The sequence below is a fragment of the Aquimarina addita genome (assembly GCF_039539305.1).
GTDB lineage: Bacteria > Bacteroidota > Bacteroidia > Flavobacteriales > Flavobacteriaceae > Aquimarina > Aquimarina addita.
Genome location: NZ_BAABCW010000007.1, coordinates 173,014 through 230,684 on the forward strand (window position 1 = coordinate 173,014; position 57,671 = coordinate 230,684).

Below are 57,671 nucleotides of genomic sequence, written 5' to 3' on the forward strand. Positions count from 1 at the left end.
TAAAATTAAGCTCTTTATTATAAAACCGTTATTATTTTCTGTTTTTGTAAGCTACTAACATATCGATTAAAGTAATCGATGCATCTTCCATATCATTTACAATACTATCAATTTTAGCAATAATGTAGTTGTAAAAAACCTGAAGAATAATTGCTACAATTAGTCCAAATACTGTAGTAAGAAGTGCTACTTTAATACCTCCGGCTACTAATGATGGTTGCATATCTCCTGCTGCTTCAATTTTATCAAAAGCATCAATCATACCGATTACAGTTCCCATAAATCCAAGCATTGGTGCTAATGCAATAAATAAGGACACCCAGGATACATTTTTCTCTAATTGTCCCATTTGAACACCGCCATATGCTACCACTGCTTTTTCTGCAGCATCAATACTTTCATCAGCTCTATCTAATCCTTGGTAATAAATAGAAGCAACTGGTCCTTTAGTATTTCTACATACCTCTTTTGCCGCTTCGATCCCTCCACTATTAAGAGCATCTTCTACATTTTGTTGTAATTTTTTACTATTAGTAGTAGCAAGACTTAAAAATATAATTCTTTCGATTGCAATTGCTAAACCAAGAATCAAACATAAAAGAACGATTCCCATAAAGCTAGGACCTCCTTCAATAAAACGTTTTTTCAAATTTTGGTGAAAGGATACCTCATCAGCACTTACCGTAGTAACTTCCTCGGAAGGTTCCTGAATTGTTGTTGTTATTGGAGCAATTAATAATTGCACGTTTGCCGTTAACTGGGCAGGAGCAGTCGATGCTTTTAAATTTCCGAAAGCCATTACTGTTACGATTGCCAGAATAGAAAATAGTCTTTTCATTGCGCTGATTCTTAATTTTAAATATTAGTTAAAGGGTTAAAGATAAAAAAATATTACAAAATCCATTGAATTTTTCATAATAATGCAGAGAGGAAGGGATTCGAACCCTCGATACGCTTTTGGCGTATACACACTTTCCAGGCGTGCGCCTTCGACCACTCGGCCACCTCTCTAAATAAAAATTATCCAAAAAAAATTGGATGGGCAAATAACAAAAAATATATCAACTTCTGAAATTTGCAGCGTTAATTTTCTGACATTTCACCTCGCAAGGATGTTTCATAGATGGTTTTAAGCACTTTAAGAGGTAAGTTTTCTCCTAATAAATACATTAGTTTAGCAACTGCTGCCTCTGTAGTGATGTCTTTACCGGATATTACACCTATATTTTTAAGCCCTACACTGGTATCATACTTACCCATTTCGACACTTCCTCCAGAACATTGTGTCACGTTTACAATTGGGATTCCTTTTTTTATAGCTTCAGAAATCATACTTAGAAACCATTGTTGCGTTGTAGTATTTCCAGATCCATAGGTCTCAATTATAATCCCTTTTATAATCTTTGACGAGAAAATATGTTGTAAAATTTGTTTGTTGATCCCTGGAAACATTTTAATAACAATAATATTATTATCAAAATGAGTATGGTATACCATTTTCTTACGCCTATTTATCTTTCGTAAAACAGCCGTATGTACTTTTAGATGTACACCTGATTCTACAAGTGTTGGATAATTAAGACTCTGAAAAGCTTTAAAGTGTTCCGCATTAATTTTTGTTGTTCTGTTTGCCCGAAGCAATTTATATTCAAAATAAAGCCCCACCTCAGTTATAACTGGCTTTCCTTTTTTTTGTAAAGAAGCAATCTGAATTGCTGTAATCAAATTCTCTTTAGCATCGGTTCTCAAGTCTCCAATAGGCAACTGTGAACCTGTGAAAATAATTGGCTTACCTAAATTTTCAAACATGAAACTTACTGCAGAAGCCGTATAAGACATAGTATCGCTACCGTGAAGCACAACAAAACCATCATACTCTTCATATACTCCATTAATTATATCTCCTAATTCTCTCCAACGTTCTACATTCATGTCTGAAGAGTCTATTGGCTCCTGAAAACTAATTGTTTTTATAGTGCAATGTAGTTGCTGGAGCTCAGGTATCCGAAGTAACAATTCATCAAAATTAAAAGCAGATAATGCTCCGGTTTCGAAATTTTTGATCATCCCAATAGTACCTCCGGTATAGATCAAAGCAATGTTTGGTGAAGTTTTCATTACGAATTAATTATTAATTACTAACAAAAGAAACTTAGAAACCCCTTACAATCAACAAAACTTAAAACATCTTATAGAATTAAATTCCAAATACATCTTTAGAATTTTTAGTTGTAATCTTTGCAATCTCTTCCGCTGGCTTTTGGTAAATATCAGATAATTTTTCTAAGACCTTTATGAGATAGGAACTCTCATTTCGTTTACCTCGATATGGAGTGGGTGCTAAATATGGAGCATCAGTCTCTAAAACAATATGATCTAAAGAAAATTCATTAAGAAATGTATCAATTTTACCATTCTTAAAAGTAACCACTCCTCCAATACCAAGTTTCATATTATATTTAATAGCCTTTCGAGCGTCCTCAAGGTCTCCGGTAAAACAATGGAAAATCCCAAAAAGATCTTCCCCTTTTTCTAACTCCAATACTTCAAATACTTCTTTAAAAGCATCTCTGCAATGAATTACAATAGGAAGCTTATATTTTTTTGCTAATTGTATCTGATATCTAAAAGCTTCTTGTTGTTCTTTAATAAATGTTTGATCCCAATACAAATCAATACCTATCTCACCTACAGCATAAAACTTTTTATTAGAATTGTCATCAAAACGTTTTTGCAACTCCTCCTCTACATGGCGCAATTCTTCCTTATAATTCTCTTTTACATGAGTAGGATGTAATCCCATCATTAAAAATACATGTGCTGGATATTTTTTTTCTACATCATACATTGCCTCTGTATATGCAGAATCAATGGCTGGGACAAAAAAACGTGACACGCCAATAGCAATAGCTCGTTGCATCATTTCGTCTTGATCATCATCAAAAGATTCACTATATAAATGGGTATGCGTATCCGTAAGTATCATGCGACAAAAGTAATTAAAAAATAGTGTTGACTCTAATAATTCGAAGAAGGAAACGATGAATAATTTGCTCCTTTATTAATATTAATGAGAGCAAAATTCAAAAGCGACTTCTATTGAAGCTTTATCCATAATTTCTGAGCACTTACATAATTTTCAGTTTCTTCTGGGATATTCCTCAGTAATTCAATGTATGTGCTATAACTCCTCTTACGCTACTTAATTTAAAAACTCAAACCAAAACGCTTTATATTAAAAACAGAAATTATCTTACCGGTAGTAATCAGAAAGATAGAGAAGAAATTAATTCTACTAAGTGTTCTGTAAGGTATTCACTGAAATTTGGCAAAAAATTTCAGTGAATCAAAATCAAAAGTAAAACTACCATATATAATGACAAAAACGAATCTATTATCACCAAGTACGCCACCACTCTATTTACTTTTGGTATTTCTATTAGGTGTTAAAACAGGATATTTGTCGTTTCTGAACTATATAATCAGAGGACTATTTTAATAGAGCAACGATCTCTCCTTTCAAATCCTACAGAGGATGTTATCAGACAGAATTAATGTTTTCCGCTTCTTGATTTAAAGAATTAAACAGTGTTGAGATCAGAGAGTTTAATGACAATGAGACAGAAAATCTTATTTCTTTTTCTGAAGCAAATAAACTAAATACTATATCTATCCGTATAGTCCCTTTTCGTATTGCTACAATCTTACTAATTTTTTAGCAGTTAGTACCGGATTATATGCAAAGTCAAATTTGATTATAATTATTAATTAAGAGATTACAGAAGAAGGATTTACTGTTTTTGAACAAGGGGGTAGAAGTTGTTTCTAATCAGAACCTTGATTCTTTTGTCACTCAAGAATTAAATGATAGTTTTGCAAACCTATAAACAGGAATTTTTGCTTGAACAAATATTAGAATCGCACGAATTAGATCAAGTGTAGGAGTAAGATATGTATACAATTTTAACACCCCTAATGCCAAAATCCAATGTTATGGAATTTGGAAATTTTAAGAAATTAATAATTACTTTTAGCTTTCTACTTATTGGAAATGGTTTGCTCTGCGCACAAGAAAAAACAAAAACCACTCAGTTTCTATATACTCAATTAGATTATTTTTTAGAAAATCCAAGCACTACTGGGTTACTCAGGTTAAGTAAAATCATAAGTACAAAAGAAGATCAGCTTCTAACCTCATCAGATCAATTAGCCTGGATCATTGTTAATGTTAATATAGGATACTATCAAAATCAATATGGCAATACAGTAACAGCTGTAAGGTACTATGAAAAAGCTTGGAAAACTTATAATGAATCTAAAAGTACTGATTACGAGATCATAGAAAACTGTCTACAACCATTAGGGGACCTTTATATTAAAATTGGTGATCTGCAAAAAGCAGAAAACACAATCACCAATTACCTCTTTATGGTAGAAAAGTCAAGCAACACTCCAAAAATAATTGCTGCACTCATAGATCTATCTATTGCCTATAACAATAAAGGAAATTACGAAAAAGCGATCAAAATTCTCGAAAAGGCAGAAACGCTAGACAGAAGAAATGTCAATGTTTTTACAAATCTGGCAACTAACTATCTGGATACTGGCAATTATTCTACGGCTCGAATATATGCCCAAAAAGTACTTTCTTTGGATCTTTCTCAGGTAAATGCACATCAAATTCTAGCTGCAGCAGCATTAGAAAGTAATGATTTAAAAAGCGCTAAAGAATATGCCTTACAAGCAAAATTCCAGATGTTAAAAGACACCAAAACTTCGGCAAGGGATTTTTCTAAATGGCAGTTAGGATATATAGATATTCTACTTGCAAAATCAGAATTCAATGAAGCCTCTCATAATTTACAAGAACTGTACACTGCTTTGATCCCTGACTATGATCGTAAAGATGAACTCCCTAAAACAGAGAAGCTTATTACGGACAAAATATTATTAAAAGCCTTAGACATCCATGCATATGTCTATCAAGAACTTAACAAACCTCTTCTGGCAATAGAAGCATTTGACCTATCTTTTTTAGTAAATTCAAAATTAAACAGTATGTATCCTCTACAGGATACAAAGATCCTTCAGCATACGCAAAATCGAAATCGCAGTGAACGTTATATTGCGCTACTTTATTCATTATATGAAAAAACAAATGATACGATCTATTTAGCTAAAGCTCTTGAAGCAACAGAAGTTTCTAAAGCTCCGTTTTTTAATGAGTTTTTAATATCCGAACAATTATTATCCCAATATAAAAATGATTCTTTAGTCAACAAGCGTAACAAATTGTCTAATGAATTATCGATTTATGACACCTTTATTTTAAAAGAAAAACAAAAAGGAAATCAAGCAGCTATAGAACAAATTCAACAATGGATAGAAGAGTACAACGCAAAATCTATCGAACTCAAAGAATTAAATGAAGAGCTCGCACAAAGGTATCCGGATTTTCTGGGTGAAAAAGAGAAAATTTCTGTAGAAGCACTCCAAGAAAAATTAAACGATGATCGGTTAACGCTAATTGAATATTTTTATGGCACAGAAAACATCTATCAATTTATAGTAACAGGAGATTCAATAACCCTTAATCGCATAAAAGACATCGACCAATTCAGGAATATAACACAAAACTACATACATTATTTTGACGATGCCTCCATGATTACTGATAATATCAATGGTTTCTCTACAAGTAGTTTCAATTGTTATAAAAGTCTGCAAATTCCTAAAGCCAAAAAGATTATAATAATTCCTGATGGATCACTCAATTTTATTCCTTTTGAAAGCTTACTGACAAGAAAAACAAACACTCTGAATTTTGAAAAAATGCCTTTTTTAATACAAAAAAGTGAAATTAGCTATGATATTTCGGCTACCAAATATCTGAGATCAGAAAGTACAAATAATACTGAAGATAGTATTCTAGGATTGTTTCCGGTTGATGAAAACAACACATCAAAACTATCATTTTCTCTGGAGGAGGTGAAAATCGTGCAACAACAATTTAAAGGACTATTTTTAGAGAAAGAACAAGCAACCTATGCTAATTTTCTTAAGGAAGCAGAAAATTATGGAATCATACACTTTTCTACACACGCAGATGCAGGAGATTTTTCCAGACCTGGCTCTATTAGATTCAGCGATCAGGAGGTTCTTATAAATCAATTATACGGATTGCAACTTGACTCAGAATTGGCAGTATTAACTGATTGCGATACAGGAATAGGGAAACCAGCAAAAGGAGAAGGACCTCTGAGCATCGGAAGAGGTTTTCAATATGCAGGAATCCCTAATATATTATTTTCTTTATGGAAAGTAAATAACAAAACTACATCTCATTTACTAAGTGATTTTTATAAAAACCTTAAAAAATCAAATTCCAATAATCACGCCTTACATACAGCAAAATTAAAATATTTAACCTCAACAACGATATCGAATGCTCAGAAATCCCCGTATTATTGGGCGACATTTGTATATTATGGAAGCTATCAGCCTCCTGTAGAAACTTCTTATTTTTGGATTATTGTAGCGGGAGTTTTCTTATTAATTATAGTACTTTTGTTTGTGATACGACAAAAAAGAAAATGAATACACTTCGCCAGTTCCTGATCAAAAAAGAATACCAACGTATTAATCTCATATATACCAGAACCAATCATCTGGAGGTAAAAGCTACACTTAATGGTATTGATGGCACTTTCATAGTAGACACAGGAGCATCTAACTCTTGTGTAGGTTTTGAAGCTGTTCATAAATTTGATTTGTTTACTCAGGATAGTGATGTAAAAGCTGCCGGTGCTGGCGCAAGTGATATGCTTACTCAACTTTCAAAAAAAAATACACTGCAAATCGGAACATGGTCAAAAAGTAGAATCTCTCTTGTATTATTTGATCTTACCCATGTTAACACAGCATTAGTAGCCCATAATGCAACACCTGTAGATGGCATCATTGGTTCTGATATTTTAAAACGAGGAAAGGCTGTTATCGATTATGACAGAAAATGCATGTACCTTAAAAAATAGATTTTATATTTTGACTTCAACAACCTCTTGATTTTTCTAAACTATTTTTCAAAGATTTAGCAAACTCTTATAAGAAGAGACAAACAATCTAATCTATCTAGATTAGTAATTCAGATTTACTAATATTTGCACTTGCAATTCAGGTATTTATACCTATTGTCCCATTTTAACATTCTCTTTAGATTTGGTTTATCACAAATAGTATAAGAATATCTTTTTTATTATTTAATAATCCGAATCCAAGAAAATAATACTTAAAGGAAACTTTTTGGTTTGTCTTTTGGTCTAGGAGTACCTTTCTAAAAATGAATTTCTTGATTCGCTATATTTTGAAGAATCTCATGCTCCACATGCTAAGGGGTATTGCTAAATAGTTAACTTAATTTATTAATCTTTAAAATCAATTATTTATGGAACCATTTATAGGACAAATCATATTATTCGGAGGAAATTTCGCACCTAGAGGTTGGGCATTATGTGATGGACAATTATTACCTATTGCATCAAACAGTGCACTTTTCTCAATACTAGGTACTATATATGGAGGAGATGGCAGAACTACCTTTGCACTTCCCGATTTACGAGGTAGAGTTGCAATTCATGCTGGAGATGGACCGGGATTATCTGATCGTAGATTAGGATCTAAAAGTGGACAAGAAGTGCATACGCTAACAAATCTTGAAATGCCTTCTCACAATCACCTAACTAGCAATAATGCAGCAGCTGATCAGCATCTTTTGTTAAGCACTGAAAATGCCGTAAATGAAACTCCACAAGCTGGTGATATACCTGCAGTAGCTAACTTTGTTGATGGTTTAGCTACAACACAAGTCAAAAGTTTTGGACCACCTTCAGTAGGTAAAGTAGCTAATGGGCAAGCCTTAAGTGGTAATGCAGGTTTAAATATTTTAAATAATGGAGGAAGTCAATCACATAATAACATGCAACCTTATTTGACAACTAATTATATCATTGCTTTACAAGGACTATTCCCATCAAGAAGCTAAAAATCAATAAATAACTATGAAAAAATCTAATCATTATCTTTCTTATCAATTTACGAAAAGTTTGCATCAGCGAGCAAGGTCTTCGTTGTCTATACTTTTATTTATTTACCTTACGCTAGCGGTTTTCACCAATGTACAAGCTCAAAACTTCACTTGGTCAACGGCTTCAGATACTGGTGCAACCGTTTCTGAAACTGTAAACAGTGTAACAGCAACTGTAAGTACATCTAATAGCGATGCTCAATTAGTTAATGGTGGTGGGTTTGAAGGGTCAACAGGAGAAGTTGTTTTTACATCAAATGCTGATACAAGCAATTCATTAACCATTACTTTTAGTCAAGCTGTAGATGTTGCAAGTATTTTTGCTTTCATTGCTGACAATGATAGCGGAGCAGAAAGCTCCGTCGTTTTCACACCTACAGGGGGTTCTAATTCTGCTGTTACCGAAGGAATATCTCAAACTTTAGGAGAAGTCGTTCCACTTAATTTTTCTGGTGTAACTGCTATAACTCTTACAGAATCTGGCGGAGGAGCTGAAACTTTTGGGATAGATGAAATAGTAATAGGAATTGCTAATTCTGCTCCAATAGCAACGGTACCATCTACACCAACAGTACTAGAAGATGCTACCAATGTAACTCTTGCAAATGATATTCAAGTAACGGACACTGATGGTGATGATCAAACCCTAACTTTTACTGTTACAGGCGGAACGGTTGCATTAGGAACAACTGGTATTACTTTTGGTGGTGGTGGTAATGGATCTGCAAGTTTTACCGCAGTAGGAACATTAGCCAATATTAATGCTGCGCTTGATGCCGCTACCTTTACACCTACTGCTAATCTTAATGGCACTAATGCAGGAGGCATTTCTTTTATAGCAAATGACAATACCGATAATTCTAATACTGCAAGTTTAACATTTGATATTGCTTCAGTAAATGACGAACCTAGCTTCACTGCCGGGGCGAATGAAGCAGTCAATGAAGATGCAGGCGCACAAACCGTAAACGGTTGGGCAACTGCCATCGATGATGGAGACTCAGACGCTACACAAGCATTGACTTTTACAGTAACTAATGACAATAATGCACTGTTCAGCGTACAACCTGCCATTAGTGCTTCTGGTGATCTAACTTATACAACTGCTGCAGATATCAATGGTTCTACAACCGTAAGTGTTGTACTCTCAGATGATGGAGGAACTGCTAATGGTGGTGATGATACTTTTACTACACAGCAATTCACAATTACTGTAAATGCAGTAAATGACGAACCTAGCTTCACTGCCGGGGCAAATGAAGCAGTCAATGAAGATGCTGGTCCGCAAACCGTAAACAGTTGGGCAACTGCCATCGATGATGGAGACTCAGACGCTACGCAAGCATTGACTTTTACAGTAACTAATGACAATAGCGCACTGTTCAGCGTACAACCAGCCATTAGTGCTTCTGGTGATCTAACCTATACATCTGCTGCAGATATCAATGGTTCCGCTACCATAAGTGTTGTACTCTCAGATGATGGAGGAACTGCTAATGGTGGTGATGATACTTTTGCTACACAGCAATTTACAATTACTGTGAATACAGTTAATGATGAACCTAGCTTCACAGCAGGTGCTAATGAAACCGTTAATGAAAATGCTGGTGCACAAACTGTAAATGGATGGGCAACTGCATTAGATAAAGGAGCTACTAATGAAAATGGACAAACTCTAACCTTTAATGTAAGCAGTGATAATAATGCATTGTTTAGCGTATTACCATCTATTGATCCGGTTACAGGTGACCTAATGTATACACCTGCACTAAATACCATAGGCACAGCGACTGTAACAGTAAACCTTTCTGATGATGGTGGCACTGCAAATGGTGGAGATGACACATCAGCTGATCAAACTTTTACTATTGTTATTGAGAATAATCCGCTTAGTAATGGAGATGTCGAGCTATCAAAAGGAGTAATATTTTCTCCTATTCCCGCTAATAATAGTATCAATATCAATGGAGAAACCAGCTTAGGACTACAAAGTGTTGATATATTTGATCCACAAGGTAAATTAGTTCTTTCAGAAAAGTTAAACTCAAATAGTAAAACAAATTCAATTAATATTTCTTCTTTGCGATCAGGAATTTATTTTATTCAGATATATTCTAAAAGCAGTAAGTTGATCAAAACTATAACTAAAAAGTAATAAAGAATTTCTTATTAGTTAATAAAAAAACCGAGGCAAATGCTTCGGTTTTTTTTATAAACAGGTATTTCTACCTATTTTGAACAAACAAGTTTCATTGTATTTTTAAACGATGAACACTTATGTAATGAGCTCCAAAAAAAAGAACAAAAAACTGTTTAGACTAATTCCTGCAGTTGTATTGATTATAATACTGATCGCTTTATTAATGAATATGTACCTTTTATATCGTTTTGTGTAATACAAATTACATTCCTGTTCTAATGGCTTCTACAGGATCTAACCTTGAAGCCATCCAAGCAGGAATAATTCCAGCAATTAAACCAATTAATGTAGACCATAACATACCCCAAAACATATTTGATGAAGAAAGAATAAACTCAAAATCTCCTGTAAGCTGAGAGGCGCCAAAAGAAACTAACCATACTAGTAATAACCCGATCAGACCACCAAAAATTGCCAGTATCGTTGCTTCAAATAAAAATTGTAATAAAATAAACTTCTTTTTCGCTCCCAACGCTTTTTGAATACCAATAAGATTGGTTCGTTCTTTTACACTTACAAACATAATATTAGCGATACCAAAACCACCAACTAACAAGGAGAACATCCCGATAAAACCACCAATTTTAGACATTGTCCCTGTAATGTTATCTATAAAATCAGTAAAACCTTGTAATTGATTAACAAAGAAATCATCTACCTCATCAGGCTTAAGTCCTCTGTATGTTCTCATTTTCTGTGTTAATGCTGCAACAAATTCAGGAACATCACTTCCAGACTCAGGTTTAATAATGATGGCAGGGAATGCCGATTTATTATTAGTTCCATAGATCTTACGAACTAAATTAACTGGTATAATTACAGCAGTATCTTTAGAATCTCCAAAAAGTCCTGTTCCTTCTTTTTTAAGCACTCCAATTACCGTTAATTTTCGCCCATAGATTCTGATTTTTTTTCCAATCGGATTACTTACTCCAAAAAGACTATTTGCTATTTCATCACCAATTACAGTAACCGGTGCACCAGATAAAGATTCTGGCTCATTATAAAATCTACCTTGTACGATTTGTAATTCTTCTATATCATAATAATCATTGGTTACCGGGATCACTTCAACATTAGTAACACTCTGGTCTTCATATTTTATCGTCTCGGGACTAACATTTAGCACAAAACTTGCCGCTTTCATATCTGGCATCGAGCGATTGAGATACTGATATTCTTCAAAGGTAACATCAGGAAATTGTTCACGCTTCCATTTAGGAATCTCTGTAGGACCAAAAGAAAACCGCATCAAATAAATAGTGCTATTATCTAAGGAACTGATACTGCCTTTAATCTCCTTTTCTAAAGAATCTACTGCGGCTAATACACCAATAATTGAAAAGATTCCAATAGTCACTCCTAATAAAGAAAGAAAAGTTCTTAATTTATTGTTTCTAAGAGCATTCATTGCAAAATTGAAACTCTCTTTTAGAACTCTGAAATAGATCCGCATGGTTAATTTTTAAGCCTCTAAGCATATTGAATTTAAAGCACAAATAGCACCTGTTAAAGATAGGACGTTTTTTATAGTATTTCGTTACAAAAAAACTAAAACAATTCAAGGCAATCGGTTGTCTAATTGGTAACTAAATTGCTACTTTTGCAATTTACTAACTAAAATTTCTCATGAGCAACACAAAAACAGCAAAATCCGCGTTAATTTCTGTATTTAGTAAAGATGGATTAGCTCCTATCGTAAAAAAATTAGACGAACTAGGTATTACTATTTATTCTACTGGGGGTACCGAAAAATTCATCAAAGATCAAGGTGTTAATGTAATTCCGGTAGAAGATGTAACCTCCTACCCTTCTATTTTAGGTGGAAGAGTAAAAACACTTCACCCTAAGGTGTTTGGAGGAATCCTAAACCGTCAGAATAATGAGAGTGATGTTGCAGAACTTGAGGAATATAAAATTCCACAAATTGATATTGTAATCGTTGATTTATATCCTTTTGAAAAAACAGTTGCTTCTGGCGCTTCTGAACAAGATATTATAGAAAAAATTGATATCGGTGGCATTTCACTTATTAGAGCAGCTGCTAAAAATTTTGCTGATGTTACTTGTGTTGCTTCCGTTGATGATTACTCAGAGTTTTTAGAGGTCTTATCTAAAGAAAATGGTAGTATTTCACTAGAGGATCGTAAGCGTTTTGCAGCAAAAGCCTTTAATGTTTCTTCACATTATGATAGTGCTATCTTTAACTATTTTAATAGTGATCACGAAATTGCTGCACTAAAAGTTAGTGAAACTAAAGGAAAGGTATTGCGTTATGGCGAAAATCCACATCAGAAAGGATTTTTCTTTGGTGATTTTGATGCAATGTTTGATAAACTTCACGGTAAAGAATTATCTTATAATAATCTATTAGATGTGGATGCTGCTGTTAATTTGATGAATGAATTTCAGGGAGAGGCACCCACTTTTGCCGTTTTAAAACATAATAATGCATGTGGATTAGCGCAAAGAAATACTGTATTACAATCTTATATTGATGCTTTAGCAGGTGATCCTGTTTCTGCTTTTGGTGGTGTATTGATTAGTAATAGTGAAATAGATAAAGATACTGCAGAAGAAATTCATAAGCTTTTTTGTGAGGTAGTAATTGCGCCTTCATTTACTACGGATGCGCTGGAAATCTTAAAAGGAAAGAAAAATAGAATTTTATTAACCCAAAAAGATATTAGTCTACCACAAACTACGGTACGATCTTGCCTGAATGGCACCTTAGTTCAGGATAAAGATTTAAAAACAGATGTAGTCACAGATCTAAAAACAGTAACTAATATAGCCCCGACTGAAGATCAAATATCCGATCTTCTATTTGCTTCTAAAATCTGCAAACATACCAAATCTAATACGATTGTATTTGCTAAAGGAAAACAGCTGTTAGCTAGTGGTACTGGACAAACATCAAGAGTAGATGCATTAACACATGCGATCGAAAAAGCAACCTCCTTTAATTTTGATTTGCAAGGATCAGTGATGGCTAGTGATGCATTCTTTCCATTTCCTGACTGCGTAGAGCTCGCTGACAACGCTGGTATAAAAGCAGTTATACAACCAGGAGGATCTATAAAGGATCAATTAAGTATTGATTATTGTGATGCACATGGAATTGCAATGGTTATGACAGGAACACGCCATTTTAAACATTAAATTTAGTACATTTACTTACAATAACATTTTTTATAATTTTTTATGGGATTTTTTGACTTCTTTACTGAAGAGATTGCAATCGACTTAGGAACGGCTAATACGTTAATTATACACAATGATAAAGTTGTGGTTGATAGCCCCTCAATTGTAGCTCGTGATATTACAACTAGCAAAATTATTGCCGCTGGTAAAGAAGCCGCAATGATGCAAGGAAAAACCCATGAGAATATAAAAACGATCAGACCATTAAAAGATGGTGTAATAGCGGATTTTGATGCTAGTGAAAAGATGATCAGTATGTTCATCAAAGATATCCCTGCATTAAAGAAAAAAATCTTTACTCCCGCACTGCGCATGGTAATTTGCATTCCTTCTGGAATAACCGAGGTTGAAATGCGTGCAGTAAAAGAAAGTGCAGAACGTGTTAATGGCAAAGAAGTATATCTTATTCATGAACCTATGGCGGCAGCTATTGGTATTGGAGTAGATATTATGCAGCCAAAAGGTAATATGATCGTTGATATAGGTGGTGGTACTACAGAAATTGCAGTCATAGCCTTAGGAGGAATCGTCTGTGACAAATCTGTAAAAATTGCAGGAGATGTATTTACTAATGATATTATTTATTATATGCGGACACAGCACAACCTGTATGTAGGTGAACGCACTGCGGAGAAAATAAAAATACAAATCGGTGCTGCGACAGAAGATCTTGATCTTCCTCCGGAAGAAATGAATGTTCAAGGGCGCGATTTATTGACAGGAAAACCAAAACAAGTTCAGATTTCATTCCGTGAGATTGCTAAAGCATTAGATAAATCAATTCTTAGAATCGAAGATGCTGTAATGGAAACACTGTCTCAAACACCTCCAGAATTGGCAGCTGACATTTATAACACCGGGATTTATCTTGCTGGTGGCGGATCTATGCTTAGAGGTTTAGACAAACGTTTATCACAAAAGACTGATCTACCGGTATACATAGCAGAGGATCCTTTAAGAGCAGTGGTAAGAGGAACAGGCATCACCTTAAAAAATCTAAATAGATACAAAAGCGTATTGATTAAATAGGTGGTTTGTAAAAATGAAGATCAAGATATACCTAAAATGTAATTTTAACGTTATCCTGCTTTAATTGTTTTTAATTCAATACAAAATGTAAGATCAAAAAACCATTAATTTTATTTTAAGTAATTAGTCCCCCGAAGCCATGCAGCAGATTGTTAATTTTTTAATAAGGAACAAAAACTTCTTGTTATTTCTGCTTTTATTAAGTTTATCACTATTATTTACGATTCAATCGCATAACTATCATAAAAGTAAATTTGTAAGTTCTACTAATTTTCTTTCTGGAGGTGTTTATGGATGGAGATATTCTATAAGTAGTTACTTCAATTTAAAGCAAGAAAATGAGCGTCTTCTTAAAGAAAATGAACACCTGCGTAATTTGACCCATCTGTATCTAAAAGATACTCTTGAGAATTCTCGTTATATAGACACCGTATCCTTTACCTCTCCTTTTACCTTTATTAAAGCAAATGTCTACAAGAATGATTATAGTAAATCTGATAACTATATTTTGATCAATAGAGGAGAAAAAGATGGCATTCAACCTGATATGGCAGTTATAACGGATCAAGGAATTATCGGTATCGTAGAAAATACCTCTACGAACTACAGTAGAGTAATTTCTATATTACATAGTGAATCTACGATTAACGCAGGATTACAAAAATCTAATCAGTATGGTTCTCTCGTCTGGAATGGCAAAGATCCTAATATTGTACAATTGGAAACAATCCCAAGACAGGCGGTCTTAAAAAAAGGAGACACTATTGTTACCAATGGACGTTCTACCATATTCCCAAAAGGAATTGGTATAGGCACCATATCAGATTATCGCTTAGACCAAAGTCAAAGCTATTATTTGATAGATGTAACTCTTTTTAATGACATGACTAATATCGGTTTTGTATATGCGATTAAAAGTAATGATGCAGAAGAAATAAAAAAATTAGAAAACCCAAATGAATAATAACGTCCTTCTATATATTGGCAGATTTATTATTCTGATTTTAGTTCAGGTATTTATTTTAAATCATATTAACTTCTTAGGGTATCTAAATCCTTTTATCTATATTATATTTATATTATTAGCACCCATTACTATTCGTAAAAGCGTTTTCTTTTTATTGAGTTTTATTTTGGGATTAACAATGGATATGTTTGGAGATTCAGGAGGAGTTCACGCAGCGGCTTGTCTAATCATTGCTTATACACGCCCTGTGGTATTAAGATCTGTTTTTGGATTAAGTTATGAATTTCAGACCGTGAAATTGAACACCTTAGGAATTGGCGAGCGTTTAACCTATGTTACACTCTTAGTTTTTATACATCATCTAGTACTTTTCTCACTTGAAATATTTAACTTCTCGCATATACTTTTAATACTAAAAAAAACGTTATTTACAAGTCTATTCTCGATTGTAGTAATCATGCTGATTTTGGTGTTGTTTAGAAGAAAAGATTCATGAGAAAGTTGTTACTCTACCTTATTATCATCACGACTGGAATTATTTTTATTTCCAGACTCTTTTATTTACAAATTTACAACACATCCTTTGTAGCATTATCAGATGACAATGCAATTAAGGTATTATATGATTACCCGCAGCGAGGAGCTATTTATGACAGAAATGGTGCGCTATTAGTCACAAATCAGCCATCTTATGATGTCATGGTTATTCCTAGAGAATTAAAACCTTTTGATACTACTGAATTTTGTTCTATATTAAAAATAACCAAGGAAAAATTAGTTAAAGAATTAAAAAAAGCTCGTGGGTATTCTTATAGAGTACCTTCTGTTGTTGTGCCTCAATTGACAAAAGATGAGTATGCGTACTTACAAGAAAAAATGAGGAAATTTGAAGGTTTCTACATCCAGAAACGTTCATTAAGAGATTATCAAACCGTACACGGATCTAACGTTCTGGGATATATTGGTGAAGTTAATGAAAGACTAATCGCCAAAGACCCTTACTACCTATCTGGTGATCTTATTGGTATTGATGGTGTAGAAAAACAGTATGAAAAAGAATTACGAGGAGTAAAAGGTATAAAACGTATTCAAAAAGACAAGTACAATAGAGATATAGGCCCTTATAAAGAAGGTATTTTTGATACATTACCTGTAAACGGAAAAGACCTGACAATTACATTAGATGAAAAACTTCAGGCGTATGGTCAGCAATTAATGAAAAATAAGCGCGGCGGTATTGTTGCTATTGAACCGGCTACCGGAGAAATTTTGGCACTAGTCACTGCTCCGACGTATAAACCAGAATTACTTGTGGGGAGAAAAAGATCTCCAAATTTCACAAGACTTTATTACGATACAATAGCCCGCCCATTATTTGATCGCGGATTAAAAGGTCAATACCCACCGGGATCACCTTTTAAAGTAGTCAATGCACTAATAGGACTTCAGGAAGGCGTTGTTAATACCCAAGAGAGTTTTAGTTGTAGCATGGGTTTTCGTTATGGAAAAAAAGCCAAATTAGGTTGTCACCATCATAGTAGTCCTTTAAGCATGATTCCAGGGATTGCACAGTCCTGTAATGCATATTTTGCCAATGTCTATTTAAGAAGTATTAACAAATATGACACCCCACAAGAAGGAATTGATCATTGGAAAAAACATGTAGAGAGCTTTGGATTGGGAAATTATCTTGGCAATGATTTATCTGCAGGACAACCTGGAAAAGTACCTAATTCTGAATATTATAATAAGATTTATCAATACCCAAAATACAAATGGTACGCATCAGGTACTATTTCTAATGCAATTGGCCAAGGAGAAGTACTAGCCACACCGATACAACTTGCCAATATGACAGCAGCTATAGCGAATAGAGGATATTTTTATACACCACATATCATAAAAGCTATTGATGGTCAACCCGTACAGGATGAAAATTATACAAAACCAAAGTATACAACAATTGACAAAGAACATTTTGAGCCTGTCATAGAAGGTATGTATCAAGTGTTTACACAGGGAACTGCTAAGTTTCTGCAAGCTGAAGGTATCGAAATTTGTGGGAAAACAGGAACAGCAGAAAATTACACAAAAATAGATGGAGTAAGAACACAACTTACTGACCATTCTGTGTTTGTTGCTTTTGCACCAAAAGATGACCCAAAAATCGCACTTGCTGTTTTTGTAGAAAACGGATATTGGGGTTCCAGATATGCAGGAAGAATGGCCACCCTTATGATAGAAAAGTATCTTAAGGATAATATATCCCGGACGGATCTAGAAGAATGGATTCTTACACATAGTCTGGAAGAAGAATATGCTAAACCTTATAGTGGAGAACCCTTTAAAATTAATTATTAATGGCTAAATCTACTATTGGTTCCATAGATTGGATCACAGTACTCCTATTTTTATTACTGGTCAGTTTTGGTTGGATGAATATTTATTCGGCTTCTTATGGTGATGAAGAATTTTCTATTACCAATTTTTCGCAACCCTATATTAAACAATTGTACTGGATTGTTCTGAGCCTTATCATTATAACTATTACACTGGCGATTGAAACTAAATTTTATGAACGCTTTGCAGGGCTAATATTTATGATTTCTTTAGCCTCGTTACTCGGGCTTTTTATCTTTGGAAAAAATGTGAATGGAGCAACCTCGTGGTATGCATTTGGACCTGTCGGACTTCAACCTTCAGAATTTGCTAAAGCAGCAACTTCTTTAGCACTCGCTAAGTTTTTGAGCGATATGCAAACTAATATTAAATTATTTAGTCATCAACTAAAAGCATTTCTCATCATTATAGTACCTGCTATAATTATCATCCCACAACCTGATCCTGGAAGTGCTCTTGTGTATGCTGCATTTTTTTTTCCTTTATATAGAGAAGGTCTCGCTGCCACCTACTTAATTATCGCAGTATCTGCCGCCACTTTATTCATCTTTACCCTACTTTTTGAACCTCTTTTAGTTATCGTAGGCTCTTTAGTATTCATCCTTGGATTATTACTCCCTAAACTTATCCAAACACATAGAGAAAGGAGATTAAAAATATACATTATTACTATACTCACTATGTTAATTTTGAGCAGCTTTCTTATTATGGAATCAGCTGCAATTATATTCAACCCTATATCATATACAATTAGGTTACTCTTGTTGGCATTACTACTGGTGTCCATTGGTTTATTTATAGGGCTTCTGGATAAAGGAAAATCTTTTGAAAAACAAAGACCAAAATATATTCGATACATTACCGGATTTATAGTGATTGTTGGATTTTGCTATTCTGTAAATTACATATTTAATAATGTATTCGAACAACGACACAGGGATCGTTTTAATATCGTATTAGGAAAAGAAGTCGATACTAAAGGTATAGGATACAATACAAATCAAAGCGAAATTGCAATCGGGAGCGGAGGTTTTACAGGAAAGGGATGGAAAGAAGGCACACAGACTAAAGGTGGATTTGTACCAGAACAGCATACCGATTACATTTTTAGTACCGTAGGAGAAGAATGGGGATTCCTTGGAGCTACTCTGGCTGTTATTTTATTTATTGCCTTATTAATGCGGCTCATCCATCTTGCAGAACGGCAAAAATCTCAATTCAGTCGTGTATATGGATACAGTGTTGTTGGAATCTTATTTATTCATTTTACCATAAATATTGGCATGGTAACTGGGTTACTCCCTACCATAGGCATCCCTTTACCCTTTTTTAGCTATGGAGGATCCGGTCTATGGGGCTTTACCTTATTACTCTTTATATTTGTTAAACTTGATGCCAATCGTGTCAACGAATGGTAATAATCATTACCACAGTTCTTCATTTTTCATAATTCGATAAACATCATTTCTATCACAAAACAGAATACTATTATTTTTGTTCACTCAAACGTGTTTTACAATTAATGAACTACCTAGACCCCAAGGTACAAAGTATTAAAAACAAGACCACTTGGCTACAAGCATCAGGAAATAAGACTTCTATATCCGAATACTATGCATTACACGCTAAATAGTGCCAAGAGAAATTCTATGGATCAAAACTTCCAACCATTTTTATTAGAAGATGCCTCTAATCTATGTTCTAAATCATCTTCTAATTTTGGGAAAAAGTCAATTCCAGTCAATTTTTCTAATGTATCTACAGAGACTACAAATTGTTCAAAAGGTGCATCGGTAGCTTTATGCGGAATCAAAAATGCAATAATTTTTGGCTCTTCGAGATTTGTATCCAATATTATTTTATAAAAATGTTTAGGAACTGAGACTCCTTCGTATCCTATAGATGCAAGACCATCTCTCAAAACTCCTCCTGTTACCACGTATACTCCATCATATTGTTTTGCCCAGTATCTGACTTTTTGTTCTAATCGATTCCAGATACCAGCGTTAAATTCATGGTTCTGAGGTGAAATATTAGAGGTTAGAAATGTCTCCTTAAAAGCATCAAAACTAAACTCACGATCTGCAGCTGGACAAAGATGTCCCTTATCATATCCTGAATTCTTATAATTTCTCCAATCCGCCGAAACAGATCGTATCTTTTTATCCTCTTCAAAAAAAGGTCTTTTAAACTCGTTCCTTGAGATATCATCTTTCTTCAACTCATAAGCAACCCACTCCGCCTGTTCATGAGATTCAGCATAAGATAAAGAATAATTAGTGTGACTTACAATAACTGATGTAGTGGAGGTTGGCAGATAAAAGAAACTCAATTCATTTACATCTTCGCTATCATCAGAAGGAAATATCTGAACACCATCTCCCTGATAGTTTTCAAAATAGTAAAACCCTATTGTGACTAATATAATTAATATTGGATATGTATATTTTCTTCTCAAATTATACCATTTTAAATTCTTCACTTATGAACTTATATAAGTGACAAAAGTATAAAACAGAAGTATCTTATCTGTTATTATTTAAATCTATCTTGTGATACGTACTAGTACCATTATTAACATAAATACTACCTAAAAAGCAAACTTTAACATCTACAAACCTATCTCTTTAAGCCATGAAATTTTAATGTTAATATCTGATAATCAATTAAATAAATCCTTATTATCGACATATTTACGGTTATTCCATTTTTATTTTATGTAATATCCTCGTTGACAATTTAACTGAAAACATTTACTTTAGATCTCGAAAAGATTTATGATCATTGAAAACTTTCTAAATACAAAAACTCAACTAGGCTAAATCAAAATTATTTTTTAGAACGATTTCACTTTTTTTCTTCACACACTCATTTTCCCCAATTGTCTCACAAACCGTTGGGGATATATTTTTTTAGAACGGACCATTTTACAAGTGCCAAGTTATTAAAAAGGAGGGAGCTTAAGAGTTAACTCTTAAAGTACCAATTTAGAAAATATAGGTTATAGCTTATTATTTTTAAGGTAAAGTTATATGTCAACTGAACAGAAACAAAAATTCATTTAATAAAAAAGGTTATCCTTTAACATCCAGTGCGTCTCTTAAAGCATTTCCGATTAACATAAAAGCCATTACAAGACTCATGATACCTAGTCCCGGAATAATTGCCAGATAAGCTTTTCCCAAAATAATATATGAATAATGATCTTTAATCATTGCTCCCCAACTAGCCATAGGCGGTTGCGCTCCTATTCCTAAAAAACTTAGTCCGCTTTCTATAAGAATCGCTCCGGCAAAATTAGCTGCTGAAATAACAATTACGGGTGCTAAACTATTGGGTAATATATGTCTTGTAATGATTCTAAAATGACTATATCCTAATGCTTTTGCAGCGGTAACATATTGCATTTGCTTTACGCTTAAAACTTGCCCTCTTACCACTCTTGCAACTTCTACCCACATAGTTAATCCAACCGCAACAAAGACTTGCCAAAACCCTTTATTTAATGCTAATGTAATTGCTATAACTAATAAAAGTGTTGGAATAGACCAGGTCACATTGATCAACCACATAATCGCGGCATCAACCTTGCCACCAAAATAACCAGCAACCGCACCTAGTGAAATCCCCAAAATCAATGAAATAAAGACAGCTACAAAGCCAATTGAAAAAGAAATCCGAATACCCACAAGCATTCTACTTAATAAATCCCTTCCATACTTATCTGTACCAAGTATAAAACTATGATTTTTTATAAACTTATCTTCTATTTCCTCCTTACCGGTACCTTTAGGAAAATTATCCAATGGTATATCTTTTGAAATACCAATTAGTTCGCCTTCTGTATAAGGTGTAATCTTCAAAGTAGTATTGTGAAAACTATAATCTTCTATAGGAATTTCTATATCTAAATTTTTAGTTCCAAAAAAAATACGATCAAAAAAAGATTGATCAGCCTCATTTGCAGATGGGATTGTAAGCATTTTTACAGAAAAACCCGGTTTTTTAGAATGAATAGACAAATGCATTTGATTCGCATTTTGTGAATTGTCCGGAGCCAATACATAAGCGAATATGGCAATAAAAGCACAAAGTACTATAAACCAAAAACTAAAAACGCCCCAAAAATTTTTTTTGAATTTTTGGAGCGCCAAAGTACTTAATGAATTTGATTTTGTTCTTTGCATTAAAGAGATTAATTCTTAATCGTCAGAGGGCTTTTTGACTTACGTATCGTATTGATTTTCATATCTTCTAAAACACTCAACGCTTCTTCAACATATATATCTTTACTTAAACTCTGATGCCATCTATTTCTTTTTTCTTCCAGAATAGAATCCTTCTCCATTAAACTTTTTTCATAAGGAAGAGATTCAAATGTAAGATTACTTTTATAGTCATTTAAGCTTTCAAAATTCTTTGCTTGCTTTTCATTGAGCTCAATATTAGATTTATACTTAGCATAGTTCAATGAATATTTATTTACATCTCTTTTCTCACGAACCCATTTTGCGTTTTTCTCAATCAACTTTAATTGCTCATTAACCGCCATACGAGCATTACTCTTAGTAATAGTTTGATCAAAATCAATATACCCGTCCCATAAATTATAATCCGCAGCAGCAATTTTATCCCAAGGAAGTGGGTTTTCCTGATCTTTTTCACCAATATCTACGTAACTGTAACGATCCGGAACGACAACATCACTTTTAACCCCTTCTAATTGTGTAGAACCTCCATCAACACGATAAAACTTCTGTGTTGTTAGTTTTAAGGCTCCTAAGTCTCCAAAATCATTACTACGCATCCATCTATTAAGATCCATAACATTTTGAACTGTTCCCTTACCATATGTTTGCTTGCTGCCTATGATAATTGCTCTTTTATAATCTTGCATAGCAGCAGCCAAAATTTCAGAGGCCGAAGCAGATAGTTCATTCACTAAAATAACTAGTGGTCCATCCCATAATATGGTTCTATCCTTATCACTTAAAACCTCAGGAGACTCGCCTTTAGTTCTTACTTGAACTATAGGACCATTATCAATAAACAAACCTGCTATATCCACCACAGTTTGAAGTGATCCTCCTCCATTATCTCTCAGATCAATAACAAGACCTTCCATATTTTGTTCTTTAAGACGGATAATTTCTTGCTTTACATCTTTAGCAGCATTACGTTGATTGTAATCTTCCATATTAAAATAAAACTTAGGGAGATTGATCACTCCAAAAGTCTTGTCATTTTTCTTTACTACAGAAGATTTCGCGTATGTTTCTTCTAATTCAACAACATCACGAACAATTTCAATATTTTCCATCGTTCCATCAACTTTCTTAACCGTTAATGTTACTTTGGTGCCTTTAGGCCCTTTAATTAGGCTTACTGCATCATCAAGTCTCATCCCCACAACACTCACCGGTTCATTTTCATCTTCCTGTTTTACTTTCATAATGAGATCTCCCACCTCTACCATATTTCCTCTCCATGCAGGACCTCCAGATATGATCTCAATGATTTTTACATTATCATTTTTCTTCTGCAACCTTGCTCCAATACCTTCTAATTTACCAGACATTGCAATATCAAAACGGTCTTTATCTTGTGGTGCAAAATAATAGGTATGAGGATCAAACTCTTCTACAATAGAGTTGATGTAGATTGTAAACCAATCCTTTCTCTCCAAATCATCTGCAAACTCAAAATACTCTTTTAGTGATGTTTTGGTAATTTCTCGAGCTTCCTCTTCTAGGGTAACTCCTGTTTTTCTTTTGTAGTCTTTATTTTTAGCTAATGAATCTATTTGTTCATCCACTTTTTCATAATAACTTGACAATGCATTAAATTTAAGTTGAAGCCTCCAACGATTTTTTAGTTCATTCTTATCGTTTACATAGGGCAATTCATCATAATCAGTATCAATTGATTCCTCTATTTCAAAATTGAATGGTTTATCCAAAATTTCTTTATATATAGATCTGGCCTCAAACATTCTTTCTTGTAAACGTTCATAAGTAAGATCAAAGAAATCAATCTGCTTATCTCTGATTTGATCATCAAGTAATTTCTCGAATTTCTTAAATTCTTCTATATCACTTTTATAAAAATATCGTTTTAATGGATCTAACGCATCTATATAATCAGCAAATACTTCTTTAGAAAAATCATCATCAATATCTTTCGCATCATAATGCCCTTTACTTAACACATAACTAATTAAATCAATCAGTATTCTATCTTTATCAGGGTCATCATCTACTTTGGTTGTAAAACTACATGAAGCAGCTGAAACGATTACCGCAAGCATAACTACAAAAAAACTCTTTTTCATCTGTCTATTTTTTTTGTTTTTAATGGTCAAACAAACCAACTCAAATTTGGATCAGCAAACTTATCATAATCCAATTTTATTCGTTGAATTTATATGTTCATTTTTAATTTAGGGACTACTAGCAAAATACATTAAAAATCGTGCCAATATAGCATAATAATACTAATTTTTTCTTAAAAGAACTAATTATATAGCATCCTCTTTGTTAATAATATATTTAGAATAAAAAATATGTATTTTTACAAACGAAAAACATTTTTTTATGTTGCAAAAAAAGCCATTAATATTGGTTACAAATGATGATGGCATTACCGCTCCCGGGATTCGGATGTTAATTCGTATTATGAATGAAATTGGAGATGTTGTCGTTGTCGCTCCAGATAAACCACAGAGTGCTATGGGCCATGCAATCACAATTAATGACGCATTATATTGTGACCCTATAATCATCGAGAAAAATGCCCTACAAAAAGAATACAGCTGTTCTGGAACACCGGTAGATTGTGTTAAGATGGCAACTCGTCAGATTCTTAACCGTAAACCAGACCTATGTGTTAGCGGCATCAATCACGGTTCCAATTCTGCCATAAATGTAATTTATTCTGGAACCATGAGTGCCGCGGTAGAAGCTGGTATAGAAGGCATACCAGCCATAGGGTTTTCTTTATTGGATTATAGCATTGATGCTAATTTTGAACCAGCAACAACTTATGTAAAAACCATTGTAGAAAATGTACTTCTAAATGGGTTGCCAAAAGGAGTTATTCTTAATGTCAATATTCCAAGGTTAGAGAAAAAAGAAATCAAAGGAATCAAAATTTGTAGGCAGGCCGATGCTCATTGGGCTGAAAAATTTGATAAAAGAACCAATCCTATGGGAAGAGAATACTATTGGTTATCAGGAGAATTTATTAATGAAGATAAAGGAGAAGATACGGATGAGTGGGCACTACAAAATGGCTATATCTCGATTGTTCCTACTCAATTTGATTTAACAGCACATTATTTTATAAAAGAATTAAACAACTGGACATTACATGATTAAAAAAGAAATTTTGATTGGTTTTCTAATTGGAGTGCTATCGAATAGTGTTGGTATTCTTCTATATATATTATTATTTTCTAAAATGGGTATAACTGAGACTATAAAAGCCGCTCAATTAAACGGTTTTTTAGGAAGTTTAATTGCTTTGGGTGCTATTCTAAACTTATTGGTTTTCTTTTTATTTTTAAAACAAAATAAACCTTATCGAGCTCGTGGCGTACTTCTTGCTACACTTGTAGCAACCATATGTATTGCCATTAGTAAATTTAGTTAATACAAGAGAAAGGAGTAACAAATGAAATACTATCTTATTGCAGGAGAAGCATCAGGTGATTTACACGGAGCTAACCTCATGAAATCCATATTAAAAGAGGACCCAAATGCTGAATTTAGATTCTGGGGTGGGGATTTGATGCAAGAGGTAGGAGGAACTATGGTATCACATTATAAAGAAAGAGCGTTTATGGGTTTTATAGAGGTTCTTTTGAATCTTTTTAAGATTTTAAACCTCATAAAACATTGTAAGAAAGATATTATTGCTTATCACCCGGATGCTCTGATTTGTATTGATAATTCTGGTTTTAATCTACGTATTGCCAAATGGGCAAAACCTAATGGATTTACAACACATTATTACATTAGTCCTCAGGTATGGGCTTCCAGAGCCGGTCGTGTAAAAACTATTAAAGCATATGTAGATCACATGTACGTTATATTACCTTTTGTAAAGGAGTTTTATGACACCTATGACTACAAAGTCAATTTTGTAGGGCATCCGTTGATTGATGCTATTGCGCAGCATACATTAATTACCCCAGATGATTTTAAAAACAAGCATCATCTGGATGATAGACCTATTATTGCTATCCTTCCAGGAAGTAGAAAGCAAGAAATAAAAAAGATGTTGGAAGTAATGCTAAGCATTGTAGATGATTTTCCAAAATATCAATTCATAATAGCAGGAGCTCCTAGTCAAGAGCCAGGTTTTTATACACCTTTTATCAAAAAAGAAGGAGTTCATTTAGTAATGAATCAGACCTATGACTTATTAAGTTTAAGCAATGCTGCTCTGGTCACATCAGGAACGGCTACTTTAGAAACTGCACTATTTAAGGTGCCAGAAGTGGTTTGCTATAAAAGCAGTGCTATCTCTTATCAAATTGCTAAACGTGTTGTAAAGCTCGACTACATTTCTTTAGTAAATTTAATTATGGATAAGCCTGTAGTTACTGAACTAATACAGCATGATTTTAATACAAATAGACTCAAAGAAGAACTCTCTAAAATCCTTGATGAATATAACCGTGCTGTTATGTTTCTAAATTATTATGATCTCGAGAAGAAATTGGGAGGAAAAGGAGCTAGTGATAAAACAGCATCCCTTATCGTTAACTCTCTTAAAGAAAATATTTAAAATGAAAAAAATTTCCTTCATCATTGTCCTTTTTAGTGTTATCTGTGCTTCCTGTGGCAGTAGCAAGAGAAGCAGCACTGTTTCTACAAGAAAAACTGTGATAACAGAACCAACACAAAAAAGCAATACATCTGCTGTAGCAAAAACTAAAAAAACAACATCTGCGACAAAAAAGAGAAGTGCTACAACTAAAGAAAATAAGAAAATCAAAAGTATTATAGCGTATGCAAAAACTTTTGAAGGAACAAGATATAAGTATGGAGGAACCACTAAAAAAGGAATGGATTGCTCTGGTCTTGTATATACATCTTTCAAAAAAGAAGAAATAGTCCTCCCTAGAACCTCCAGAGCCATGTCAGCTCAAGGATCAAAAGTATCTCTAAGAAATGTAGCGGTGGGTGATCTGCTGTTTTTTAAAACTAATAAAAAGAAAAATGTTATAAGCCACGTAGGGTTAGTGGTAACAGTTGGAAATCAGGTAAAATTTATACATTCTTCAACATCTAAAGGAGTTACAGTCTCAAGCTTAGATGAAAAATACTGGAATACCGCCTTTGCCTGGGCAAGAAGGATACTATAGATATTCCTTTCTTATCCTAAATAATAAATAGTCTTAACTCTTATTATAGAAAATCTTGTGACATTACATTTTGTGATTCTAAACACCCTTTCAAGAGATATTTTTCATATTTTTTTTAACTATTGAGAATGAATTCTTTAAAAAAAATTATATTAGTACATCCAATTAATTCAATGCATTATGGAATATTCACTAGATCCAATAGAAGTAAAGAATGTAATAGACGCTAAAATAAATGGTGCTGAATTTGATCAGGATCAATTTTTATTCTACCATCTTAACAGAAATCATTTTAATGTTAAACAAGAAATAACTACGTTAACCCATTACATGGGTAATAGATTCAGAGATAATAGAGGATATTTATGGGAGGAAGCTGCGAGATACAAAAACTGGTTTCACACACCTAAATCAAATTACTTTGGAAGTTTAGTAGGAATGACACCCTATAGCAGAAAATTTTTGCGCGCCGATAATGAAACTGGAATTGGTGGTGAATTCGAAATGATTATACGACAGGATGGTAAAAGGATAGATGCATTAACACATGAAGGGTATCAGGAAACTTATAATTTTGGAAGAACCTCTGACACCTCACTACATAAGCTTTTAGATGTAGATCCACATGGGCCAAACCCTGATTATGCTATTAGAATTAATACAGGTAGAGTTGTTATTACTGATAGACGTATCCAAGGCTCATCGCAAATAAGGAGAACAATCAGAAACTGATTTAACGTAATTACACATCAACTTATACACACTCTTATGACGTCTCTTAGACAATAGATGAAACTTCTAAATTTTCCTTTTTTATTTCTTACTATTGCTCTCATTATTGGAATCATTTTCGGATATTATTATGTATTCGATCTGAAAAACATACTAATCCTATTAAGTGTCAGTATTAGTATCCTAGGAATCTCTTGGTTTTCTGCAAAACGAATATTTCAAAAAGGATATGTATTTACCATAATCACTTTTTTATTTTTTGCTACGGTTGGAACAACTCTGGTAAAAATTCATAACCCAACTCGTTTCCATAATCATTACACCCATCTGCTATCATCTAAAACTGAGTACCAAAATAATTTCTTAGAAGTACAGTTTTCTATCAAAGAACGATTAAAACCTACTCTCTATTATGAAAAATACATTGCTTCCATTACGCTTCTAAACGACCAAATTGTTTGTGGTGATATTCTATTACAGATCCCTAAAGATAGTTTGTTACAAAGGTTTTCTATTGGAGATAGATATACTACATTCTCTAAACTTCATCCCACACCAAAACCTTTAAATCCCAATCAGTTTGATTATGCCTCGTACCTTAGCAAAAGATACATGTATCATCAACTCACTGTTTCAAAAGATCACTTATTAAAAACCGGTACATCATCCTGGTCTCTGTCCGGTATAGCAGATCAAATTAGAACCAATATTAATGAAAATCTAGTTCAACACGATTTTAGTCCCCAACAACTATCCATCATCAATGCTCTACTTTTAGGCCAACGACAAGATATTGATGCACAAACATTTTCTGACTACAGAGATGCTGGTGCGATTCATTTATTAGCCGTCTCCGGATTGCATGTTGGTATTATACTAATGCTGTTAAATTTTATCCTAAAACCTCTGGACAGGTTTAGAAAAAAAGGTAGCATTCTTAAGACGATTTTTACCATCCTATTACTCTGGGGATTTGCTGTTATTGCAGGCCTTTCACCTTCTGTTATTAGAGCAGTTACTATGTTCTCCTTTTTAGCCATCGGTATGCAAATCAGATCTAAAACAAGCCTTTACAACTCACTCTTAATCTCGATATTTCTATTACTATGTTTTGATCCACTGCTTTTGTTCTCTGTAGGATTCCAATTAAGCTACCTGGCTGTATTTTCTATAGTGTGGATACAACCTGTTTTAACTAAACATTATCACCCCAGATTTTATATTGACAAAAAAATATGGGAAACTTTTACTGTAACTATTGCGGCTCAATTAGGAGTACTCCCTCTGACGCTATTCTACTTCCATCAATTCCCATTATTATTTTTTATTGCTAATCTGATCATTATTCCTATACTAGGAGGTATTCTTGGATTCGGAATTTTAGTTATCGTATTGGCTGAAATACAATTTCTACCTAATAGTATAGTCCTCATTTTTAGACACTGTATAGATTTCATGAATGCTACTATGCACTGGGTAGCACAACAGGATTATTTTTTGATCACTAACATTAGTTTTTCCTGGGGCATGATGCTCACACTTTACATTTTGATTGTGAGTTCTGTGTTTCTATATAAAAAATATACAATAAGAAATCTATTAGCCACTGGTATCAGTATTGTCATACTTTTATGTGTACTAATCTATGAAAAGCATACCCATATAACAGCTGAAGAGTTTGTGATTTTTCAAAACAGAAACCAGACTGTTCTTAGTACCCTGCACGGTCAGCAGCTAATACTTTATGGAAAAGATAGTATTTCTAAAAAAACTAAAAAATATGTTCTTAACAACTATTTCATCAATAAAAATGTTTGCTCCAGTTCTCTTAACCAACTTGCAAATGTATATGAGTATCAGAAAAAAATACTTTTTATAATTGATAGCGATGCGGTTTATAATATTGAAAACTTACAACCAGATATTCTTTTATTATCAGATTCTCCAAAAATTCATTTAGATCGTGTTATCGAGAAATTACAACCCAAACTAATCATTGCGGATGGCAGTAATTATCGGCAATATCTGGATGTATGGGAAAAAAGTTGTGCTAAACAAAAACTCCCCTTTCATCGTACAGATAAAAAGGGAGCTTATATTTTAAGAGAGTAATCTCTTTTATTTATTATAGAATTAATGCTGGTTGCTCTTCTTCTAGTTCTTCAAGAGGCATATTCATAATTTTATCCACTATTTTTCGCAAATCCGGAATTACATTTCTTGCAACTTTAGTTGGACTATTAAACAACACAGTAATACCTAAATCATCCTTAGGATAAATTGCTATTTCACTTCTGTAATTATTAACAGTACCTCCGTGATGAATGATAGTATTCGATTCTTTGGTTACCGGGTTTGTAAATTCGTGTATTCTCCATCCCATCGCATAAGATGATTTCTTATGACCTTTCCATTTTTTATAATAACACCTTCCTCCAATATTAATTTTAGGGCTAAACACATCAGTTAGCGTGGCAGATTCTAGTACATCCTGATTATGACCTAACAAAAAGCGCATCCACTTAGACATATCTTTAGCACTAGCATTCACTCCTCCTGCAGCAATAGCATTATAATATTTTTTGTTTAAGGGTATTGATCTCCATCTACCATATCTTTTTCGATGTGGTTGTGCAACATTCTTAGCACTAGCCAAAGCTTCATAATTTGTAGAAGCAGTTGTCATGTCTAATGGATCAAAAATTCTGTCCTGCATTACTTCTCCTAACGATTGACCAGTAACCCTTTCTATAATCTCACCACTTAATGCAAAAGCAGCATTTTGATAACTATATATTGTACCTGGTTTTCCTATTGTCCGAATTTCGTTAAATTTACTAGCAATAGTTCCTAATGATTGACCATCTTCTACAAGATTGGTAAAACTGTGACGAGGCAACCCAGATGACTGAGATAAAATATTGGCTAAACTGACAGTAGCAGTTCCTTTCTTGCTTCGCATTCTAAAAGAAGGAATATGATCTACAATTTTATCATCCCAATTAATTAAACCATCTTGCACATGTATTCCAGTAAGAATTCCCGCAAATCCTTTAGATAAAGAACCTATTCTAAATATAGTTTCTTCATCAATCGTATCTTTTTTGGCAGCGTTTCTATTACCAAAACCTCCTAAATAAATAGTAGACTCACACTTAACTATACCCACAGATGCACCAATGATTTTTTTCTTAGCAATCGCTTTGTTAAAGTAATTCTCAATTGCCTTTGCAAGTCGAGATTTATAGATTTCAGCAATTAGAAGCTCTTCTTGGTTTGAAACTACTTCAATACTTGCTGTTGCTATTGGCTGAACTTTTGGAGATGACTCTAATCGATTTGCTGATAAAAGGGGAAATAATAAAATAATTAAAAACATAAAAGGGGCGGTGAGAACAAAACGTTTTTTCATAAAAGAATTGAGTATGATTTGGGTTACAAAAAATTTTAACTGCTGCGAATATAACGATAATATGCATATATCTTCGTTAAAATACATTTATTTGGTCAATTTTAACATTTAACAACCATTGTATCAAGTTTTTTGTAAGAAAATACAACAAAAATTGTTTAAATTCGATTAAAATCAGATATTCTCATTTTATACTCAAAATGAAAAAACATTCAGAATATAATCTTTGAACTTATAAATCGGTATATCGTCACCTAACTATATCAACGTAAACTATGCAATATCGTATGTCAGAAAAGCAAAAAAACATTCAGATAGTTATTTTTATGATTTTATTATAGGAATTTAACGTCATTCTAAGAAGAAGGCATCTCAATATATTGAGCCAAAATAATAAAGTTAGTTTTTTGAATTACTACTTATAAACATACATCTTCAAAATATAATAATTACAAAAAACTCTCTTCCTATCAAAAGATACAAAGAGAGCGCTTCTATTATTTATTAAATAACAGATATACCGTTTATAATTGAATATTAATCTTTAAAAGTACTTACAAAAGATTCTTCATAAGTTTGCCAAGCTTCTGTACTTGTCAGCGTTTTATAATCATCTTCGCGAACCATTTTTAAATAAATTTCTAACTGTTGTGGCGTTTTATACCCAGTTACAGGTGTAATTAGATTACCTTCTTCATCAAAGAAAACAATACTAGGGTACCCTGTGACCTTTAAAGCATTAGCAAAAAAGTGTTGACTATTCCTACCTTTTCTATCTGGATTATAGTTGGGATTGGTATAGGTATAATCATTATATTTAATCTCCTCTGTGCCTTCTGCATTAAACTTTACAGCATAAAAATTATCGTTCACATACTTTACAACATCAGGGTTATGAAATGTATTCTTATCTAACATCTTACAGGGACCGCACCAATTGGTGTATACATCCATAAAAATCTTTTTGGGTTCTTTTTTCTGAGCTTCTAATGCCTCATTCATAGTTATCCAATTGATCTCTTGTGCCTGGGCGGGCAACATCCATAGAAATCCAATCAGAAAAAGTAGGTTTTTCATCTGTATATTTTTTATGTATTGTATATATTAGTTGAAACAAAAACTATTCCTTAATTAAAAACTTATCTTATGTAAGTAACGGATGAAGTAATATTTTAGTGTTCAATGACACAATCATCTATTCTTCTGCAAGTTCAAATCCTTCTGCCTCTTTTGTTTCCAGATTAAAATCTTCTGCTCCGTGGGTTAATTTCTTTAATTTCTTAAGAAATACAATTAGCAATAAACCAAACGCTACAGTAAAAATAGTGATTCCAAAAAAGATCCTATATTCCTGTGCATTTTGCTCTTCCTCTAAGACAAAAGACAATTGATAATCTTTTCCATCTCCCTTATTTTCTTCGATCTTTGCTTTTTCTTCATCCTTTTCGAAAAGCAACTTCGCATGATAAGGACTTTCTTTAGAAGCTCCACTCTCTACTAACTTATTCACCAATTTATTTTCTTCGTTAATAGTAAATAAAGAGTTGAGATTATTTTCTTTATTATATCCTTTAAAAACAACTTTCCCGGCTTCCGGATATACAGATGCTTTTATTTCAAAGTTTTTATCCCTGTTGATGGCATAATCCTTTTCAATTGATTTACCACCCTCTTTTTTTACTTCATATTCATTCTTTTCGGTAAAAGGATAGACAACTTCTTTAGTAGAAACCAATTTGCCTTCATAAGGCTCTAATTGAGATAACTCCCCTATAGATCCAGCCAGTTTATTACCAAAACCTGTACAAGCAAAATAAACACCCATCATTATAGATGCATATTTAACAGGAGCTAGCTTAGTAATGAATGATAAGGCTACCGGAGAAGAACATAACTCTCCAATGGTATGAAAAAGATAAGCAAGAAAAACCCAATACATCGCTGCTTTTCCAAAAGTCTCTGAAGAAGCTTCTTTTGATGCAAACATCATAAAAACAAATCCTAGCCCCATAATGATAGTTCCTACTGCCATCTTAAATAATGAGGAGGTCTCTTTTCCTTTTCTATACATCCATACCCAAAACCCGGCAATCGTAGTACCAAATACTATAATATAACCAGAATTTAATGATTGGAATACTGCCGCTGGTATTTCTCTTAACCAATCAGGGCTTTCAAATCCTGTTGTTCGATTTACCTTAATATCAGTGTACAAATTCATTAATCCCCCGGCTTGCTCAAAAGCTCCCCAAAAAACAATTACAATTAAAAAAGAAATTAACAGAACTACTACTCGGTCTTTCTCTATTTTTGTCAATGCTCGATTTACAACACTATCACTGGTACTTTCTGAAGCTTTTCCTATAAAATCACCTACTCCGACTAAATATTTTTGTCCCCATACAAATACTATCTGTCCTAGTAACATACCTATTCCTGCTAAACCAAATCCATAATGCCATCCATATTCACTAGCAACAATCCCTACAATGATACCCGCAAGAAAAGCTCCCAGATTAATTCCTATATAAAAAATAGTAAACCCTTTATCTCTTCTTATATCGCCTTGTTTATACAAGCCTCCAACCATAGTAGAAATATTAGGTTTTAAACACCCTACTCCTAGAATCACCAAAGCTAATCCAGTAAAAAATGCTGTTTTACTGGGTATTGCCAAAATTCCATGACCCAGGCAAAGAAGTACTCCTCCCAGCATCACAGTTTTTTTCTGACCTAACCATTTATCGGCAATAACTCCTCCTGGGATAGACATTACATATACTAACATAGTATACCATCCATACAGCCAGATAGCATCTTTTGTTGTCCACCCAAAACCAGGATCACTAGCTGTTGCAGACGTTGCGATATATAATACTAATAAACCACGCATACCATAGTATGAAAAACGTTCCCACATTTCAGTGAAAAATAGTATATATAATCCTACCGGATGCCCAAAAAGCTCTTTTTGATGAGGTTGCAAAGTTGCAGACATAAAAAATAAATTAAGTTAGTAAATTATTGAGTGAGTTAATTATAAGTTTGTCTTAATAAAATTAGTCATCTTATTATATAGATGTAATCGAGTATTTCCACCATATATCCCATGATTTTTATCTGGATAGATCGCCCAGTCGAATTCTTTATTCTTTTGTACCAAAGCTTCTATCAAGCGCATGGTGTTCTGTACGTGGACATTGTCATCTGCACTCCCATGAACCAGAAGATACTTTCCTTGTAACCCATCTACAAAATTAATAGGTGAGTTATCGTCATATCCTTTAGCATTTTCTTGAGGTGTTTTTAAATATCTCTCTGTATATATGGTGTCGTAAAATCTCCAACTAGTAACAGGCGCTACTGCAATTGCCATTTTAAATGTATCCGGAGCTTTAAACAAGCAATTACTAGACATAAACCCTCCATAACTCCATCCCCAAATACCAATTCTTGAAGCATCCACATACGGCAAAGCTCCTAGTTGTTTTGCTGCTGTAATCTGATCCTGAACTTCTAAGTTTCCTAAATCATTTTGAGTAACTTTTTTGAATTTAGCTCCTTTATATCCCGTTCCTCTGCCATCCACGCAGGCAACAATATATCCTTGTTGTGCCAGCATCATATACCAGTAATCATTTGCAGTATTCCAAGAATTTTTAACCATCTGAGATCCTGGTCCAGAATACTGAAACATAAATAAGGGATACTGTTTTGCCGGATCAAAATCTTTTGGTTTTATCATCCAGGTGTTTAAGACCTCACCATTGACCTCTATTGTAGAAAACTCTTTTGCCAATACTGCATATGTTTTTAATTTATCCAGTAAAGCCTGATTATTTTTAATTTCACGCACTAACTCACCAGTAGTAGAGTTATGTAGCGTGAATTTGTAGGGTGTTGTAGCATTAGAGAAATAATTAATAAAAAGACTAAAATCAGCACTAAACTCTGCATCATTAGTCCCTTCTTGCTGACTTAATCGCTTCTTATTTTTACCGTCTAATGAAATACTGTAAATATCTCGGTTCATATTACCATTCTCCACACTCTGATAGAAAATCATTTTATTTTTTGTATCGTATCCATAATAGTCAGTTACCTCCCATGTGCCTGAGGTGATCTGACTGATTAATTCTCCATTTTCTTTATAATGATAAATATGATTATACCCATCCTTTTCGCTTGTCCATATAAAACTATTATCTTCTAAAAATGTAAGGTTATCGGTAATATCAATATACGCTTCGTCTTTCTCATTCAGCACTACCGAAGCCATTTTGGTTGTAGCATCTACAAAAATTAAATCCAGATTGTTTTGATGCCTGTTTAAAACTTGCACACTTAACTTATTAGGATCTGCAGTCCATTCTATTCTGGGGATATAAAAATCTTTATAGTCTCCCAGTTTTACTTGATCTGATGCCATCGATACTATATCGGCAATATGCAACGATACTGTAGAATTCTGCTCTCCCGCTTTTGGGTATTTAAATACTTCCTGGTTTGGGTACAACTGATTTCCAAATACATCTATAGAAAACTCAGGAACTTCTTTTTCATTGAATTTTAAAAAAGCAATCTTATTACTGTCAGCACTCCAATCAAAGGCACGTACAAAAGCAAATTCTTCCTCATACACCCAATCTGTAACACCATTTATAATTTCATTTTTCTTACCATCAGAGGTAAGCTGAATTTCTTCTCCTGTCAAAAAATTCAACATAAACAAATTATTATCCTGCACATAGGCTACCTTATTTCCATCCGGAGATAGCAGTGGAGCTTCTATTTTTTTCTCACTTATTTTAAAACTACTATTAGATGGAATATCAAAAATATGATAAATTCCACGTGTAGAATGCCTGTATATTTGTTCTAATTCACTAGACAATAAAATTCTCTTTTCATCTGCACTAAATTCATATCCTTGAAAAGAATTCAGATCTGCTATAAAAGAAGTACTAATTATACTTCTGTTTTTTTCTCCGGATGCGTAGTCATATACTTCAATAGAGGTATTCCCTGATAGATTATCTCTTTCTAAAACCGAGTACTGGGTACCATTATTCATAGAATGCAGGGATTCAAAACCTTCTGTTCTGAATGCACCTCCCCATATTTCTTCTAAAGTAAATGTTTTGTCTTGTGCAATTACGGTAAAACTTAAAAACAATATGACAACTAAGGGTAGGCTTGTATATTTCATAGTATATATTTAAAATAGTAGCATTTTTCAAGATTAATGAAAAATCCTCGAAAAATACAACAATTGACGTTAAATACAATAAAAATATATGTGCCAACAGAATATTTGCTAACATATCTTCAATAAATTTAGTGTTTTCAAAAAAATCACTAAATGTATACTATACAGAGAAAATTAGTATGAATCCAAAAAGTAGATGGATATCAAACAGAATGGTATCTTTGAAATCTGATTATAATAAAAATATATGACATCAATAGTTTCCGGTTTTTCTAAACTTTCTAAAGAGGATAAAATTAATTGGATGGTAGCACATCATTTTGACAATGACCAAAAGACCATCAACGTTCTAAAAACCTATTGGAATTCTGACCAGGCACTTCAGCAGTTGCACGATGAATTTGCAGAAAATACAATCTCTAATTACTACTTACCATTTTCTATTGCACCTAATTTTTTAATTAACGGAAATCGATATACTATTCCTATGGCAATAGAAGAAAGTTCTGTGGTTGCAGCAGCAAGTAAAGCTGCCAAATTTTGGCAAGATCGCGGAGGGTTTACCACTAAAGTAGAATCAATGGTAAAAGTGGGACAGGTTCATTTTTCTTATAATGGAAATCCCGAAAAATTAAAAACTTTTTTTAAAGATGTTAAATCAAAAATCATTTCCTCTGCTGCTCATTTGTCTAAAAACATGGAAAAAAGAGGTGGTGGCATTAAAGATATCGAACTAAGAGACAAGACTTCAGAAATGAAGCATTATTACCAACTGCATTGTACTTTTGGGACCGCTGATGCTATGGGAGCTAATTTTATTAATTCCTGTTTAGAACATTTTGCAAAACAACTTACCATACTTGCCACTAATTACATAGGTTTTTCTAACGAAGAAAAGAATCTGGAAATTATTATGAGTATTCTCTCTAATTATGTGCCAGAATGTATCGCAACAGCTTCTGTTTCGTGCCCTGTTACTGACCTTCCTAATACAAAGCAATTATCAGCAACCCAATATGCAGAAAAATTCATAAAAGCAGTACAAATTGCAAAAATAGAGCCCTATCGCGCTGTAACTCATAATAAAGGGATTATGAATGGTATCGATGCTGTTGTACTGGCAACGGGTAATGATTTTAGAGCGATTGAAGCCGGAGCTCACGCTTATGCTTCTAGAAAGGGAAGCTATTCCAGTCTTACCAACGCGACTATTACAAATGATGTTTTTTCATTTTCGATCAAGATACCATTAGCATTAGGCACCGTTGGCGGATTGACTTCCTTACACCCACTAGTAAAATTAGCATTACAACTACTAGGAAACCCTAATGCCGAAAAATTAATGGAAATTACAGCGGTAGCAGGTCTCGCTCAAAACTTTGCTGCTATCAATTCGCTGATTACCAGCGGCATTCAACAAGGACACATGAAAATGCATCTGATGAATATATTAAACCAGTTAAAAGCTACTAATTCTGAAAAAAAACAACTTATTGAATATTTTAAAACAAATGCGGTAACACATAGTGAGGTAGTTGTACAAATCGAAAAGCTAAGACAATAAAATTTTATATATTGATGACATTACATCACTTTCTGAGCTAAGTATTTTTGTACTTCATATACATCCACACTTTTATTGAATTTTTTACTTACAGAGGGAAGATTTTCACTAGAAATCCAGATTTTTAGCTCTGCATCTAGATCAAAAGTTCCTGCAGTTTCCAGAGAAAATCTCGAGATATTTTTATAAGGCATGGACAAATACTCTACTTTACTGCCGGTCAATCCCTGCACATCAATAAGGATCAATCGTTTATTTGTAAACATAAAAGTGTCTCTTAATAGTTGAAAACCTAGTTCAATTATTTCATCAGCGACCAATAATCTTCCATATTTTTCATTTAATTTTTCAAGAGAAACTTTGCTGGCATTTCCCATTAATTGATTGAATAAGCCCATATTGACATTTGTTTAATTAATATATATTCAAAATATATTTTTTCTTTTAAAATTACAACAAATATTGATGTTGGTATTATATATTAGAATTTAGCCTCAAATAAATATTGAAAATACTAATAAATACAATTATTTTGCAGTAGTTTTTTTTATATTGCTATATGTCAAAACAGTTTTTTTACAGCCACGGAAAACTTCTTATTACTGGAGAATATTTAGTTCTTGACGGAGTAGCTGCATTAGCCATTCCCACAAAATTAGGACAACACTTAACAGTAGAAGAAAATGATACGAATCAGCTTGTTTGGAAAAGTTTAGATGAACAAGACAATTGTTGGTTTGAGACAAGTTTTAATAGTACAGACGAGAAAACCTTTCTTTTAACTAAAGAAAAAGAAGAGAATCCTGTGTTAGCTACTCTAATCGATATCTTAAACGCTGCAAAAGAACTCAACTCGGATTTCTTATCAAAAGGTAAAGGATATACGATAGAAACTAAATTAGAGTTCAACAGACATTGGGGGCTAGGGTCCTCTTCTACTTTATTATCTAATATTGCACAATGGGCAATGGTAGACCCCTTTGAATTATTAGAAAAAAGTTTTGGTGGAAGTGGATATGATATTGCTTGCGCACAACATGACATACCTATTATATATAAACGTATAAATAGTAAACCTGTTATAAAAGAAATTACATTTGATCCCCCATATAAAACAGACTTATTTTTTGTTTACCTCAACCAAAAACAAAGTAGTAAAGAATCCATAAAACACTATCAATCATTGCCACTCAAAGATTTTGATAAAGCCGCAGCTTCTATAAAAGAAATCACAAATTCTATTTTAGAATGTACAACTATTGAAGTATTTGAAGATTTAATTACACGTCACGAACAAATCATTTCTGATATCATTAAAACTACAACGGTAAAATCAAGGTTATTTCCGGATTATCATAAAGCTATCAAAAGTCTTGGTGGCTGGGGCGGTGATTTTATATTAGTAACAGGAACCGCATCCGAAATGGATTATTTTAGATTAAAAGGATACCTTACAATTATCCCTTATGATGAGATGATTTTTTAGAGTAAAATTCAGTCTATCAATTCCCATTTTATCTTCACAAGAAAATCAATTCTGATATCACTTCATTACCTTACATATCTTATTATTTTGTAGCTTAAAATACACATAAAGGCGAGGAATTAAATACCAAATACCATTTTTGAAAAGCTTTTTTCCGCAAAAAATAAAAACGCAATATCAAAATTATAATTGCGTTATACCAAAAAACCTTATTACACAAATCATTAATAACCAACACGATGAAAAAAATTCTATCATTATTAATTTTCACCTTTATTATCATGTTAAGTTCATATGGTCAAATGACGTATAGTGACAATTTTGATCAAGGTATTTTAAACATTGCTGCTACCGAAGCTTATAGCCCCTCGTTGGAAAATAAAAATCTAACAATAACCGCTACTGGAGATGCCGGACCATATGACCCATTTTCTTATTTAATGCATATTAACGGTACTACTTCCAATGTTGACATTTCATCTGCTCCAAAACTATATATAAAAGCAAAAGGCACTAACAATCCAGACCTAAGAATTGATTTAGAGGATGCTAATGGTTATGTTACAAATTTAAACGCACAATCTCAGGTTCTAACTGATGAATTTGTAATTTATGAATTGAATTACACAGGTAGTCTGCAAGATGGTGGATATGGAGGTCCTTGTCAACCTAATGACGCTCCTTGCCCAGTTGATGCTTCTCAAGTTGCAAAACTAGTGTTTTTTGTGAATGCAGCTGAAGGGGGATATGCTGGTTCTATAAAAATAGACTGGATTTCTTTTGGAGAACCTTTAGAAGCACTTCCTACACCTTCAGAATTTGATATCCGCTACAATCAAGTGTCATATTTAAAAGGAAGAAATAAATTAATAAACATTGTAGCCATAAGTGGATTTACAAACAAATCATATACAATATATAATAGTACGGATGATATAATAATGTCTGGAACAACAGATAATTCTGACTTCTGGAGTGATTCTGGAGAACATGTTGCCACAGTAGATATTTCCTCTATAGACACAGAAGGAGTCTATCGATTTGCTATAGACGAGATGGAAGTTTCTTTTAATATTCAAGAAGATGGTTATCAGGAATTACGAGAGCAAGCTTTTAAATACTATTATTATAACAGAGCTTCTACCGCACTTACGCCTGTCTATGCTGGTGAGTATGCCAGAAATGAGGGACATCCGGACAATAGAGTAATTGTACATGCTTCTGCAGCTTCTGCAGAAAGACCTGCAGGCACTATTATATCAGCACCAAAAGGATGGTATGATGCTGGTGATTATAATAAATACATTGTGAATAGTGGAATTAGCACATACACTCTCTTAGCAGCATATGAGCACTATCCTACTTTTTACCAAAACTTAGACTTCACTATTCCAGAACAAGGAGGAGACATTCCAGACATTTTAGATGAAATCATTTGGAACCTCGATTGGATGCTTGCTATGCAAGATCCTAATGACGGTGGAGTTTATCATAAATTAACCGGTCTCAATTTTTCTGGAAATATTATGCCGGATCAATATACTTTTGATCGATATGTTGTACAAAAAACAACAGCTGCAGCACTTAATTTTGCGGCGGTCACAGCAGTAGCTGCCAGAGTTTTTGCCTCTTATGAATCTGCAAAGCCTACTTATAGTGCTACTTTATTACAAGCTGCAAAAAACGCATACTCCTGGGCAAAATCAAATCCCAATATCTATTACACACAACCTAATGATGTACAAACGGGAGCCTATGGAGATGATAATTTGACTGATGAATTTCAATGGGCAGCTGTAGAATTATTTATTAGTACCAATGACGCTCAATATAAAGACGACATTGTTATTAATGAAATAGATGGTGGCGTGCCTGGTTGGCAGGATACTGCTACTCTGGCGTTAATTTCTATTGCCCATCACGCATCTTCATTATCCAATGACATTGATGTATTGACTGCAAATGACAAACTACTTACTATTGCTGATCAACTCAGAAATACTGTAAACACCTCACCAATGAAAATTGCAATGACTACAAATGATTATGTTTGGGGAAGCAATGGCGTTGCCGGAAATCAATTGGTAGTATTGATCAGAGCTTATGAATTAACTGCCAATGAAACTTATCTGGATGCAGCTTATAAAGCATTAGACTATTTATTAGGGCGTAACGGCACAGGATACAGTTTTGTTACAGGATTTGGAGACAAGACTCCATTAGACCCTCATCACAGAATTTCAGTAGCAGATAATATATCATTACCAGTTCCGGGTATGATTTCTGGAGGGCCACATTCAGGTCAACAAGATGGTTGTAGTGGTTATCCTAATAATAACCCTGCCTCGTCATTTGTAGATGATTATTGTTCCTATTCTACAAATGAGGTAACTATTAATTGGAATGCACCTCTGGTATACTCATTGCATGCATTACACAATTATCAAAATAGTCTACTGACCCTTTCTACTGATCAAATCAATGAAACCATTGTTGATCAAAAATTCAACGTATTTCCAAATCCTACTGATGGAAATATCAACATCAAGTCATTAGAGCTAACTACAAATACCACTGTAGAGTGCTACACAATCAAGGGGAAAAGAGTTTTTACAAAACAACTTAATAGTACGGATACACTTACCTTAAATATAAAAGATAAAGCGGCAGGGCTCTATTTATTAAAATTCATAACCAAGGATGGTACTTATTCAAAAAAAATTATCAAACAATAAGTTAACAGTGCCCTGACAAATCAAAAAAGCCCGGTTAAATATTAACCGGGCTTTTTAGTATTTAAAAATTAGAAAATTATAGCTCTAACGCTCTTTTTACATCGTTACCCATTAATAATTCTTCAGGGTTTTCTAATGCTTCTTTAACAGCTACTAAGAATCCTACAGACTCTTTACCATCAATGATTCTATGATCATAAGACAAAGCTACATACATAATTGGTGCTACCACAATTTGTCCATCTCTTACGATAGGACGCTCTACAATATTATGCATACCAAGGATGGCACTTTGTGGAGGATTGATGATTGGAGTTGATAACATACTACCAAAAACACCTCCATTGGTAATTGTAAAAGTACCGCCGGTCATTTCATCTACAGTAATCTGACCATCCCGTGCTCTCAGTGCTAATCTTTTTACCTCAGATTCTACACCTCTAAAACTTAGATTTTCTGCATTTCTAATTACAGGAACCATTAATCCTTTTGGTCCAGAAACTGCTATACTTATATCTTGAAAATCAAAAGAAAGCATCTCTTTTCCATCCATCATAGAATTGACCGCAGGATACATTTCTAATGCACGTACGCATGCTAAGGTAAAGAAAGACATAAATCCAAGTCCTACTCCGTGCTTCTCCTTAAATGTTTCTTTATATTCCTTTCTAAGATTAAATATAGGTTGCATATCCACCTCGTTAAAGGTAGTTAACATAGCTGTTTCATTTTTTACAGCAACTAATCGTTCTGCAACTTTACGACGCAGCATGGATAGTTTTTTACGAGATTCTCCTCTACTTCCTGTTCCTGGAGTTCCCATAGATGGCACTGCGCTAACAGCATCTGCCTGTGTAATACGTCCATCACGACCAGTACCTTTTACCTGAGAAGCTTCAATTCCCTTTTCTGCTAATACTTTTTTAGCTGCCGGAGACGCTGTTCCAGTTGCATAGGTATCTTGTTTTTGAGGAGGTGTTGTAGGTTTAGATGGAGTCTGAGTTTTTGCCTCAGCTTTTGCGCTATTACTTTTATTGTCTGTTTTATCTCTTTGTTGGTCAAGATCCATAGCTGCATTACCAGGTCCACCTTCATCTCCTTCATTATCCGCATTTCCATCAGGAGCCTCCGCATCTGTATCGATAAGACAAACCACTTGTCCAACAGCTACTGCATCTCCTTCTTCGGCTTTTAATGTAATAATACCACTTGCCTCTGCAGGTAGTTCTAAGGTAGCCTTATCACTATCTACCTCTGCTATTGCCTGATCTTTTGTTACATAATCACCGTCTTCTACAAGCCATTGAGCAATTTCTACTTCTGTAATGGACTCTCCTGGTGAAGGGACTTTCATTTCTAAAGCCATAATTCTAAAATTTATACTTTATATTACTTTCTTAAATATCTTATTATGCGTACTACTTCTTTTTACGTTTCTGATTATCCTTAGTTTTATCAAAAACAAAATCAATCACTTCTTTATGTCGCCTTTTAGATCGGGTAGCACTACCAGCTGCCGGCGCTCCATAAGGTCTTCTACTAGCAAATCTAAATGTCTTAGCATCATCATAATGCATTAAGATATGACTTAATGCTCCCATATTACGTGGTTCTTCCTGAGCCCAAACAATATCATCAGCGTTGTATTTTTTAATCAAAGCATCCATTTCAGCAACAGGAAGTGGGAATAGTTGTTCGATTCTTACTAAAGCAACATCGCTTCTCTTTAATTCCTCTCTTTTTTCTAGTAAATCATAGTAGAACTTACCAGTACAAAAAACCAGAGATTTTACTGCCTTATTTTTTACCTCCTGATCATCAATTACAGTCTGGAAACTTCCTTCTGTAAATTCTTCGATAGATGACATTACTCTTTTATCACGCAATAAACTTTTAGGTGAAAAAACGATCAAGGGTTTACGATATGTTGCTTTCATCTGTCTTCTTAACAAATGAAATAAATTGGCTGGCGTAGTTACATCAGCCACAAACATATTATCCTTTGCACATAATTGTAGATATCGTTCCATTCGTGCAGAAGAGTGCTCCGCTCCCTGTCCTTCATAGCCATGAGGCAATAGAAAAACTAATCCATTCTGTAATTTCCACTTATCTTCTGCAGAGGATATATACTGATCGATCATAATCTGGGCTCCATTACTAAAATCTCCAAATTGTGCTTCCCATATCGTTAATGTTTTTGGACTTGCCATAGCATATCCATAATCAAATCCTACAACTGCGTATTCAGAAAGCAATGAATTATAAATATAAAAATCTGCCTGATCACCTTTCAGATTATTAAGTAACAGGATTTCTTCTTCACTATCTTCTACTTTAACCACAGCGTGCCTGTGAGAAAATGTACCTCGCTCCACATCTTGCCCACTCATACGCACATCATATCCTTCTTTTAGCAAGGATCCGTATGCAAGCAATTCACCCATTGCCCAGTCCAACTTATTGTCTTTAAAAAACATTGTATGGCGCTGGTCAATTAATCGCTCTATTTTTCTAAGAAATTTTTTATCTTCTGGAAGTTTCGTGATGACGTCAGCAATTTCTGTCAGACTTTCTTTAGAAAAAGTAGTATCCACCACTTCCATCATTTCATCTTCTTGTACTCTGACAAATCCAGCCCATTCATCTTGCATGAATGGTGTAATCACAGTTTTTTCCTGCTTTCTGGAGTCTTCTAATTCTTCTTCTAGTGATGCTTTGTATTCTTTCTCTAATACTGCTACATGCCCTTTATCTATAATTCCTTCAGAAAGTAATTTTTCCGCATAGATATCTCTTGGATTCTTATGCTTAGCAATAGCTTTATATAATTTTGGTTGCGTAAATCGAGGTTCATCTCCTTCGTTATGACCATACTTACGATATCCTAATAAGTCAATAAACACATCACGACCAAAATTCATTCTGAAATCCAATGCAAAATTCACAGCATGCACTACCGCTTCTGCATCATCTGCATTTACATGAAGTACCGGAGACAAGGTAACCTTGCCCACATCTGTACAATATGTTGACGAACGAGCATCCAGATAATTAGTAGTAAATCCAATTTGGTTATTTACTACAATATGAATAGTTCCACCGGTTTTATACCCATCCAGTTGCGCCATTTGCACAATCTCATAGACAAGTCCCTGACCCGCTACTGCTGCGTCTCCATGAACAACTATAGGTAATACCTGTGAATAATCTTCTTTATAATGGCTATCCTGTTTTGCTCTGGCAATACCCTCTACGACCGCTCCTACTGTTTCTAAGTGAGAAGGGTTTGGAGCAATATTCATATTAATTGCTTTTCCAGAATCAGATTTACGCTTAGAAGTCCAACCTAAATGGTACTTTACATCTCCATCAAAAACGGTTTCTGCATAATCTTTTCCGTCAAATTCGCTAAAAATATCTTTAGGACTTTTACCAAAAATATTGGTTAAAGTACTCAAACGACCACGATGTGCCATCCCCATAACGAATTCTTTAACTCCCATATCTGCTGCTTTCTCTACTAAAGCATCTAATGCAGGAATCAATGTTTCCCCTCCTTCTAATGAAAAACGTTTTTGTCCAACATATTTGGTATGAAGAAAACTTTCAAAAGAAACGGCTTGATTTAATTTTTTAAGAATATGACGTTTTTGATCTGGAGAAAACTTTGTTCTATTCGTATTAAAATTAATACGAGACTGAATCCATTCGCGTTCTTCCGGGTTACGAATATACATATATTCGATTCCAATGGCATCACAATATATCTGATCCAGATGTGCAATGATATTGTTTAATGTTGCCGGACCTAATGCGATGATCTCACCTGCACTAAAAATAGTAGAAAGATCGGATTGATTTAATCCAAAATTCTCTAAAGAAAGGCTTGGATAGTACGTTCTTCGCTCTCTAACGGGATTTGTCTTAGTAAACAAATGTCCTCTTGTTCTATAAGCATCAATCAGTCGTACTACCTGAAACTCTTTTTGCATAGTTTCTGGCACCGCAACAGTTCCTTCTGCTTCTTTTTCAATGTAAATGGTCTCTCCCGAGCCATCAGCACTTTCTAAACCAAAGTCAAATCCTTGAAAAAAAGCTCTCCAACTAGGTTCGATGCTATCTGGGCTTTGCAGATATTTATCGTATAAATCTGCAAAAAATGCGGTATTAGCCGCATTCAAAAATGAATATTTATCCATATATAGGTAATCTACCGTCTATTTAATGACAAAACGATACAAAAATACAACAATTACAAAACATTGAGCACCAAATTATTTATATTTATTGCTCCTATTTTTTACAAAATTAACAATGACAATGAATTCTATTCAGAATATCAAATTAGTACTCGCACTATTCGTAATTTTTTTATACACTCAAAACACCTTTGCTCAGAATCCAACTTTTTGGTCTAATGTACGATACGGAGGAAACATTGGGATTGGATTTTCAGGAGATACATTTAGTGGCGTGATTGCCCCTTCTGCCATATATGATTTTAATAACCAATTCGGATTGGGCGTTGGGTTCAATTTTGGATATACGGATGGACTCAATTTTACAGCCAGTAATTATGGTGGTAGTGTTTTTAGTATCTATAGTCCTTTTAATGAGCTTGAACTCTCTACAGAATTTGAGCTTATGGGTGTAAGTAGACGTTTTGATGAATTAGGATCACAATTTAAGGATGATTATTGGTACCCTGCTCTATATCTAGGCGCTGCCTATAGAATGCGATTTATCAGTATTGGGTTACGATATGATGTACTGTATGATGATGATAAAAGTATTTATGCAAGCCCTTTTGCTCCTTTTGTTAGAATTTTCTTTTAATTTCTGATGCAGACCATCTCGTGTTTTTTAGGAAAAGATGACTGCTCAAAAATGAATCTACCAAAAAAACAGTAAAGCTTACCATATTTTGGTTTCAACAACTATAGTCTTTACCAAATATGAAAAATACAGGGTTTCTTACCGTGGGCATTTCTCAAATTTTTCTCGGCCTTACAAAGAATTCTATATTTGTTATAAATATCTGCTAAATCCTCATCGCATTCTTTGTTTACAAACTTTAACGTATCAAAATATTTCTGATTCCAATCTGTTGCATCTTCACTATGCTTTCTTTCATAGCAATTTACAATCGCTTTTTTCTCAAAAAATATCCTGGATTCTGTAACCTCTAATATTTTTTTTGTAGTCGCTATTTGCTCCTGATCATCTTCAAAACTAAAGCTTTTGAAATCTGTAATTTCAGAAAATGTAATATACATACGAATACCTTCTTCATCCATATAATAAAGTTCTCTTTCCAGATCTCCATACACCCCTTGCTTATAGGTATGTCTGATGAGTTTTAATGTTGATTCCTTATAAAAAAAATCGACCGTACCTGATAATGTTTCAGAACACTTATAATATTTGGTCATTTGTTTTACGACTGTATCCTTATTAATAATATTACTTATAAGGTCTTCATAAAAACTATTTACTGCTTCTGATACCCCTGTTTGACCAAAACTGATAGCAGAAAAAAATAAAGTTAAAACAAGGCACGCCGATTTCATATTATCAGTATTTTAATGAGGTTACTAAAATTTATTTCTGTACCAAACCTTTTGCCATTCACGCTTCAAAATTAAATAAGTTACTTTTTGTGAAATATCTTTGCTATGCTCTGATTTGATATTTCTAACCTCAACCTCTGACACATCCACGGCATATAACCAATTAAGATATTCATTAAAATTGTGTGTTAGTTTCTCAAAAATCAATCTTTGAATTTCTTCAAATAATTCTTTAGGATTTGATACTCTTACAATAGTATAATCAATTCCCGCACGGTTCAGGTCTTTTTGAATCTGAGATACAAATTGCGGGTACAACTCTGAGTTAGAAATTGTATTGATCAATTTGTTTTGAGATATTATCAAATCCGTATCAGACACTTCTGTTCATTAATTGTTCTCCAAACACACGTAAAACATTCTTTTTTTCACTAGAAATAGATATCGCCTCTAATACATCAAAAGCTTTTTGTGTGTACGATGCGATTTCTAATCTTGTTCTCTCTTTTGCTCCTGTACTCTCGAAAAAATCTTTTACCATTTGTATTTTTTCTGATGGATCTTCTGGATTTAGAGAAAATAATCCTTCTAATTGTTTTCTTTCCTCCTTACTGGAAAATTCAATTGCTTTTAGATACAAAAACGTCTTTTTATTTTCTATAATATCTCCTCCCACCTGCTTACCAAAAGTTTCCGGATTGCCAAAAGCATCGAGATAATCATCCTGCAATTGAAATGCAAGACCCAGTAATCTTCCAAAATCATAAATAGAAGATGCACAATCCTCTGAAGCATCAGCTATAATTGCACCCATCTGCATCGCAGCACCTACTAACACAGCTGTCTTGTATTCAATCATTTTTAAATACTCATCAATAGTAACATCGTCTCTGGTTTCAAAATCCACATCGTATTGTTGCCCTTCACATACCTCAATAGCTGTTTTAGTAAAGAGTTTTGCTAATTTCCTAAACGTTTCTCCTTCATAATTTTCAAATAATTGATATGCATTAATTAACATAGCATCTCCAGAAAGAATACCCGTATTAATATCCCATTTCTCATGCACAGTTTCCTTGCCTCTTCGCAATGGAGCATCATCCATAATATCATCGTGAATCAAAGAAAAATTATGAAAAATTTCTACCGCCAAAGCTGCATCTAGCGATTCTTTGTAAGAACTCCCAAAAATCTCTGCCGTCAGTAATGTAAGTGTAGGTCGTAACCGTTTACCGCCAAGATTGAGGATATATGAAATCGGTTCATAAAGATTTTTAGGTTCTTTTTCTAACGTTTTTTCTGAAAGGTACTCCAAAAAGTATCCTTGATAATCCGAAATGGTTTGCACTGTCAATTTTTTATGCTAAAGTAATTGAAACTTTTTAAATGAACTATCATAAAGCCATAGCTATAAAATGAATATACTGTTAAATAATTGTGAAACTTAGGAAACTTTAAATGTTTTTAAAGTTTCCTGTTATACATTTGTATTTATAAATCGAGTCTATTGATGAAGGAAAAAATAATAGAAAAGGCAAATAACATGTTTCTAAACCTTGGTTTTAAGAGTGTGACCATGGATGATCTTGCTTCTGAAATGGGGATTTCTAAAAAAACTATTTATACACATTTTCAAAATAAAACCAAACTGGTAGAAGCTACTACAGAGCATATTTTTTGTACAATCAGCGATGGAATTGATACTATTTTAGAAGAAAAAAAAGAACCGATAGAAGAATTGTATGCTATCAAAGCTTTTGTGATGCATCATCTAAAAAACGAAAAAACATCTCCACAATATCAGTTACAAAAATATTATCCAAAAATACATAGTGCTTTAAAATTCAAACAATTTGAAGTCATGCAAGAATGTGTGATCGAAAATATAAGAAGAGGTATTGATAAAGGTGTTTTCAGGAAAAATATTGATGTAGAAATTATTTCCAGACTTTATTTTATGGGAATTACAGGTATTAAAGATCAAGAGCTATTTCCAGTGACGATGTTTCCTATATCAAAATTGATGGGAGACTATCTCGAATATCATGTTAGAGGCATTGCTACCGACAAAGGATTACATATTTTAAACAACCTATTAAAAGAATAATATATTATGAGAAACAAACTTTGGTCCTTCTGTTTCTGCTGCTTATTTATGATGTGTGCATTTGCACAGGAAACTCCAGTTTCTGCACAATATTCATTTACATTAGATGAAGCTATAGAATTTGCATTAGAAAACAGTTATCAATCCATTAATGCCAGACGTGATGTGGCGAAGGCACTTAAACAAAAATGGGAAACGACTGCTGCGGGGCTTCCTCAGATTAATGGCTCAGTGGATTATCAAAACCAACTAAAGCAACCTGTCACATTAATTCCTGCAGAATTTACAGGAGGTGATCCCGGAACTTTTGTACCTGTTGTTTTTGGAACTAAAGAACAACTTTCTGCTACTGCTACACTAACACAATTACTATTTGACGGATCTTACTTGGTGGGATTAGAAGCTGCTAAAAGCTTTTTACAGTATAGCGATGATGTAGAAGAAAAAACACAACTAGAAGTACGTAAAGGAGTTATCAATGCATATGGGAGTGTACTTGTAGCAAAAGAGAGTGTTAAAATTCTGCAGGACAATAAAACTGCCTTAGAAAAGAATTTTAATGAAACTCAACAGATTTTCAAAAACGGATTGGCAGAAGAAGAAGATGTGGAGCAATTACAAATTACACTTTTACAAATAGAGAGCCAATTAAACAATGCAGAAAGACTGTCTAAAATAGCATTACAGATGTTTAATCTGACTATCGGAATTGATGTAGACACCGCTAGTATTTTATCGGATACTCTGGATAAACTTACCACAAAAAATATAGATCCCGCAATCACTGCTGAGCCTTTTACAATAGAAAACAGTGTAGACTACAGATTAGGCTATTTATTAACAGAGCAGCGACGATTAGAATTGAAACTGGAGAAAAGTAAAGCGCTCCCTTCTCTCTCTGCTTTTGTTAATTATGGGACTGCAGCTTTTTCAGATTCTTTTACATTTTTAGATAGTGATCAACCTTATTTTCAGTCCTCTATTCTGGGAGTAAGTTTAACTGTGCCTATTTTCAGTTCCTTAAAAAGAAGTGCCAAAACACAACAAGCCAAAATAGCTTTTGAGCAAGCAAACACTTCCTTTATAGAAACCCAACAACAAATTCAATTAAGTTACAATAATGCGGTTAGTGAATACACTTTTTCTATAGAAAATTATCAAACCATACAACAAAATTTAGCATTAGCTGAACGTATTGAAAATAAAAATCAGATAAAATATACCGAAGGAATAGCCAGCAGTTTTGAGCTTAGACAAGCGCAATTACAGTTATATTCAGTACAACAAGAGTTATTACAGGCAATGCTTGACATTATCAATAAGAAAGCTGAATTAGAAACGATTTTAAACACACCAAATAACTAATCACACAGATGAAATAGGCCAATCAATTGATCTGTTACTAACCAAAAATGATCATTGGCGATTCCATATGACAATTAAAAAACAATAAATACCAACAGATGAAAAAGATATTAATCATACTATCCGTATTTCTGCTAACAATATCTTGTGGGCAGCAAGATGCAACTTCTATTGATAAAGTATTAGAAAAAGGAGACTTAAAAGCACTAAGAGAAAAAAGGAGTGAAATTGTAGCAGAACAACAAGCAGTTGCTGATAAGTTAAAACAACTGGATGCTGCAATTGCCACGAAGGACAGCATTAAAAAGCTTCCATTGATCACAACGATCGCTGTTAAGGATACGCTCTTTAATCATTATCTGGAGCTACAAGGTAGTGTAGAGACCAAAAAGAATATTGTTATTTACCCCGAAACTTCGGGAGTTTTAACCAATGTATATGTAAAAGAAGGCCAGCGAGTTTCTAAAGGTCAGGTACTAGCCAGAATTGATGATGGAGGAATGAGTCAACAACTTGCACAAATTGAAGTAGAAGCACAATTAGCTAAAACAACATTTGAACGTCAAAAAGCGCTATGGGATCAAAAAATTGGTTCTGAGATTCAGTATTTACAAGCAAAAGCCAATGCAGAAGCAAGAGAAAATGCGGTAAATCAGATCAAACGACAATTAGCTAAGTCTACCGTAAATGCTCCATTTTCTGGAATCGTAGATAATATCATCGCAGAGCAAGGTAGTGTCGTTCTTCCCGGACAAACACAACTGATTCGTATTGTTAACCTAGATGATATGTATATAGAAACAGAAGTGCCAGAAAGTTATATCGGCAGTATTACTAAAGGAAAAGAGGCTAAAGTAAACTTTCCGGTATTGGGCACTCAAATCGATACTAAAATCCGACAAGTTGGTAATTACATTAATCCTAACAATCGTTCCTTTATGGTTGAAGTTAGTGTCCCTAACAAAGACGGAATTATAAAACCTAATCTTACAGCTAAAGTAAAAATTAATGATTATACCAGCGAAAAAGCAATTTTGATACCACAAAGTATTATTTCTGAAAACGCCAATGGAGATCAATATACCTATGTAATTACTGATAAGGAAGGGAATAATATAGCCAAAGCCAAAAAAGCTATTGTAACTACAGGTAAAACACAAGGAGATTTAATAGAGGTGCTTACAGGTATACAAAGTGGTGATGAGTTAATTAGTGAAGGGGCTAGAAGTGTGAAAGATGGACAACAAGTGCAAATCATAAATTAAAGTTTTATGGAAGTCAAAAAGAAACAAGTAGATAAGGAGTTTAAACTCTCTTCATGGGCGATCGATAATAAAACGACGGTCTATGTAATGATTGCCATTTTCTTAGTGTTAGGACTTTCGGCATATTTTTCAATGCCCAGAGAAAACTTTCCTGAGATCAACGAGACCAAAATTTACATTAGTGTTCCCTATCCGGGAAATACTGCAGAAGATGTAGAACGATTAATCGTTGACCCCTTAGAGGATAAACTAAAAAATGTAACGGGTGTTGTAGAGGTTTTATCTACATCTCAGGAAAACTATGCGATTATCACTGTAGAGTTTGATGAAGAACTTACGGTGCCTCAGGCTAAACAAAAGGTAAAAGACGAAGTTGATTCTGAAAAAGCTACAGAAGATTGGCCATTATCCAATGGCGCTAAAGTAGAACCAGATGTATTTGATCTGAGTATCTCTGAAGAAACTCCCATTATGAATATTAATATTACAGGAGATTATCCTGTAGAAAAATTAAAACTATATGGCGAGTACCTGGAAGATGAAATAGAGAACCTTAAAGAAATCAAGAAAGTAGATATCCGTGGAGCGCAGGAAAAAGAAATAGAAGTCGCTGTCGATATTTACAAAATGATGGCAGCCAAAGTAAGTTTTGATGATGTTTTAAACACCATCAGAAATGGAAATGTAACCATGGCAGCTGGTAATATGATCAGTAGTGGTCAGCGAAGAACTATCAGAATCTTAGGTGAAATACAAGAACCATCCGCTCTGGATAATTTTGTAGTTAAAACTCAGAATGGTCCCGTATATCTGCGTGATATTGCTACGGTGACCTTTAAAGAAGAAGATAAAACTACCTATGCCAGAGAATTTGGCGATAATGTAGTGATGTTAGAAGTAAAAAAACGTTCTGGCAAAAACATGGTAGAAGCTGCAGAAAAGATCAATGGTATTGTGGAGGAAGCTAAAGAAAATGTCTTTCCTACCGATCTTAACATTAGTATCGCTAATGATCAATCGTCTAAAACAATTAATCAGGTAGATGATTTAGTAAATAACATCATTTTCGGGATTATTCTTGTAGTAGGCGTGCTTATGTTCTTTTTAGGATTTAGAAATGCTTTATTTGTTGGATTTGCCATCCCCATGTCTATGTTTATGTCCTTCATGATTTTATCACTTTTAGGATATACAATGAACACGATGATCTTGTTTGGATTGATCATGGGATTAGGAATGCTGGTGGATAATGGTATTGTAGTCGTCGAAAATGTATATCGATTGATGGAAGAAGAAGGCATGTCACGTATAGAAGCGGCTAAAAAAGGGATTGGTGAAATCGCATTTCCTATTATCATCTCTACCTTAACTACTGTAGCAGCATTTGTACCTTTAGGAATGTGGCCGGGTGTCATGGGACAGTTTATGAAATATTTCCCGATCACACTTTCTGTAGTGTTAGGCTCCTCTCTTTTTGTTGCCATCTTTATTAATTCTATGTTGGTTTCACAGTTTATGGAAGTGGGGGAAAAAGTATTGACCGTTAAACAATTAATCAGATTAAGTCTGATTCTGGGTGGACTGGGTATATTTATTCTAATTGTTGGTGGATCTGTTCGTGGATTAGGATCATTAATGATCTTTACCGCTATTATGTTTTGGGTATATAAATATGTACTTAAAGGCGGAGCCAATTATTTTCAGCGAAAAACATTAGTCTGGCTAGAAAACAAATACCAAAGCTTCTTATCATTTGCATTAAAAGGATGGAGGCCCTTATTCTTTTCTTTTGGAACCTTTGTTTTATTAATTGTTGTTTTTATGATGTTTGGTATGTCTGTAGGAAGCCAACGTACTAAAATCGAATTTTTTCCTGATAATACCCCTAATCAGATTATCGTTTATATCGAGTATCCACAGGGAACGGATATTGATAAAACTAATAAAATCACTAATGAAATTGAAAATCGCGTCTATGGTATTCTTAACGATGAGGAATATATTGAAGGACAAGACCATAACTTCTTAGTAGAATCAGCCGTATCACAAGTAGGAGAAGGTGCAGGAAATCCACAAACTGATGGAGGAAGTGCTGCAGAAATGCCACATCGTGCTAAAATTCTGGCTACTATGCGAGAATATAAATTCAGAAATGGAAAAGACTCTGAAGAATTACGACAAAAAGTACAGGATGCGCTCAAAGGAATTTATCCAGGAGTTGCAATTTCTGTAGAAAAAGATGCAGTAGGACCACCAGCAGGATATCCTATCAATATAGAAATTGAAGGACCTGATTATGATGAATTGATTATCATAGCAGAGTTAATGCGAAACTTTATAAATGACAAGAATATTCCAGGTATTGAGGAATTAAAAATTGATGTTAATAAAGGTAAACCGGCTATGCAAGTGGCAGTAGATCGCCAAAAAGCAGGAGAACTAGGCGTCGCAGCGGGACAAGTAGGAAACCAGTTACGCCGTTCTATCTTTGGAGAAAAAGCAGGTGTATTTAAGAAGGATGGTGAAGACTATGATATTTACGTTCGGTTTAATGAGGACAACCGTTATAATACCAGTGCCTTATTCAACCAGAACATCACCTTTAGAGATCCTGCAAATGGTCAAATTAAAGAAATCCCTGTGGCCGCAGTAGCGTCACAAAAAAACACCTCTTCTTTTAGTGCAATAAAACATAAAGATTCTAAGAGAGTAGTTACTGTATATTCAGGATTACAACCCGGATATACAGATGCCGGTGCGATTGTAGCACAGATAGAAACCGAAATGGCGAATTTTCAGGAATTACCCAGAGGTGTAAAATTTAATTATACAGGTCAGATTGAGGAGCAGAATAAACAAATGGCATTTTTAATGGGAGCATTCTTTTCTGGACTAGGGCTTATATTCTTGATTCTGATATTTCAATTTAGTTCGATCTCCAAACCAACCATTATTATGATTGCAATTTTCCTTAGTTTCATAGGAGTATTTGGTGGCATACTCATCACAGGGGCTCCTTTTGTTATTATGATGACGATGATGGGGATTATTTCTCTTGCTGGTATTGTAGTTAATAATGGAGTTGTTCTGTTGGATTACACACAACTACTTATGGATCGTAAAGCTGTAGAATTAGAGTTATCAGACAATGAAATATTACCAAATGAAGAAGTTTCTAAAATTATTGTAAAAGGAGGAAGAGCCCGATTGCGTCCTGTATTATTGACTGCCATTACAACGGTATTAGGATTAATACCATTAGCCGTAGGTTTTAATATTGATTTCTTCTCTTTATTTTCCAATTTTGATCCTAAAATATATATAGGTGGGGATAACGTAATTTTCTGGGGACCTCTGGCATGGGCAGTAATCTATGGATTGATTATAGCAACATTCCTTACACTTATTATAGTACCTTGTTTATTCTTTATCGTACATAGAATCAAAGTTCGATTTAAAAGAAAGAAAACAGCAATGGTAAAAGATGATCCAATACCAGTAGTTAATTAAAATACTAAACATATACTTATTATAAACGCCGCAATTTGCGGCGTTTATTTTTGAGGGAAATATACTACAAAAAGTGTATTTTTAGACCAAATATCGTTATGAGGCAGCAAAAAAACGTTAAAATACTGAATATTAAGACTTTTAACTTGTGAATTGTTAAAAAAAACCTAATTTCGCAGTCCCAAATTATGAACTGTATTGAATAAAAAACTACTTATTCTTTTATTAGGTATTTCGAGTATTGTCTATGGTCAAGATTTAGATCAGATAGGCAAGGTACCTCTACTTCGTTTTAACGGAGGTATTTCGGGTAACGCTGTGTACTATAATGGTACTGCTAACAGAGACCCTTTCACTTATTTTGTCAATGGAAATCTTAATTTTGATGTAAGTGGTATTTATAGCATTCCTTTATCTTTTTCATATACTAATCAGGATTTTGGATATAGCACTCCTTTTAAAATAAATAGGTTAAGCATTCATCCCTCTTATAAATGGATAGCTACACATATTGGTGATGTCGCTATGACCTTTTCACCCTATACAGTAAATGGTCATCAGTTTACAGGAGGTGGTATTGATCTTACTCCCAATGGCCCTTTTAAATTAAGCGCATTATATGGAAGATTTCTAAAAGAATCTGAATACAATCCCGAGCTTCCCGAGGCTATCCCGGCATACAAAAGAATGGGGCTTGGAATTAAAGCATCTTATGATTTTGAAGAAGCCTCATTAGCGTTGATCTTTTTTTCAGCAAAAGATGATGAAGCTTCTTTAGAAAACCCTCTTCCTGCAACTCTGGAACTTACACCAAAGGAAAATGCAGTCCTAAGTGCAACTACTAATTTTACCTTACTTGAAAAAGCTACCTTCAATCTGGAATATGCAATTTCAGGAATTACCGAAGATACCCGAGTATCAGAACCCAGAGAAACAGCAGGTACCTTATTATTTATACTCAATGAGAATCTAACTACTTCTTACTATAATGCATTCAATGCTCAATTTAAGTATCCTGCTGGTAATGGATCTGTGGGTGCTGGCTATGAGCGCATCGATCCGGATTACCGAACTTTTGGAGCCTACTACTTTAATAACGATATGGAAAATATTACCATAAATGCTGCACAAAGCGTGTTGAATAACACCCTAAATCTTAGTGTGAATGCAGGGTTACAGAGAGATAATCTTGATAAAACTAAAAGCTCAGAAATGCAACGTATTGTTAGTGCGTTTACCCTTAATTATGCCCCTTCAGAAAAACTGTCAATCAATGCAGGATATTCTAATTTTCAGTCGTATACCAATATCAGAGATCAATTTGATTATATTAATGAAGTAAATCAGTTTGAAAATGTAGACACGCTTAATTACAGACAGGTTTCTCAAAACGCAAATCTAGGAGCTAACTATACGCTTAAAAAAACAGAAAATAAACAGCAAAATCTACAAGCAAATAT

General features: G+C 33.8%; 43 protein-coding genes and 1 tRNA gene (1 of these 44 running past the window's edge). 26 read left to right on the plus strand and 18 right to left on the minus strand.

What is annotated here, in order from left to right; all coding sequences use genetic code 11:
• Positions 1-31 precede the first annotated feature (31 nt).
• From ABD816_RS10805 to ABD816_RS10820, 4 genes are all read right to left on the minus strand, one after another.
• Complete coding sequence (locus ABD816_RS10805) at positions 32-838, minus strand: MotA/TolQ/ExbB proton channel family protein (protein WP_344927238.1); 807 nt, start codon at positions 836-838, stop codon at positions 32-34.
• Between the two features lie 85 nt (positions 839-923).
• A tRNA-Ser gene (locus ABD816_RS10810) sits at positions 924-1,011 on the minus strand.
• Positions 1,012-1,083: 72 nt separating this feature from the next.
• Complete coding sequence (locus ABD816_RS10815; RefSeq protein ID WP_344927240.1) at positions 1,084-2,118, minus strand: asparaginase; 1,035 nt, start codon at positions 2,116-2,118, stop codon at positions 1,084-1,086.
• A 79-nt stretch (positions 2,119-2,197) separates the two neighbouring features.
• Positions 2,198-2,986: a TatD family hydrolase gene (locus ABD816_RS10820; RefSeq protein ID WP_344927242.1), complete on the minus strand. Its 789-nt coding sequence runs from the start codon at positions 2,984-2,986 to the stop codon at positions 2,198-2,200.
• Between the two features lie 940 nt (positions 2,987-3,926).
• Here ABD816_RS10820 and ABD816_RS22365 point away from each other — a divergent pair.
• From ABD816_RS22365 to ABD816_RS10840, 5 genes are all read left to right on the plus strand, one after another.
• Positions 3,927-4,013 (plus strand): DUF7849 domain-containing protein, encoded by an 87-nt coding sequence (locus tag ABD816_RS22365; RefSeq protein WP_486303648.1) that lies wholly within the window; start codon positions 3,927-3,929, stop codon positions 4,011-4,013.
• Positions 3,994-6,597, plus strand: coding sequence for a CHAT domain-containing protein (locus ABD816_RS10825; protein ID WP_344927245.1), 2,604 nt, complete (start codon positions 3,994-3,996; stop codon positions 6,595-6,597). Before ABD816_RS22365 ends, ABD816_RS10825 begins: the two co-directional genes overlap by 20 nt.
• A complete protein-coding gene (locus tag ABD816_RS10830) occupies positions 6,594-7,034 on the plus strand; it encodes a retropepsin-like aspartic protease family protein (protein WP_344927247.1) in 441 nt (146 codons plus the stop codon). The genes ABD816_RS10825 and ABD816_RS10830 overlap by 4 nt, the downstream gene beginning before the upstream one ends.
• A 410-nt stretch (positions 7,035-7,444) precedes the next feature.
• A complete protein-coding gene (locus ABD816_RS10835; RefSeq protein WP_344927249.1) occupies positions 7,445-8,041 on the plus strand; it encodes a phage tail protein in 597 nt (198 codons plus the stop codon).
• Between the two features lie 16 nt (positions 8,042-8,057).
• Positions 8,058-10,238 (plus strand): T9SS type A sorting domain-containing protein, encoded by a 2,181-nt coding sequence (locus ABD816_RS10840; protein WP_344927250.1) that lies wholly within the window; start codon positions 8,058-8,060, stop codon positions 10,236-10,238.
• A gap of 247 nt (positions 10,239-10,485) precedes the next feature.
• Here ABD816_RS10840 and ABD816_RS10845 read toward each other — a convergent pair whose 3' ends face one another.
• Complete coding sequence (locus ABD816_RS10845) at positions 10,486-11,739, minus strand: ABC transporter permease (protein WP_344927252.1); 1,254 nt, start codon at positions 11,737-11,739, stop codon at positions 10,486-10,488.
• Between the two features lie 173 nt (positions 11,740-11,912).
• On the opposite strand from ABD816_RS10845, the gene purH reads away from it, so the two are divergent.
• The 6 genes from purH to rodA all read left to right on the plus strand — a co-directional run bounded on the left by purH (position 11,913) and on the right by rodA (position 19,301).
• Positions 11,913-13,445 carry a bifunctional phosphoribosylaminoimidazolecarboxamide formyltransferase/IMP cyclohydrolase gene (gene purH, locus ABD816_RS10850; protein WP_344927254.1) on the plus strand — a complete coding sequence of 511 codons (1,533 nt, stop codon included), beginning with the start codon at positions 11,913-11,915 and terminating at the stop codon, positions 13,443-13,445.
• Between the two features lie 42 nt (positions 13,446-13,487).
• Positions 13,488-14,516: a rod shape-determining protein gene (locus ABD816_RS10855; protein ID WP_344927256.1), complete on the plus strand. Its 1,029-nt coding sequence runs from the start codon at positions 13,488-13,490 to the stop codon at positions 14,514-14,516.
• A gap of 139 nt (positions 14,517-14,655) precedes the next feature.
• On the plus strand, positions 14,656-15,480 hold the full coding sequence (gene mreC, locus ABD816_RS10860; RefSeq protein WP_344927258.1) for a rod shape-determining protein MreC: 825 nt from the start codon (positions 14,656-14,658) through the stop codon (positions 15,478-15,480).
• On the plus strand, positions 15,473-15,979 hold the full coding sequence (gene mreD, locus ABD816_RS10865) for a rod shape-determining protein MreD (RefSeq protein WP_344927260.1): 507 nt from the start codon (positions 15,473-15,475) through the stop codon (positions 15,977-15,979). The genes mreC and mreD overlap by 8 nt, the downstream gene beginning before the upstream one ends.
• Entirely contained in the window at positions 15,976-17,844 is a 1,869-nt protein-coding gene (gene mrdA, locus ABD816_RS10870; protein WP_344927263.1) for a penicillin-binding protein 2, read from the plus strand. Before mreD ends, mrdA begins: the two co-directional genes overlap by 4 nt.
• On the plus strand, positions 17,844-19,301 hold the full coding sequence (rodA, locus tag ABD816_RS10875; RefSeq protein WP_344927265.1) for a rod shape-determining protein RodA: 1,458 nt from the start codon (positions 17,844-17,846) through the stop codon (positions 19,299-19,301). The genes mrdA and rodA overlap by 1 nt, the downstream gene beginning before the upstream one ends.
• 236 nt (positions 19,302-19,537) lie before the next feature.
• On the opposite strand, the gene ABD816_RS10880 is transcribed toward rodA, so the two are convergent.
• The 3 genes from ABD816_RS10880 to ABD816_RS10890 form a co-directional block, all read right to left on the minus strand.
• Entirely contained in the window at positions 19,538-20,341 is an 804-nt protein-coding gene (locus tag ABD816_RS10880) for a DNA/RNA non-specific endonuclease (protein ID WP_344927266.1), read from the minus strand.
• A 616-nt stretch (positions 20,342-20,957) separates the two neighbouring features.
• Positions 20,958-22,070: an ABC transporter permease gene (locus tag ABD816_RS10885; RefSeq protein WP_344927267.1), complete on the minus strand. Its 1,113-nt coding sequence runs from the start codon at positions 22,068-22,070 to the stop codon at positions 20,958-20,960.
• An 8-nt stretch (positions 22,071-22,078) separates the two neighbouring features.
• Positions 22,079-24,214: a carboxy terminal-processing peptidase gene (locus tag ABD816_RS10890; protein ID WP_344927270.1), complete on the minus strand. Its 2,136-nt coding sequence runs from the start codon at positions 24,212-24,214 to the stop codon at positions 22,079-22,081.
• Positions 24,215-24,476: 262 nt separating this feature from the next.
• Here ABD816_RS10890 and surE point away from each other — a divergent pair, with 262 nt between their 5' ends.
• The 6 genes from surE to ABD816_RS10920 all read left to right on the plus strand — a co-directional run bounded on the left by surE (position 24,477) and on the right by ABD816_RS10920 (position 30,097).
• Positions 24,477-25,259 carry a 5'/3'-nucleotidase SurE gene (gene surE / locus ABD816_RS10895; protein WP_344927271.1) on the plus strand — a complete coding sequence of 261 codons (783 nt, stop codon included), beginning with the start codon at positions 24,477-24,479 and terminating at the stop codon, positions 25,257-25,259.
• Complete coding sequence (locus ABD816_RS10900) at positions 25,252-25,533, plus strand: hypothetical protein (protein WP_344927273.1); 282 nt, start codon at positions 25,252-25,254, stop codon at positions 25,531-25,533. Before surE ends, ABD816_RS10900 begins: the two co-directional genes overlap by 8 nt.
• A 21-nt stretch (positions 25,534-25,554) precedes the next feature.
• Positions 25,555-26,673: a lipid-A-disaccharide synthase gene (gene lpxB, locus ABD816_RS10905; protein WP_344927275.1), complete on the plus strand. Its 1,119-nt coding sequence runs from the start codon at positions 25,555-25,557 to the stop codon at positions 26,671-26,673.
• 1 nt (position 26,674) lies between these two features.
• Positions 26,675-27,253 carry a C40 family peptidase gene (locus tag ABD816_RS10910; protein ID WP_344927277.1) on the plus strand — a complete coding sequence of 193 codons (579 nt, stop codon included), beginning with the start codon at positions 26,675-26,677 and terminating at the stop codon, positions 27,251-27,253.
• A gap of 180 nt (positions 27,254-27,433) precedes the next feature.
• Positions 27,434-27,985, plus strand: a complete 552-nt coding sequence (locus ABD816_RS10915) for a hypothetical protein (RefSeq protein WP_344927279.1) — start codon at positions 27,434-27,436, stop codon at positions 27,983-27,985.
• Positions 27,986-28,042: 57 nt separating this feature from the next.
• Entirely contained in the window at positions 28,043-30,097 is a 2,055-nt protein-coding gene (locus tag ABD816_RS10920) for a ComEC/Rec2 family competence protein (RefSeq protein WP_344927281.1), read from the plus strand.
• A 13-nt stretch (positions 30,098-30,110) separates the two neighbouring features.
• Here ABD816_RS10920 and ABD816_RS10925 read toward each other — a convergent pair whose 3' ends face one another.
• From ABD816_RS10925 to ABD816_RS10940, 4 genes are all read right to left on the minus strand, one after another.
• Positions 30,111-31,397, minus strand: a complete 1,287-nt coding sequence (locus ABD816_RS10925; RefSeq protein ID WP_344927282.1) for a serine hydrolase domain-containing protein — start codon at positions 31,395-31,397, stop codon at positions 30,111-30,113.
• Positions 31,398-31,934: 537 nt separating this feature from the next.
• Positions 31,935-32,474 (minus strand): thioredoxin family protein, encoded by a 540-nt coding sequence (locus ABD816_RS10930; protein ID WP_344927284.1) that lies wholly within the window; start codon positions 32,472-32,474, stop codon positions 31,935-31,937.
• Positions 32,475-32,592: 118 nt separating this feature from the next.
• Positions 32,593-34,395 carry a peptide MFS transporter gene (locus tag ABD816_RS10935; protein ID WP_344927286.1) on the minus strand — a complete coding sequence of 601 codons (1,803 nt, stop codon included), beginning with the start codon at positions 34,393-34,395 and terminating at the stop codon, positions 32,593-32,595.
• Positions 34,396-34,434: 39 nt separating this feature from the next.
• Positions 34,435-36,606, minus strand: a complete 2,172-nt coding sequence (locus ABD816_RS10940; RefSeq protein ID WP_344927287.1) for a S9 family peptidase — start codon at positions 36,604-36,606, stop codon at positions 34,435-34,437.
• Between the two features lie 247 nt (positions 36,607-36,853).
• On the opposite strand from ABD816_RS10940, the gene ABD816_RS10945 reads away from it, so the two are divergent.
• Complete coding sequence (locus ABD816_RS10945) at positions 36,854-38,170, plus strand: hydroxymethylglutaryl-CoA reductase, degradative (RefSeq protein WP_344927289.1); 1,317 nt, start codon at positions 36,854-36,856, stop codon at positions 38,168-38,170.
• Between the two features lie 20 nt (positions 38,171-38,190).
• On the opposite strand, the gene ABD816_RS10950 is transcribed toward ABD816_RS10945, so the two are convergent.
• Positions 38,191-38,568, minus strand: coding sequence for a PH domain-containing protein (locus tag ABD816_RS10950; protein WP_344927291.1), 378 nt, complete (start codon positions 38,566-38,568; stop codon positions 38,191-38,193).
• Positions 38,569-38,729: 161 nt separating this feature from the next.
• On the opposite strand from ABD816_RS10950, the gene ABD816_RS10955 reads away from it, so the two are divergent.
• Complete coding sequence (locus tag ABD816_RS10955) at positions 38,730-39,656, plus strand: GYDIA family GHMP kinase (protein ID WP_344927292.1); 927 nt, start codon at positions 38,730-38,732, stop codon at positions 39,654-39,656.
• A 239-nt stretch (positions 39,657-39,895) separates the two neighbouring features.
• Positions 39,896-42,391, plus strand: a complete 2,496-nt coding sequence (locus ABD816_RS10960; protein WP_344927294.1) for a glycoside hydrolase family 9 protein — start codon at positions 39,896-39,898, stop codon at positions 42,389-42,391.
• A 76-nt stretch (positions 42,392-42,467) separates the two neighbouring features.
• On the opposite strand, the gene odhB is transcribed toward ABD816_RS10960, so the two are convergent.
• Together odhB and ABD816_RS10970 are read right to left on the minus strand one after the other, a co-directional pair.
• Positions 42,468-43,757: a 2-oxoglutarate dehydrogenase complex dihydrolipoyllysine-residue succinyltransferase gene (gene odhB, locus ABD816_RS10965; protein WP_344927295.1), complete on the minus strand. Its 1,290-nt coding sequence runs from the start codon at positions 43,755-43,757 to the stop codon at positions 42,468-42,470.
• A 52-nt stretch (positions 43,758-43,809) separates the two neighbouring features.
• Positions 43,810-46,593: a 2-oxoglutarate dehydrogenase E1 component gene (locus tag ABD816_RS10970; protein WP_344927296.1), complete on the minus strand. Its 2,784-nt coding sequence runs from the start codon at positions 46,591-46,593 to the stop codon at positions 43,810-43,812.
• Between the two features lie 121 nt (positions 46,594-46,714).
• Between ABD816_RS10970 and ABD816_RS10975 the strand changes: the two genes are divergently transcribed.
• Entirely contained in the window at positions 46,715-47,230 is a 516-nt protein-coding gene (locus ABD816_RS10975) for an alpha-ketoglutarate decarboxylase (RefSeq protein WP_344927297.1), read from the plus strand.
• A gap of 110 nt (positions 47,231-47,340) precedes the next feature.
• On the opposite strand, the gene ABD816_RS10980 is transcribed toward ABD816_RS10975, so the two are convergent.
• The 3 genes from ABD816_RS10980 to ABD816_RS10990 are packed head-to-tail and all read right to left on the minus strand — an operon-like array spanning position 47,341 to position 49,312.
• The gene (locus ABD816_RS10980) at positions 47,341-47,964 is read right to left on the minus strand and encodes a hypothetical protein (RefSeq protein ID WP_344927299.1); all 624 of its coding nucleotides are present in this window, start codon (positions 47,962-47,964) and stop codon (positions 47,341-47,343) included.
• Positions 47,965-47,988: 24 nt separating this feature from the next.
• On the minus strand, positions 47,989-48,309 hold the full coding sequence (locus ABD816_RS10985; RefSeq protein ID WP_344927300.1) for a hypothetical protein: 321 nt from the start codon (positions 48,307-48,309) through the stop codon (positions 47,989-47,991).
• Positions 48,310-48,337: 28 nt separating this feature from the next.
• Positions 48,338-49,312, minus strand: a complete 975-nt coding sequence (locus ABD816_RS10990) for a polyprenyl synthetase family protein (protein ID WP_344927301.1) — start codon at positions 49,310-49,312, stop codon at positions 48,338-48,340.
• Between the two features lie 162 nt (positions 49,313-49,474).
• Between ABD816_RS10990 and ABD816_RS10995 the strand changes: the two genes are divergently transcribed.
• The 5 genes from ABD816_RS10995 to ABD816_RS11015 all read left to right on the plus strand — a co-directional run.
• Positions 49,475-50,071, plus strand: a complete 597-nt coding sequence (locus tag ABD816_RS10995; protein WP_344927302.1) for a TetR/AcrR family transcriptional regulator — start codon at positions 49,475-49,477, stop codon at positions 50,069-50,071.
• A 6-nt stretch (positions 50,072-50,077) separates the two neighbouring features.
• Positions 50,078-51,436: a TolC family protein gene (locus tag ABD816_RS11000; protein WP_344927304.1), complete on the plus strand. Its 1,359-nt coding sequence runs from the start codon at positions 50,078-50,080 to the stop codon at positions 51,434-51,436.
• Positions 51,437-51,534: 98 nt separating this feature from the next.
• Positions 51,535-52,701, plus strand: coding sequence for an efflux RND transporter periplasmic adaptor subunit (locus tag ABD816_RS11005; RefSeq protein ID WP_344927305.1), 1,167 nt, complete (start codon positions 51,535-51,537; stop codon positions 52,699-52,701).
• 6 nt (positions 52,702-52,707) lie between these two features.
• Complete coding sequence (locus ABD816_RS11010) at positions 52,708-56,211, plus strand: efflux RND transporter permease subunit (protein WP_344927306.1); 3,504 nt, start codon at positions 52,708-52,710, stop codon at positions 56,209-56,211.
• 198 nt (positions 56,212-56,409) lie between these two features.
• On the plus strand, positions 56,410-57,671 hold the 5' portion of the coding sequence (locus tag ABD816_RS11015) for a TonB-dependent receptor (protein ID WP_344927309.1). The gene runs 1,171 nt beyond the window's last position; 1,262 of the gene's 2,433 nt are visible here — the first part of the coding sequence; the start codon lies at positions 56,410-56,412; the stop codon falls past the right edge of the window.

Bases quoted from the DNA above. Each gene is read 5' to 3' on its own strand.
- ABD816_RS10805 (WP_344927238.1), bottom strand. From the start codon at position 838: ATGAAAAGACTATTTTCTATTCTGGCAATCGTAACAGTAATGGCTTTC.
- ABD816_RS10815 (WP_344927240.1), bottom strand. From the start codon at position 2,118: ATGAAAACTTCACCAAACATTGCTTTGATCTATACCGGAGGTACTATT.
- ABD816_RS10820 (WP_344927242.1), bottom strand. From the start codon at position 2,986: ATGATACTTACGGATACGCATACCCATTTATATAGTGAATCTTTTGAT.
- ABD816_RS10825 (WP_344927245.1), top strand. From the start codon at position 3,994: ATGGAATTTGGAAATTTTAAGAAATTAATAATTACTTTTAGCTTTCTA.
- ABD816_RS10830 (WP_344927247.1), top strand. From the start codon at position 6,594: ATGAATACACTTCGCCAGTTCCTGATCAAAAAAGAATACCAACGTATT.
- ABD816_RS10835 (WP_344927249.1), top strand. From the start codon at position 7,445: ATGGAACCATTTATAGGACAAATCATATTATTCGGAGGAAATTTCGCA.
- ABD816_RS10840 (WP_344927250.1), top strand. From the start codon at position 8,058: ATGAAAAAATCTAATCATTATCTTTCTTATCAATTTACGAAAAGTTTG.
- ABD816_RS10845 (WP_344927252.1), bottom strand. From the start codon at position 11,739: ATGCGGATCTATTTCAGAGTTCTAAAAGAGAGTTTCAATTTTGCAATG.
- purH (WP_344927254.1), top strand. From the start codon at position 11,913: ATGAGCAACACAAAAACAGCAAAATCCGCGTTAATTTCTGTATTTAGT.
- ABD816_RS10855 (WP_344927256.1), top strand. From the start codon at position 13,488: ATGGGATTTTTTGACTTCTTTACTGAAGAGATTGCAATCGACTTAGGA.
- mreC (WP_344927258.1), top strand. From the start codon at position 14,656: ATGCAGCAGATTGTTAATTTTTTAATAAGGAACAAAAACTTCTTGTTA.
- mreD (WP_344927260.1), top strand. From the start codon at position 15,473: ATGAATAATAACGTCCTTCTATATATTGGCAGATTTATTATTCTGATT.
- mrdA (WP_344927263.1), top strand. From the start codon at position 15,976: ATGAGAAAGTTGTTACTCTACCTTATTATCATCACGACTGGAATTATT.
- rodA (WP_344927265.1), top strand. From the start codon at position 17,844: ATGGCTAAATCTACTATTGGTTCCATAGATTGGATCACAGTACTCCTA.
- ABD816_RS10885 (WP_344927267.1), bottom strand. From the start codon at position 22,070: ATGCAAAGAACAAAATCAAATTCATTAAGTACTTTGGCGCTCCAAAAA.
- ABD816_RS10890 (WP_344927270.1), bottom strand. From the start codon at position 24,214: ATGAAAAAGAGTTTTTTTGTAGTTATGCTTGCGGTAATCGTTTCAGCT.
- surE (WP_344927271.1), top strand. From the start codon at position 24,477: ATGTTGCAAAAAAAGCCATTAATATTGGTTACAAATGATGATGGCATT.
- ABD816_RS10900 (WP_344927273.1), top strand. From the start codon at position 25,252: ATGATTAAAAAAGAAATTTTGATTGGTTTTCTAATTGGAGTGCTATCG.
- lpxB (WP_344927275.1), top strand. From the start codon at position 25,555: ATGAAATACTATCTTATTGCAGGAGAAGCATCAGGTGATTTACACGGA.
- ABD816_RS10910 (WP_344927277.1), top strand. From the start codon at position 26,675: ATGAAAAAAATTTCCTTCATCATTGTCCTTTTTAGTGTTATCTGTGCT.
- ABD816_RS10915 (WP_344927279.1), top strand. From the start codon at position 27,434: ATGGAATATTCACTAGATCCAATAGAAGTAAAGAATGTAATAGACGCT.
- ABD816_RS10920 (WP_344927281.1), top strand. From the start codon at position 28,043: ATGAAACTTCTAAATTTTCCTTTTTTATTTCTTACTATTGCTCTCATT.
- ABD816_RS10925 (WP_344927282.1), bottom strand. From the start codon at position 31,397: ATGAAAAAACGTTTTGTTCTCACCGCCCCTTTTATGTTTTTAATTATT.
- ABD816_RS10930 (WP_344927284.1), bottom strand. From the start codon at position 32,474: ATGAAAAACCTACTTTTTCTGATTGGATTTCTATGGATGTTGCCCGCC.
- ABD816_RS10935 (WP_344927286.1), bottom strand. From the start codon at position 34,395: ATGTCTGCAACTTTGCAACCTCATCAAAAAGAGCTTTTTGGGCATCCG.
- ABD816_RS10940 (WP_344927287.1), bottom strand. From the start codon at position 36,606: ATGAAATATACAAGCCTACCCTTAGTTGTCATATTGTTTTTAAGTTTT.
- ABD816_RS10945 (WP_344927289.1), top strand. From the start codon at position 36,854: ATGACATCAATAGTTTCCGGTTTTTCTAAACTTTCTAAAGAGGATAAA.
- ABD816_RS10950 (WP_344927291.1), bottom strand. From the start codon at position 38,568: ATGGGCTTATTCAATCAATTAATGGGAAATGCCAGCAAAGTTTCTCTT.
- ABD816_RS10955 (WP_344927292.1), top strand. From the start codon at position 38,730: ATGTCAAAACAGTTTTTTTACAGCCACGGAAAACTTCTTATTACTGGA.
- ABD816_RS10960 (WP_344927294.1), top strand. From the start codon at position 39,896: ATGAAAAAAATTCTATCATTATTAATTTTCACCTTTATTATCATGTTA.
- odhB (WP_344927295.1), bottom strand. From the start codon at position 43,757: ATGGCTTTAGAAATGAAAGTCCCTTCACCAGGAGAGTCCATTACAGAA.
- ABD816_RS10970 (WP_344927296.1), bottom strand. From the start codon at position 46,593: ATGGATAAATATTCATTTTTGAATGCGGCTAATACCGCATTTTTTGCA.
- ABD816_RS10975 (WP_344927297.1), top strand. From the start codon at position 46,715: ATGAATTCTATTCAGAATATCAAATTAGTACTCGCACTATTCGTAATT.
- ABD816_RS10980 (WP_344927299.1), bottom strand. From the start codon at position 47,964: ATGAAATCGGCGTGCCTTGTTTTAACTTTATTTTTTTCTGCTATCAGT.
- ABD816_RS10995 (WP_344927302.1), top strand. From the start codon at position 49,475: ATGAAGGAAAAAATAATAGAAAAGGCAAATAACATGTTTCTAAACCTT.
- ABD816_RS11000 (WP_344927304.1), top strand. From the start codon at position 50,078: ATGAGAAACAAACTTTGGTCCTTCTGTTTCTGCTGCTTATTTATGATG.
- ABD816_RS11005 (WP_344927305.1), top strand. From the start codon at position 51,535: ATGAAAAAGATATTAATCATACTATCCGTATTTCTGCTAACAATATCT.
- ABD816_RS11010 (WP_344927306.1), top strand. From the start codon at position 52,708: ATGGAAGTCAAAAAGAAACAAGTAGATAAGGAGTTTAAACTCTCTTCA.